At 63.9% G+C, this 55,080-nt stretch carries 65 protein-coding genes; 6 read left to right on the plus strand and 59 right to left on the minus strand.

All coding sequences use genetic code 11. The annotated features are described in order from the left end of the window. From ACE3TY_RS19305 to folK, 26 genes are all read right to left on the minus strand, one after another. A partial coding sequence (locus ACE3TY_RS19305; RefSeq protein WP_146203664.1) for a GTP-binding protein occupies nt 1–100 on the minus strand: 100 nt, incomplete at its 3' end. A gap of 34 nt (nt 101–134) precedes the next feature. Continuing rightward, entirely contained in the window at nt 135–2,210 is a 2,076-nt protein-coding gene (gene fusA / locus ACE3TY_RS19310) for an elongation factor G (protein WP_374656039.1), read from the minus strand. A gap of 18 nt (nt 2,211–2,228) precedes the next feature. Next, complete coding sequence (rpsG, locus tag ACE3TY_RS19315; protein ID WP_374656041.1) at nt 2,229–2,699, minus strand: 30S ribosomal protein S7; 471 nt, start codon at nt 2,697–2,699, stop codon at nt 2,229–2,231. A gap of 13 nt (nt 2,700–2,712) precedes the next feature. Next, complete coding sequence (gene rpsL / locus ACE3TY_RS19320; protein ID WP_374314230.1) at nt 2,713–3,084, minus strand: 30S ribosomal protein S12; 372 nt, start codon at nt 3,082–3,084, stop codon at nt 2,713–2,715. Between the two features lie 533 nt (nt 3,085–3,617). Further along, nucleotides 3,618–5,024, minus strand: a complete 1,407-nt coding sequence (locus ACE3TY_RS19325) for a hypothetical protein (RefSeq protein WP_374656043.1) — start codon at nt 5,022–5,024, stop codon at nt 3,618–3,620. Continuing rightward, nucleotides 4,984–5,760 carry a putative DNA-binding domain-containing protein gene (locus ACE3TY_RS19330; RefSeq protein WP_374656045.1) on the minus strand — a complete coding sequence of 259 codons (777 nt, stop codon included), beginning with the start codon at nt 5,758–5,760 and terminating at the stop codon, nt 4,984–4,986. The genes ACE3TY_RS19325 and ACE3TY_RS19330 overlap by 41 nt, the downstream gene beginning before the upstream one ends. Continuing rightward, nucleotides 5,757–6,611: a DUF692 domain-containing protein gene (locus ACE3TY_RS19335; RefSeq protein ID WP_374656047.1), complete on the minus strand. Its 855-nt coding sequence runs from the start codon at nt 6,609–6,611 to the stop codon at nt 5,757–5,759. Before ACE3TY_RS19335 ends, ACE3TY_RS19330 begins: the two co-directional genes overlap by 4 nt. A gap of 76 nt (nt 6,612–6,687) precedes the next feature. Beyond that, nucleotides 6,688–6,951: a hypothetical protein gene (locus tag ACE3TY_RS19340; protein WP_374656049.1), complete on the minus strand. Its 264-nt coding sequence runs from the start codon at nt 6,949–6,951 to the stop codon at nt 6,688–6,690. Nucleotides 6,952–7,135: 184 nt separating this feature from the next. Then, complete coding sequence (gene parC, locus ACE3TY_RS19345) at nt 7,136–9,382, minus strand: DNA topoisomerase IV subunit A (protein ID WP_374656051.1); 2,247 nt, start codon at nt 9,380–9,382, stop codon at nt 7,136–7,138. Between the two features lie 107 nt (nt 9,383–9,489). After that, nucleotides 9,490–9,627, minus strand: coding sequence for a hypothetical protein (locus tag ACE3TY_RS19350; protein WP_374656053.1), 138 nt, complete (start codon nt 9,625–9,627; stop codon nt 9,490–9,492). Nucleotides 9,628–9,629: 2 nt separating this feature from the next. After that, a complete protein-coding gene (locus ACE3TY_RS19355; RefSeq protein WP_374656055.1) occupies nt 9,630–10,055 on the minus strand; it encodes a hypothetical protein in 426 nt (141 codons plus the stop codon). A 255-nt stretch (nt 10,056–10,310) separates the two neighbouring features. Next, entirely contained in the window at nt 10,311–10,853 is a 543-nt protein-coding gene (locus ACE3TY_RS19360; RefSeq protein WP_374656057.1) for a GNAT family N-acetyltransferase, read from the minus strand. 5 nt (nt 10,854–10,858) lie between these two features. Then, entirely contained in the window at nt 10,859–12,100 is a 1,242-nt protein-coding gene (locus tag ACE3TY_RS19365; RefSeq protein ID WP_374656059.1) for an NAD(P)/FAD-dependent oxidoreductase, read from the minus strand. A gap of 125 nt (nt 12,101–12,225) precedes the next feature. Beyond that, entirely contained in the window at nt 12,226–12,555 is a 330-nt protein-coding gene (locus ACE3TY_RS19370) for a hypothetical protein (RefSeq protein WP_374656061.1), read from the minus strand. A 38-nt stretch (nt 12,556–12,593) separates the two neighbouring features. Further along, nucleotides 12,594–13,007 carry an RNase A-like domain-containing protein gene (locus ACE3TY_RS19375; RefSeq protein ID WP_374656178.1) on the minus strand — a complete coding sequence of 138 codons (414 nt, stop codon included), beginning with the start codon at nt 13,005–13,007 and terminating at the stop codon, nt 12,594–12,596. Nucleotides 13,008–13,046: 39 nt separating this feature from the next. Continuing rightward, complete coding sequence (locus tag ACE3TY_RS19380; RefSeq protein WP_374656063.1) at nt 13,047–13,244, minus strand: hypothetical protein; 198 nt, start codon at nt 13,242–13,244, stop codon at nt 13,047–13,049. Between the two features lie 129 nt (nt 13,245–13,373). Next, entirely contained in the window at nt 13,374–13,631 is a 258-nt protein-coding gene (locus ACE3TY_RS19385) for an RNase A-like domain-containing protein (RefSeq protein WP_374656180.1), read from the minus strand. A gap of 27 nt (nt 13,632–13,658) precedes the next feature. After that, nucleotides 13,659–14,348, minus strand: coding sequence for a hypothetical protein (locus ACE3TY_RS19390; protein ID WP_374656065.1), 690 nt, complete (start codon nt 14,346–14,348; stop codon nt 13,659–13,661). Nucleotides 14,349–14,364: 16 nt separating this feature from the next. After that, entirely contained in the window at nt 14,365–15,090 is a 726-nt protein-coding gene (recO, locus tag ACE3TY_RS19395) for a DNA repair protein RecO (RefSeq protein ID WP_374656067.1), read from the minus strand. Between the two features lie 5 nt (nt 15,091–15,095). Continuing rightward, the gene (gene era, locus ACE3TY_RS19400; protein WP_374656069.1) at nt 15,096–16,016 is read right to left on the minus strand and encodes a GTPase Era; all 921 of its coding nucleotides are present in this window, start codon (nt 16,014–16,016) and stop codon (nt 15,096–15,098) included. A gap of 29 nt (nt 16,017–16,045) precedes the next feature. Continuing rightward, entirely contained in the window at nt 16,046–16,816 is a 771-nt protein-coding gene (gene rnc, locus ACE3TY_RS19405; RefSeq protein WP_374656071.1) for a ribonuclease III, read from the minus strand. Nucleotides 16,817–16,819: 3 nt separating this feature from the next. Beyond that, entirely contained in the window at nt 16,820–17,617 is a 798-nt protein-coding gene (gene lepB, locus ACE3TY_RS19410; protein ID WP_374656072.1) for a signal peptidase I, read from the minus strand. Between the two features lie 237 nt (nt 17,618–17,854). Then, the gene (gene acpS / locus ACE3TY_RS19415; protein WP_374656073.1) at nt 17,855–18,262 is read right to left on the minus strand and encodes a holo-ACP synthase; all 408 of its coding nucleotides are present in this window, start codon (nt 18,260–18,262) and stop codon (nt 17,855–17,857) included. Nucleotides 18,263–18,412: 150 nt separating this feature from the next. Then, nucleotides 18,413–20,554, minus strand: coding sequence for a bifunctional (p)ppGpp synthetase/guanosine-3',5'-bis(diphosphate) 3'-pyrophosphohydrolase (locus ACE3TY_RS19420; RefSeq protein WP_374656074.1), 2,142 nt, complete (start codon nt 20,552–20,554; stop codon nt 18,413–18,415). Between the two features lie 108 nt (nt 20,555–20,662). After that, entirely contained in the window at nt 20,663–21,052 is a 390-nt protein-coding gene (rpoZ, locus tag ACE3TY_RS19425; protein WP_374656076.1) for a DNA-directed RNA polymerase subunit omega, read from the minus strand. A gap of 138 nt (nt 21,053–21,190) precedes the next feature. Beyond that, entirely contained in the window at nt 21,191–21,688 is a 498-nt protein-coding gene (folK, locus tag ACE3TY_RS19430) for a 2-amino-4-hydroxy-6-hydroxymethyldihydropteridine diphosphokinase (protein WP_374656078.1), read from the minus strand. Between the two features lie 182 nt (nt 21,689–21,870). Between folK and ACE3TY_RS19435 the strand changes: the two genes are divergently transcribed. Continuing rightward, the gene (locus tag ACE3TY_RS19435; protein WP_374656080.1) at nt 21,871–22,503 is read left to right on the plus strand and encodes an NYN domain-containing protein; all 633 of its coding nucleotides are present in this window, start codon (nt 21,871–21,873) and stop codon (nt 22,501–22,503) included. 7 nt (nt 22,504–22,510) lie between these two features. Next, nucleotides 22,511–23,149, plus strand: a complete 639-nt coding sequence (locus ACE3TY_RS19440) for a uracil-DNA glycosylase (protein ID WP_374656082.1) — start codon at nt 22,511–22,513, stop codon at nt 23,147–23,149. Nucleotides 23,150–23,326: 177 nt separating this feature from the next. Here the strand turns inward: ACE3TY_RS19440 and smpB are convergent, their stop codons facing one another. Together smpB and dapA are read right to left on the minus strand one after the other, a co-directional pair. Beyond that, on the minus strand, nt 23,327–23,803 hold the full coding sequence (gene smpB / locus ACE3TY_RS19445; RefSeq protein WP_374656084.1) for an SsrA-binding protein SmpB: 477 nt from the start codon (nt 23,801–23,803) through the stop codon (nt 23,327–23,329). Between the two features lie 6 nt (nt 23,804–23,809). Further along, on the minus strand, nt 23,810–24,688 hold the full coding sequence (gene dapA, locus ACE3TY_RS19450) for a 4-hydroxy-tetrahydrodipicolinate synthase (protein WP_374656086.1): 879 nt from the start codon (nt 24,686–24,688) through the stop codon (nt 23,810–23,812). 277 nt (nt 24,689–24,965) lie between these two features. On the opposite strand from dapA, the gene ACE3TY_RS19455 reads away from it, so the two are divergent. Together ACE3TY_RS19455 and ACE3TY_RS19460 are read left to right on the plus strand one after the other, a co-directional pair. Continuing rightward, nucleotides 24,966–27,035 (plus strand): lytic transglycosylase domain-containing protein, encoded by a 2,070-nt coding sequence (locus ACE3TY_RS19455; RefSeq protein WP_374656088.1) that lies wholly within the window; start codon nt 24,966–24,968, stop codon nt 27,033–27,035. 13 nt (nt 27,036–27,048) lie between these two features. Continuing rightward, nucleotides 27,049–28,065, plus strand: coding sequence for a threonine/serine dehydratase (locus ACE3TY_RS19460; RefSeq protein WP_374656090.1), 1,017 nt, complete (start codon nt 27,049–27,051; stop codon nt 28,063–28,065). Nucleotides 28,066–28,085: 20 nt separating this feature from the next. On the opposite strand, the gene ACE3TY_RS19465 is transcribed toward ACE3TY_RS19460, so the two are convergent. The 28 genes from ACE3TY_RS19465 to ACE3TY_RS19600 form a co-directional block, all read right to left on the minus strand. Continuing rightward, nucleotides 28,086–28,550, minus strand: a complete 465-nt coding sequence (locus ACE3TY_RS19465; RefSeq protein WP_374656092.1) for a polymer-forming cytoskeletal protein — start codon at nt 28,548–28,550, stop codon at nt 28,086–28,088. After that, nucleotides 28,534–30,156, minus strand: a complete 1,623-nt coding sequence (locus ACE3TY_RS19470) for a peptidoglycan DD-metalloendopeptidase family protein (protein ID WP_374656094.1) — start codon at nt 30,154–30,156, stop codon at nt 28,534–28,536. The genes ACE3TY_RS19465 and ACE3TY_RS19470 overlap by 17 nt, the downstream gene beginning before the upstream one ends. Before the next feature lie 341 nt (nt 30,157–30,497). Beyond that, complete coding sequence (gene cysC / locus ACE3TY_RS19475; RefSeq protein WP_374656096.1) at nt 30,498–32,393, minus strand: adenylyl-sulfate kinase; 1,896 nt, start codon at nt 32,391–32,393, stop codon at nt 30,498–30,500. Next, complete coding sequence (cysD, locus tag ACE3TY_RS19480; RefSeq protein ID WP_374656182.1) at nt 32,393–33,187, minus strand: sulfate adenylyltransferase subunit CysD; 795 nt, start codon at nt 33,185–33,187, stop codon at nt 32,393–32,395. Before cysD ends, cysC begins: the two co-directional genes overlap by 1 nt. A 105-nt stretch (nt 33,188–33,292) precedes the next feature. Continuing rightward, nucleotides 33,293–33,478 (minus strand): hypothetical protein, encoded by a 186-nt coding sequence (locus ACE3TY_RS19485; RefSeq protein WP_374656098.1) that lies wholly within the window; start codon nt 33,476–33,478, stop codon nt 33,293–33,295. Continuing rightward, complete coding sequence (locus ACE3TY_RS19490; protein WP_374656100.1) at nt 33,475–33,849, minus strand: hypothetical protein; 375 nt, start codon at nt 33,847–33,849, stop codon at nt 33,475–33,477. The genes ACE3TY_RS19485 and ACE3TY_RS19490 overlap by 4 nt, the downstream gene beginning before the upstream one ends. Further along, on the minus strand, nt 33,846–34,115 hold the full coding sequence (locus ACE3TY_RS19495) for a hypothetical protein (protein ID WP_374656102.1): 270 nt from the start codon (nt 34,113–34,115) through the stop codon (nt 33,846–33,848). The genes ACE3TY_RS19490 and ACE3TY_RS19495 overlap by 4 nt, the downstream gene beginning before the upstream one ends. Further along, nucleotides 34,112–34,321, minus strand: a complete 210-nt coding sequence (locus ACE3TY_RS19500; RefSeq protein ID WP_374656104.1) for a hypothetical protein — start codon at nt 34,319–34,321, stop codon at nt 34,112–34,114. The genes ACE3TY_RS19495 and ACE3TY_RS19500 overlap by 4 nt, the downstream gene beginning before the upstream one ends. A 7-nt stretch (nt 34,322–34,328) precedes the next feature. Further along, nucleotides 34,329–34,850 carry a hypothetical protein gene (locus ACE3TY_RS19505; RefSeq protein ID WP_374656106.1) on the minus strand — a complete coding sequence of 174 codons (522 nt, stop codon included), beginning with the start codon at nt 34,848–34,850 and terminating at the stop codon, nt 34,329–34,331. Between the two features lie 2 nt (nt 34,851–34,852). Continuing rightward, the gene (locus tag ACE3TY_RS19510) at nt 34,853–36,352 is read right to left on the minus strand and encodes a hypothetical protein (RefSeq protein WP_374656108.1); all 1,500 of its coding nucleotides are present in this window, start codon (nt 36,350–36,352) and stop codon (nt 34,853–34,855) included. Nucleotides 36,353–36,365: 13 nt separating this feature from the next. Beyond that, nucleotides 36,366–37,007 (minus strand): hypothetical protein, encoded by a 642-nt coding sequence (locus tag ACE3TY_RS19515; RefSeq protein ID WP_374656110.1) that lies wholly within the window; start codon nt 37,005–37,007, stop codon nt 36,366–36,368. Continuing rightward, nucleotides 37,004–37,513 (minus strand): hypothetical protein, encoded by a 510-nt coding sequence (locus ACE3TY_RS19520; protein ID WP_374656112.1) that lies wholly within the window; start codon nt 37,511–37,513, stop codon nt 37,004–37,006. The genes ACE3TY_RS19515 and ACE3TY_RS19520 overlap by 4 nt, the downstream gene beginning before the upstream one ends. Next, complete coding sequence (locus ACE3TY_RS19525) at nt 37,510–37,941, minus strand: hypothetical protein (protein WP_374656114.1); 432 nt, start codon at nt 37,939–37,941, stop codon at nt 37,510–37,512. Before ACE3TY_RS19525 ends, ACE3TY_RS19520 begins: the two co-directional genes overlap by 4 nt. A gap of 1 nt (nt 37,942) precedes the next feature. Further along, entirely contained in the window at nt 37,943–40,213 is a 2,271-nt protein-coding gene (locus tag ACE3TY_RS19530; protein WP_374656116.1) for a hypothetical protein, read from the minus strand. Between the two features lie 4 nt (nt 40,214–40,217). Next, complete coding sequence (locus tag ACE3TY_RS19535) at nt 40,218–40,793, minus strand: hypothetical protein (RefSeq protein ID WP_374656118.1); 576 nt, start codon at nt 40,791–40,793, stop codon at nt 40,218–40,220. An 88-nt stretch (nt 40,794–40,881) separates the two neighbouring features. Further along, the gene (locus tag ACE3TY_RS19540) at nt 40,882–41,307 is read right to left on the minus strand and encodes a hypothetical protein (RefSeq protein ID WP_374656120.1); all 426 of its coding nucleotides are present in this window, start codon (nt 41,305–41,307) and stop codon (nt 40,882–40,884) included. Nucleotides 41,308–41,388: 81 nt separating this feature from the next. Continuing rightward, on the minus strand, nt 41,389–42,249 hold the full coding sequence (locus ACE3TY_RS19545; protein WP_374656122.1) for a phage capsid protein: 861 nt from the start codon (nt 42,247–42,249) through the stop codon (nt 41,389–41,391). 287 nt (nt 42,250–42,536) lie between these two features. Continuing rightward, nucleotides 42,537–42,971: a helix-turn-helix domain-containing protein gene (locus ACE3TY_RS19550; protein WP_374656124.1), complete on the minus strand. Its 435-nt coding sequence runs from the start codon at nt 42,969–42,971 to the stop codon at nt 42,537–42,539. Nucleotides 42,972–42,984: 13 nt separating this feature from the next. Next, nucleotides 42,985–43,263: a DUF4258 domain-containing protein gene (locus ACE3TY_RS19555; protein WP_374656126.1), complete on the minus strand. Its 279-nt coding sequence runs from the start codon at nt 43,261–43,263 to the stop codon at nt 42,985–42,987. A gap of 642 nt (nt 43,264–43,905) precedes the next feature. Further along, entirely contained in the window at nt 43,906–44,691 is a 786-nt protein-coding gene (locus tag ACE3TY_RS19560) for a hypothetical protein (protein ID WP_374656128.1), read from the minus strand. Next, complete coding sequence (locus tag ACE3TY_RS19565) at nt 44,681–44,971, minus strand: hypothetical protein (protein ID WP_374656130.1); 291 nt, start codon at nt 44,969–44,971, stop codon at nt 44,681–44,683. Before ACE3TY_RS19565 ends, ACE3TY_RS19560 begins: the two co-directional genes overlap by 11 nt. Next, on the minus strand, nt 44,968–46,596 hold the full coding sequence (locus ACE3TY_RS19570) for a portal protein (protein WP_374656132.1): 1,629 nt from the start codon (nt 46,594–46,596) through the stop codon (nt 44,968–44,970). The genes ACE3TY_RS19565 and ACE3TY_RS19570 overlap by 4 nt, the downstream gene beginning before the upstream one ends. A gap of 179 nt (nt 46,597–46,775) precedes the next feature. Next, a complete protein-coding gene (locus ACE3TY_RS19575) occupies nt 46,776–47,333 on the minus strand; it encodes a hypothetical protein (RefSeq protein ID WP_374656134.1) in 558 nt (185 codons plus the stop codon). Between the two features lie 9 nt (nt 47,334–47,342). After that, nucleotides 47,343–48,653, minus strand: a complete 1,311-nt coding sequence (locus ACE3TY_RS19580; RefSeq protein ID WP_374656136.1) for a hypothetical protein — start codon at nt 48,651–48,653, stop codon at nt 47,343–47,345. A gap of 142 nt (nt 48,654–48,795) precedes the next feature. Continuing rightward, nucleotides 48,796–49,029 carry a hypothetical protein gene (locus tag ACE3TY_RS19585; protein WP_374656138.1) on the minus strand — a complete coding sequence of 78 codons (234 nt, stop codon included), beginning with the start codon at nt 49,027–49,029 and terminating at the stop codon, nt 48,796–48,798. A 3-nt stretch (nt 49,030–49,032) separates the two neighbouring features. Next, nucleotides 49,033–49,590, minus strand: a complete 558-nt coding sequence (locus tag ACE3TY_RS19590) for a hypothetical protein (protein WP_374656140.1) — start codon at nt 49,588–49,590, stop codon at nt 49,033–49,035. Then, nucleotides 49,587–49,844, minus strand: a complete 258-nt coding sequence (locus tag ACE3TY_RS19595; protein ID WP_374656142.1) for a hypothetical protein — start codon at nt 49,842–49,844, stop codon at nt 49,587–49,589. Before ACE3TY_RS19595 ends, ACE3TY_RS19590 begins: the two co-directional genes overlap by 4 nt. Then, complete coding sequence (locus ACE3TY_RS19600; protein ID WP_374656144.1) at nt 49,834–50,025, minus strand: hypothetical protein; 192 nt, start codon at nt 50,023–50,025, stop codon at nt 49,834–49,836. The genes ACE3TY_RS19595 and ACE3TY_RS19600 overlap by 11 nt, the downstream gene beginning before the upstream one ends. 194 nt (nt 50,026–50,219) lie before the next feature. On the opposite strand from ACE3TY_RS19600, the gene ACE3TY_RS19605 reads away from it, so the two are divergent. Together ACE3TY_RS19605 and ACE3TY_RS19610 are read left to right on the plus strand one after the other, a co-directional pair. Next, the gene (locus tag ACE3TY_RS19605) at nt 50,220–50,906 is read left to right on the plus strand and encodes an XRE family transcriptional regulator (protein ID WP_374656146.1); all 687 of its coding nucleotides are present in this window, start codon (nt 50,220–50,222) and stop codon (nt 50,904–50,906) included. Nucleotides 50,907–51,057: 151 nt separating this feature from the next. Next, a complete protein-coding gene (locus ACE3TY_RS19610) occupies nt 51,058–51,366 on the plus strand; it encodes a hypothetical protein (protein WP_374656148.1) in 309 nt (102 codons plus the stop codon). Between the two features lie 14 nt (nt 51,367–51,380). Here the strand turns inward: ACE3TY_RS19610 and ACE3TY_RS19615 are convergent, their stop codons facing one another. The 3 genes from ACE3TY_RS19615 to ACE3TY_RS19625 are packed head-to-tail and all read right to left on the minus strand — an operon-like array spanning nt 51,381 to nt 54,940. Further along, nucleotides 51,381–52,367 (minus strand): MDR family oxidoreductase, encoded by a 987-nt coding sequence (locus tag ACE3TY_RS19615; RefSeq protein ID WP_374656150.1) that lies wholly within the window; start codon nt 52,365–52,367, stop codon nt 51,381–51,383. A gap of 57 nt (nt 52,368–52,424) precedes the next feature. Next, nucleotides 52,425–53,594 carry an acetyl-CoA acetyltransferase gene (locus ACE3TY_RS19620; RefSeq protein ID WP_374656152.1) on the minus strand — a complete coding sequence of 390 codons (1,170 nt, stop codon included), beginning with the start codon at nt 53,592–53,594 and terminating at the stop codon, nt 52,425–52,427. 2 nt (nt 53,595–53,596) lie between these two features. After that, nucleotides 53,597–54,940 carry a dihydroorotase gene (locus tag ACE3TY_RS19625; protein WP_374656154.1) on the minus strand — a complete coding sequence of 448 codons (1,344 nt, stop codon included), beginning with the start codon at nt 54,938–54,940 and terminating at the stop codon, nt 53,597–53,599. Between the last annotated feature and the right edge of the window lie 140 nt (nt 54,941–55,080).

Genomic DNA, 55,080 nt, shown 5'->3' on the forward strand with positions numbered 1-55,080 from the left:
TCGTGATCGCCGCCGTCAGCGACGTCTTGCCGTGGTCAACGTGGCCGATCGTGCCAACGTTGCAGTGCGGCTTGTTACGCTCAAATTTAGCCTTCGCCATCTTCTTTACTCCGTCAGTATCTGTCGCAGTTCCGTTAGGCCATCTTGGCGCGGACTTCGTCCGCAACCGCCTGTGGGACCTGCTCATAGTGGTCGAAAGTCATGGTGTACTGGGCACGGCCCTGGCTCATCGAGCGCAGGGTGTTGACGTAGCCGAACATGTTGGCGAGCGGCACCATCGCCGTGATGACGCGCGCATTACCGCGGCTGTCCATGCCCTGGACCTGGCCACGACGGGAATTCAGATCGCCGATCACGTCGCCCATGTAGTCTTCCGGCGTCACCACCTCGACCTTCATCATCGGTTCGAGGAGCTTCGGACCGGCCTTGGGAATGCCTTCGCGGAAGCAGGCGCGCGAGGCGATATCGAAGGTCAGCACGTTGGAGTCGACGTCGTGGTAGGCGCCGTCGATCAGGGTCGCCTTGAAGTCAATGAGCGGGAAGCCGGCGATCACGCCGGTCTCCTTGGCGAGCTTCAGGCCCTTTTCGACGCCCGGCACATATTCGCGCGGGACGGCGCCGCCGACGACGGCGTTCTCGAACACGAAGCCCGAACCCGGCTCAAGCGGCTCGAAGCGGATCTTGACGCGGGCGAACTGGCCCGAACCGCCGGTCTGCTTCTTGTGCGTGTAGTCGTGCTCGACTTTCTTGGTGATGCTTTCCCGGTACGCCACCTGCGGCGCACCCACATTTGCCTCGACCTTGAATTCGCGCTTCATGCGGTCGACGAGAATTTCGAGATGGAGTTCGCCCATCCCCTTGATGATCGTCTGGCCGCTTTCCGGGTCGGAATTGACGCGGAAGCTGGGATCTTCCTGGGCGAGGCGGTTCAAGGCCACGCCCATCTTTTCCTGGTCGGCCTTCGATTTCGGCTCGACCGCCACCTCGATCACCGGCTCCGGGAATTCCATGCGCTCGAGCACGATCGGGTGCGCGGGATCGCAGAGGGTGTCGCCGGTCGTGGTGTTCTTCAGGCCGCACAGGGCGACGATGTCGCCGGCGCGGGCTTCCTTGATGTCTTCGCGGCTGTTGGCGTGCATCAGCAACATGCGGCCGACGCGTTCCTTCTCTTCCTTCACCGTGTTGAGGACGGTGGTGGCCGAGTTGAGGATACCGGAATAGACGCGGACGAAGGTGATCGAACCGACGAACGGATCGGTCATGATCTTGAACGCCAACCCCGAGAACGGCTCGTCGTCCGAGCTCTTGCGGGTCATTTCCTGGTCGGAGTCGACGGCGACGCCCTTCATGTCCGGCACGTCGAGCGGCGACGGGAGGAAGTCGACCACGGCGTCCAGCATCGGCTGCACGCCTTTGTTCTTGAAGGCCGAGCCGCACAGCACCGGCACGAACGAACCGGCGATGGTGCCCTTGCGGATGAGGCGCTTCAGAGTGGCGACGTCCGGCTGCTTGCCTTCGAGATAGGCTTCCATGACCTGGTCGTCGAGTTCGACGCACATCTCGACGAGACGGGCGTGATATTCTTCGGCCTTTTCCTTGTACTCGGCAGGAATGTCGCCGACGACGAATTCGGCGCCGAGGCTCTCATCCTTCCAGATGATGCCCTTCATGGCGACGAGGTCGACGAGGCCGGCGAATTCACTTTCCGAACCGATCGGCAAATGAACGACCAGCGGCTTGGCACCGAGGCGATCGACGATCATGTCGACGCAGCGGTAGAAGTCGGCGCCGATGCGGTCCATCTTGTTGACGAAGCAGATGCGCGGCACGCCGTATTTGTCGGCCTGGCGCCACACCGTTTCCGACTGCGGCTCGACGCCGGCGACCGAATCGAACACCGTCACGGCGCCGTCGAGCACGCGAAGCGAACGCTCGACCTCAATCGTGAAGTCGACGTGGCCCGGGGTGTCGATGATGTTGACGCGGTGATCCTGCCAGAAACAGGTCGTGGCGGCCGAGGTGATGGTGATGCCGCGCTCCTGCTCCTGCTCCATCCAATCCATCGTCGCCGTGCCTTCATGCACTTCGCCGATCTTATAGGACTTGCCGGTGTAATAGAGGATGCGCTCGGTCGTGGTGGTCTTGCCGGCATCGATGTGGGCCATGATGCCGATATTGCGGTATCGCTCGAGCGGAGTGGTGCGCGCCATGATGCGGATTCCTTGCTCTTACCAGCGATAGTGCGAGAAGGCCTTATTGGCCTCCGCCATACGATGGGTGTCCTCGCGCTTCTTCACCGAGGCGCCGCGATTGTTGGCGGCATCGAGGATTTCGGCGGCGAGACGGTCGGTCATGGTCTGCTCGGAACGGCCGCGGGCGGTGGTGATGATCCAGCGGATCGCCAGCGCCTGAGCACGGTCCGGACGAACTTCGACCGGCACCTGATAGGTCGCACCGCCGACGCGGCGCGAGCGCACTTCGAGGTGCGGCTTCACGTTGGTGAGGGCTTCGTGAAACAGCTTCACCGGATCGCCCTTGGACTTCTTCTCGACGCTGGCGAGAGCACCATAGACGATGGTTTCTGCCGTCGACTTCTTGCCGGCATACATGAGGCTGTTCATGAACTTGGTGAGCACGACATCGCCGAACTTGGCATCCGGCAGAACTTCGCGCTTTTCAGCTGCGTGACGACGCGACATCTCTCAAATCTCCTTACTTCGGCCGCTTGGCGCCGTACTTCGAACGACGCTGCTTGCGGTCCTTCACGCCCTGGGTGTCGAGCGTGCCGCGGATGATGTGGTAGCGAACGCCCGGCAAATCCTTCACGCGGCCACCGCGGATCATGACGACCGAGTGCTCCTGCAGGTTATGGCCTTCGCCGGGGATATAGGAGGTGACTTCGAAGCCGTTGGTGAGCCGCACGCGCGCGACCTTACGCAGCGCTGAGTTCGGCTTCTTCGGCGTCGTCGTGTAGACGCGGGTGCACACGCCGCGCTTCTGCGGGCTCGCTTCAAGCGCCGGGACCTTGTTACGGGCCTTCAGGGGCGCACGGCCCTGGCGGATCAGCTGGTTAATCGTCGGCATTCTTCTTCCTCACCTCATTCGCGCGTCCGGGCCGAGCCCATTGGCGCGAGATTTGCGAACTGCATGCAGTCCTTGGCAAATGTTGCCATATGCAAACGCGACCTCATCGAACCCGACGCTCTTCACGTCTCGATGCGGCCGCTAAAAACGCCAGATTGCTCATGCTCGAAGGCAGAGGAGCCATATGTCGCTTCGGATGCTTAAGCCGGGACAGCGTCTAGACTGTGAGGGCGCTTGCGCGCCAGAGGTCTACCACCAGCCCCCTTAAAGGCGGGCGGAATATATTGATTCGATTACCCCCGGTCAAGCAGAAGAATCCGGGGTGAAATCGGGATTTTTCAAAGACTTACCTGCGGTGCGCCGGTCTCTGCATAACTACCATACGCTGGGGTCCGAAAGGTCCACCACCCCTAATTCTAGACCTCCCTGGCCTTTCCGGCCACGAAAGCAGGGTGGATTGGTAATTTTATTACTTAAAATCCGAACTTTCCGTCAGTCGCCAGGAATCTCCGTGACCGCCAGCAACGCGGATCTCAGGGAGGCGCCTCGAATGACCGTGCCGTGCCGGGCGCTCGATATGTTCCGATGGGCGTCCAATATCTGTCCTTGCCCCAGACGATCGCACGACGCACCGCTGCCAGAGGCGCCGAATCGTCGTAGCGGACACCGCCATCCGCGCCAATCGCCACCCCGAGCCGGCGCCATAGGTCGTCGAGGTCGAGCGCTGCATGGCCATAGACATGTTTCGCCGCCAGCGAGGCGAGAACGCCACCCTGCCCATTCCGCCGATCGCAGGTTTCGAGCATGCGGCGGGTCGGCCAGCGGATGCGTATGTCCTGCCCCGAATCGAGGACCGTCCGCAAGCAATCCTCGATGCCGATCGCCCCGGCGCTGCCGCGCCGCAACTCGATATCCGCCAGCAGCATGAAGAGGGCGCCGCCATAATAGGCGCGGCGCGAAGGGGCATTCATCAGTCCCGTTTCCGTGAGGGCAGGCAGGCTGCGCGGCATATTCGTCAGCCATTCGTGCCAGACCTCGTCTTCCGATTTCCAGCCGGCGCGGGCGCGCAGGATCGGTTCGAAATAGGTGGCGATGCCTTCGTTGAACCAGATGCCGGTATCGCGCAGCAAGGGCGTGCCGAGATGCAGGAACTCGTGGACCAGCACCCATTCCCGGTAAAGCTGGTCCCACCCCGCCGCCTCGCCCAGCAGAAGCAGGACAGTGGCGCCGCCGGCCGCCATGACGCGGCCGAAAGGCAGGCCCGATTTGCCGGCCGCCGGCAACACGACGAGAAGCAGCGGCGATACCGGATCGGCGCCCCAGAAACGGCGGTTGCCGGCGGCGACATCCTCGATCCATCGCCGCAGGTCGTCGTTCGAAACGGAGCGTCGCGCATCAAGGATCGCGACGGTCGCCGCCTGTCCGCCGATCTGCAGTGTGTCGAATTGGCCGAGGACCCATTCGCCGGCTTCCCCAATCGCGCCGGCCGGGATTTCATATCGCCCGTCGGAGCGGACCGGCAGGCCGACCGCATGCCCGGCGCCATCGGCCGATGACAGGCGCAGGCGCAACTCGGCCTCGGGATCCATCGGCCGCGGCAGGATCGCGCCCGGCGAGACCAGCACCGAGCGGCCAAGGCGCAGGGCGGAATCGTAACGATCGCCGGTGGCGGCGAAGCGATCGAGGTCGATGCGGAAATGCGCCCTTGACCCCACATCGGCCAGCCGTTCGATGAAGGCCGCCGCATCCGGATCGGCAAAAGTGAAAGCCGGCGGATCGGCGGTGTCGCATTGAATATGTATCTCCAACGCCGTGGCCGCCGCGCCGGCGATGTCGATATCGTAATCGCAAATCCCGGAAGCCACCGCCGGGGCGCAGGCGAGCAGCAGCGGAACCGCGCTAAAAAGACACCGGCGCATCGTGAACGACCGCCGCGACAAGACCGCGTTCCAGCCAATCCTTGATGATTTCGGCGCTGCGCGGGGCCGCGTTTTCCTGCCCGCGTTCCGCCAGCAGCCGGCACATCGCGCCGAAGGGGCCGCCATCCCGCATCAGGCCGAAGGCCGCCGCTTCGTCCTGCTCCTGCCGGCGATACTGCACTTCCTCGCCATGACGCCAGACGATCCAGGAAGTTTCATATCCGGCTGCGGCTGGACGGTCGTCCGAATCGCGCAGGAACGCATGACGCAGATCGCCCATGGAAGCATCCGCTGTAAAGACGCTGACACCGTCGGCGAAGACGATGGTGAATGTCTCCCACATATCCGGCGGCAAGGCGAACAGGTCCGCGAGGCCCGCCGGCTCTTCATCGCGCGCATCGAAGGCCAGCGCCACCGCCCAATCGAAGCGCGCCATGCCGGCGGCAAGCGGATCCATGGCGGCAAGATAATCCGGCAGCGCGCGACCCAGCCAGCGCAGGGACGGATGCCGCGACGGATATGCCGCCACATAGGCTCGCGCCAGGCGTTCGAACGCCTCTTCGCCCGACATGGCCTTGAGTCCGGGAAAGTCATTGCCGAGCGCTTCGACCAGCCGCAACCCGTAACCGCGACGATAGACCTCCAGCAGATCGGCCGCGCAAAGCCGCCCATTGCTTTGCACATGCCGCACGATGCCCTCGGCCCGATGCAGCAGATAGGCCTGAAAGTCGGCCTGCAGGGCGGAAAGGCTCGTCATGCGACCTGCGTTTCGCGCGACGCCGCGGCGCTGGCTGCAACCCGCCGCGCCTGTTCAAGCTCGTCCAGCAGCGCGCCGAGCGGCGGAATCCGATCGTCGCGCTCGATCATCGTCGGCACCGGACCGAAACGCGCGATCGCCTTTGCGTAGAGGTGCCAGACAGCCGGCACAATGTCGTGATCGTGCGTGTCGATGATATGCGTACCGTGATTCTCGTGGCCGGCCAGATGGATCTGCCGCACCAGGCCTGGCGGAATCGCGGCCAGGAAATGCTGCGGATCGAAACCGTGATTGAAGGCGTTCACATAGACATTGTTGACGTCGAGCAGCAGGGCGCAATCCGTGCGGCGCGCGAGTTCGACGATGAATTCCCATTCCGGCATTGCCGATTCGACATAGGTCACATAGCTCGACGTGTTCTCCAGCAGGATGGGCCGGCCGAGACGGTCCTGCACCTGCAGCACGCGCGCCGTGACATGATCCAGCGCCTCCTCGGTGAAGGGCAGCGGCAGCAGATCGTGCATGTTGAGCCCGGCAATGCCGGTCCAGCATAGATGATCCGATATCCAGGCCGGTTGCAGCGCCTCCGCAAGCTCCTTCAACGCGGCCAGGTAGTCGCGATCGAGCGGCGCCGTCGAACCGATCGACAGCGAGACCCCATGCATCGCCATCGGGTAGCGCGCACGCAGCTGCATCACGTGCCGGCGCGGCTTGCCGCCGACCCGCATATAATTTTCCGAGATGATCTCCAGCCAGTCTACCCGGCGCGCCGGCGCGTCGGCATGCGCCTGCAGATCGGCGTAATGGGCTGGCCGCAATCCCAGGCCGAAGCCGGTCAGAGGTGACGGCATGAATGACCTCGTGTCGGCCGAGGCCGGGCGGCGGCGGCCACGGGGAGGACGCCGCCTGCCCGACCGACGGCCGTGCTTATTCCACGACCGTGCCGCCGGCGCCGGTGCAGGCCTCGGCGCTCGGCTGCTCGATCCAGCCCTGGCCCTTGCAGCTGTTCTGGCCTTTGCAGGAATTGCTGGCGCTCTTGCACGAGCCCTGGCCCTTGCAGGCATTGATACCGGCGCAGTGCACCGCATCGGCCTGGGCCGGCGTAGTGGTAAGGCTGATCGTGCCGCCGGCCAGCAAGGCCATCGCCGCCGCAGCCAAGGTGCTGGTGGTAATCTTGGTCATGGTCGTCATGAAGCGTTCCCTCCAGAATTGTCGGTCGTTGGGGCCGGACCGCGCCTCATGCACGGAACCCGGCCAGCAAAGGAAGTTTCGCCGGCATTGCCTTGTTTGTTACAAGGCCAAAAGCCATCCCAATAGAAATCCCCGCCTGCCTGCCGGCAACGCGGGGATTTCTACCAGTTCGATCGGCTCGACTTCAGCCGAATTTGTTGGCCTTGGGGAAACCGTTCGGCGGCAGGCGGCCGGCTTGGGCGCGTTCGCCGATCCAGTCCTTGAGGTTGCTGTGCGTCTCGGTCCTGATCTTGTCGCCGAGGCGCCAGGTCAGCCCTTCCGCCTTGGCATAGACCTTGGCATCGGAAAGGCCGCCATCCTTGTATTTCTGCAGCATGACGCCGCGCCCGCGGGTCATTTCCGGCACTTCATTGAGCTTGAAGATGAGCAGCTTCCGATTGTCGCCGATCACCGCCAGCATGTCGCCATCGGCCGGCACGCAGACGGTCGCCTCCTCGCCCTCCGGCACGCTCAATACCTGCTTGCCGTTCTTGGTCTGGGCCAGGATCTCGTCGGTCGAAACGACGAAACCGCGCCCGTCATGGCTGGCCACCAGCAGTTTCGAACCCGGCTTGTGGATCATCATGGTGACGATGTCATGCTCGTTGCCAAGGTCGATATAGAGCCGCACCGGCTCGCCATGGCCGCGCCCGCCCGGCAGCTTGTCGCAAGGGATCGTATAGAATTTGCCGTTGGTGGCGAAGATCACCAGCTTGTCGGTCGTCTCGGCGTGCAATTGGAATTTCGCCCAATCGCCTTCCTTGAACTTGATTTCCGCACCTTCCTCGACATGTCCCTTCATGCCGCGGATCCAGCCCTTGGAGGAGCAGACCACCGTAATGGGCTCGCGCTCGATCATCGCTTCCAGCGGGATGATCATGGCCGAGGGCGCCTTGCCCAGTTCCGTGCGGCGCTTGCCCAGGCTCGTCTTCGGCCCATAGAGCTTCTTGAGCTCCTGCACCTCGGTGCCGATCGCTTCCCATTGCTTGTCATCGGAGGCGAGCAATGCCTGCAGCGCCTTGCGCTCGGCGGAAAGTTCCTTGTGCTCGCCCTTGATCTCCATTTCCTCGAGCTTGCGCAAGGCCTTCAAGCGCATGTTGAGGATGGCGTCGGTCTGGATGTCCGAGAGCTTCCACTTCTTCATCATGACGGCCTTGGGCTCGTCCTCGAAGCGGATGATGCGGATGACCTCGTCGATATTGAGATAGGCGATGAGATAGCCGTCGAGGATCTCGAGCCGCCGCTCGATTTCGCCGAGGCGGAATTTCGACCGGCGCTGCAACACCACCCGGCGATGGTCGAGATAGGCCTGCAGCACCTCCGGCAGACCCATCACGCGCGGTGTCTGGTTGGCGTCGAGCGCGTTCATGTTGAGGCTGAAGCGCGTCTCCAGATCGGTCTGGCGGAACAGCTGTTCCATCAGATGCTCGGGCTCGATATTGCGCGACTTGGGCGTCAGAACCAGGCGGATATCGGTTGTCGATTCGTCGTTGATATCGTCGAGGAAGGGCAGTTTCTTGTCCTGCAGCAGCTCGGCGATCTTTTCGATGAGGCGCGACTTCGCCACCTGATAGGGAATTTCGGTGACGACGATCTGGTAGCCGCCGCCCTTCAGTTCCTCCTTCACCCATTTGGCGCGGATGCGGAACGAGCCGCGCCCCGTGCGATAGGCCTCGACGATGGTCTCGCGCGTTTCGCACAGCAGGCCGCCGGTCGGGAAATCCGGCCCCGGCATCAGGTTCACCAGCGTCTCGATGCGCGCATTGGGCGTCTTCAGAAGATGCGACAGGCAATCGCAGATTTCGGCCACATTGTGCGGCGGGATGCTGGTCGCCATGCCGACCGCGATGCCTTGCGACCCGTTGGCCAGCAGGTTGGGAAAGGCCGCCGGCAGGATGACCGGTTCCAGATTCTCGCCATCATAGGATGGGCGGAAATCGACCGTCTCCTCATCCAGATTCTGCAACATGAGCGAGGCGGCCTCGGTGAGGCGCGCTTCGGTGTAGCGCATCGCCGCCGGATTATCGCCATCGATCGAGCCGAAATTTCCCTGGCCCTCGACCATCGGGTAGCGCACCGCGAAATCCTGCGCCAGGCGCACCATGGCGTCATAGATCGAGGCATCGCCATGGGGATGGAACTTACCCATGACATCGCCGACGACGCGGGCCGACTTCTTGAAGCCGGAGCCGGGATCGAGCCGCAGCTGCCGCATGGAGAAAAGAATGCGCCGGTGCACCGGCTTCAGACCGTCGCGCACATCGGGCAGCGAGCGGGACATGATGGTGGAGAGCGCGTATGAGAGATAACGCTCGCCCAGCGCTTCGGCAAGGTTGGTCAGCTTGATTTCGCCTTGTGGGGGCGGCGTGGTGGTGGCGGCTTTTTTGGCCATGCGGGGAGGCTACTTTCTGGTCACGAGCGATTCGGGCGCCATCCTATGCAGCATCGGCCTCGCGTCAAGCCTGCGCCAACGCTTTCTTACGTCATCGGATCAAGGCGTTAGCGATCGAGCAGCAATTGCCGATGCTGTTTCGGGTGAGATTCGGGGCCGATCCGCAAGGCATCCTGCTCCAGTCCGAACACCGTGAACCCCAGCCGGTCGTAAAGCTGCTCGGCCGCCGGATTGGGAATCGTCACGGTCAGCTGTAGATGCGCTGGCCGTCGCCGAGCAGGTTGCCGTTGGTGTCATAGCTGAAGGACTGTCCGGAAAGATCGGTTAGCTGATTGAGATTGTTGTAGGTGGCGGCCTGGGTGAGGGCGGACGGATAGGCCGTGGCCGCGTCGCTCGTCTCATCGACCGAGGTGATGAAATTCTCCGACGTCGTCATGAAGGCGAAGTTGGAGAACTGGCCGGCCGAGAGCCCGGCATTGCCGATGCCGGCAAGCCGCCGGTCGCCGCTGTTCGGCAGATAGCTCCAACTCGTCGCCAGCGCGCTGTTGGCAAGCGCCCGGCTGGTGATCTGGTCCGTCTCACCCAGATAGGTGAGGGCAAATGCGCCAAGATCGCTGACGTGATTGATGACGCGATTGAAGGCGTCATAGGTGAAGGAAGCGGCAACCTCCAATATGTCGGCATCGGCGGATATTCGGGTATTGGTTCCGCCAGCTTGTTCCGGGCCGGATCAAAGGGGGGCGCCGTCGTGACGTACTGGGACCTTACCTACTGACCGTCGGCGTCCGGTTCCTGTCTAGTCGGCGGATCGGCTTTGGCCAGGAAGATCCAGATCGTGCCCGCAATCGGGGTGCAGTTTGAACTCCAGCTGCCGCCACCGGCGTTGCGAGCTGCGCAGCGCGCGAGGGCGACCAATCGGATCAAGGCGTTAGCGATCGAGCAGCAATTGCCGATGCTGTTTCGGGTGAGACTCGGGGCCGATCCGCAAGGCATCCTGCTCCAGTCCGAACACCGTGAACCCCAGCCGGTCGTAAAGCTGCTCGGCCGCCGGATTGGGAATCGTCACGGTCAGCTGGATCTGCCGCAGCCCATCGAGGCCGCGGGCATAGTCGATGACATCGAGCATGAGCGCGGTGGCGATGCCTTTCCCCTGCCAGTCCGGCGCCACGGAAAGCCCGATGATCTGGCCGATATGCTGGCGCTTGGCACCAGGCTCGCGCCGGAACCCGACCGCGCCGATGAGGATGCCGGCCTGATCGAAGGCGCCCTGCCAGCGGTTGAGCGGTGTGGGCTTCAGTCGCCGCTCCGATGTGGCGAGCGGCTTTTGCGCCTCCTCCGCCGCGTCGGCGCGGAAGAGCGCCGGATAAAGCCGCAGATTGTTGAGCCGGAAGGTCCGGTATTGCGGCGCATCCGAGGGCAGCAGAAGCCGCAGGGAGAAACCGCCGGTCGAGGCTCCGTCCGGCGCGCGCATCTTCGTCAGAACCGGTCGATGCGGAACGGCCGCATGTCGAGCCCCGGATCGCGCCCGGCCGCGAGATCGGCGATGATCCGCCCGGTGACCGGCCCCAAGGTCAATCCGAGATGCCCGTGGCCGAAGCCGAAATAGGTGTTCCGGAAGCGTCCGCCCTGGCTGATCACCGGCACCGAATCCGGCATCGAGGGACGAAAACCCATCCAGTCGCTGCGGCCCGTCTCGTCAAGTTCGCCGAACATGCGTTTGCCATGGTTCATCAGTATCTGCGCACGGGCATAGTTGGGCGCCGCTTCGAGGCCACCCAGTTCCACCGTGCCGGCGAAACGCAGGCCGACATCCAGCGGCGTGATGGCAAAGGAATGATCGCCCGAATAAAGCGGCATGCGCGGGCGCTTCTGGGCATTGGGAAGCGTCACGTGATAGCCGCGTTCGGTATCGAGCGGCACCTTGTGGCCAAGCTGCGCGGAAAGCTTCCTCGACCAGGCGCCGGCCGCCACGACCACGGCATCGCATGGGTAGGATTGCCCGCCGGCCTTTACCGCCGTAGGCCCCTGGGCACCGATGTCGAACCCGCTCACATCCGCCTTCACGATCCTGCCGCCATTGGCGGCGAAGTGATTGGCCAGGCGCTGCACCAGCGCGAAATTATCCGTGACGAAGGAGTTTTCCGGGTAATAGACCGCGTGGCTGTAGATCGGCTGCAGGCTCGGCTCGAACTGGCGGATCTCTTCCTTCTTCAGCACCTGGAAATTGACTCCGCGGCGCTTTTGCAGGGCGAGGTCCCATTGATAGGACTGGAACTTCTCGTCCTTTTCGAAGACGCCCAGCCAGCCCGTATCCTTGATCATCAGCGACTGGCTGGCCAGCGCCGCCAATTCCTTATGCGCCGCCAGCGCCTGCACCAGCGCCGCGCGGAGCGTGATCGAGATCTGCTCGACCCGCTTCTCGCCGCTATTGGCAACAAAGCGCATCAGCCAGGGCGCTATCCTGGGCAGATACGTCCAGCGGATGGCCAGCGGCCCCAGCGGGTCCATCAGCATCTTGGGCACGTCCCACAGGATGCCGGGGGTCGCCACCGGAATGCAGGATTCGGTCGCAATGACCGCGGCGTTCCCCTTCGACGTACCCTCGCCCGGATCGCGCCCGTCGATCACCGTGACGCGGTGCCCGTCCTTCTGCAGGTAAAGTGCCGTGGAAATGCCGACGATGCCGGCGCCGATGACGATGAACTGACGGTTACTCATGATACCCCGATTGCCCCCTGAACCCGAATGGGGCGGAGCATGGCGCGCGCGCGGGTCCAAATCAAGAGCGCCTTCGGGTGGCAAAGCCGGACTGCCAGGAGATTTGTCCGCGTCAGCATCGCGCCTCAGCTGGACTTTGCGCTCTCGGCGGCAATGCCCTTCCTGATCAAATCTCGCATCGCGCGCATCGTCTCCAATGCCTCCGCGTCGGAATCGAACACGTAATTCATGAAATCACTCAGCACCGCCCGATCCAGCGACAGTTTTTCGCTGGCTAGGTCGAGGTCATGCGCCGTGCGCTTCAAGCGGGCGACATCACTGCTTTCGATAAACCGCGCGACCGTGGTTTCTATGCGCTTCTCCTCGAAGGACCCGGCATTCACCGCGACATTGATCAGAAGATCATTCAATGCCGGGTATGACTCTTCCATGAACTCATAGACGGATTTGCTCATATGCGAACCTTTTTTCAGTTCCGGGAAAATGAGGATTTTCAATTAGGATAAGCCGTCAGGTAGCAAAATCCACCCCGACCATCCTTTCTTAGATGGACGATGGCATTCGTGCGATCAACGACCGTTCCATTCTTGCGGACGGAAATACCGATGACGTCTTTGCCTGCATATGGCAGCGTGATCTCTCCACGATTGGGATCTTGCAGCCATTTCAAGACACGCTGTTCATTCTGCTTCAACGCCCCATAGGCCACGGCATCGACGGTTTCTTCGTCCGGAAAGCAGGAAGACGCCGATATTTTGGGTTCCGTTCTTAGACGATCGGCCAATTCCTCCTTGGTCTTGCCGACGTGTCTCTCGATCGCATGGCCGTCCGGCCCCTCATTCCCCTTGATCGGTCGCCTGAAATTGGCATCGACTGACGCGGGTCGTTGATATCGATCCGGATCGATTCAGGCGGGCTCGCCCGAGGTGAATGGACGGCAGCACCCCTATGCCTTTTGCGCGGCAGCAAGAAGCTCGGCCAGAGTCTGCAGGAAGTTCAACACATCCTGGCGCGACTGAAGGTCATAGTTAGTCAGATAGGCGATATCATCGGGCTGCAGGGAGGTGTCCAGCATGGCGCGCTGCAGATCGGCCGCAGTTGCCTGCAATTCGGCCTGATCTGAATAGCCGACATGCGCCGCCACACCGTCCTTGAGCCAGTCAGCCCCCCCTGGTTCGCCAGAATCTCGACAAACAACTGAGACAACGCGGGATATTCTGCTTCGTAATGATCACGGATATGTTCGGCCACGTTACACTTACCTCTTGGCTGTTCATTTCTGCTGCTTCTGCGCCAGCACGGCATGAACGACTTCTTCAGCTGTTTCGATGTCCGGAAATGTAGACGAATTGCTGATATTCGGTTCCTTCTGATATCGGGCATGCAGGTCTTCTTTCGTCTTGCCGACATGCTTCGCGATCCCGTGTCCCTTTGGCCCTTCATTTCCGGTGATCGACCGCTTGAAATAGACTTTGACGGACTCCGGATTCTTGGGATCCAGACGGATCCGCTCCGGTATCGCTGCTGGCAGGGTCTCAGCGGAATCCGCCTCGACCTTCTACGGCGCATCTAGCTCGTCGATTTTATTCGCGGCCTTGGCCTCGAGCTTGGCCGCATCTTCCGCGGCGTTCTCAACTTTGCGGGCCGCACCGAGGACATTGGGCGTCACCGGCAAGGCGGTGGCGACCGTGCCCAAGACGTTGCCGATGGTCGCTGTCTCGGGATGTTCGATATATTGCTTGGTATCGCCGATAAGCGAGAGCGCGTCGCCATAGACCGGAATTGCGCCCGGTAACGCTTCGATAAAGGCGCCAATCGTTCCGGTGCGTTCGCGCGCCGCTGCCGTCAGCGCCTTCTCTTGCGGGAGGTTCCTTCGATAGTCCTCGACGAAGCTGCCCTCGCCGAACAGTGCATTGCCTGCCGCGGCGAAATTGTCCGCGTAACCCAGCGTCGCGCCGTTGGCGAAGAGCCGCACGCCGTCATCGATTGCCTGCAGAACTTCCTGTGGCGAGGCGTGGCTGGCGTTCTTCTGCGCCTCGGCCATGGCAGCAAAGCAGCCAAGGCCGGGATGGACCTGCCCGGTTGAAGCCGCATTGTCGTTGGCCGGGGGAGCGGCCGCCTTGGCGGAGGAAACCGCTGCCGCCTTGGCCAAGTGGCGCGCGTCGATGACATCCTCGCCAGGCATCTCCGGACCCATGAGGCTGTCGACCTTCACGCCCTGAAACGAACGCTGTCGAAGGGCACGCACGTTATCTGGTATGCATTTACCGCGTCAGGCGTTCGATCAGACGGTCGCGGACGCTGAAGCGTTTTTCCGCACCGCCCGTGGGCAGCAGATGGGCATGGAGGAAATGGCCGGTGAGGCGCAACCCTTGCGCCAGCGCAGTCGCATCGGCCGGCGCCCCCTCCACCAGCAGGAAGGCCGGCAGCGGCAGCAGGCGTTCGGCATATTGCCCGGCCCCGGCCCGGCTGACCGCACGGCCGGTCTTGGGCGAAACGAAGGCGAGCCCATCGGTGGCACCGGTGACGGCGCAGCGGGAAAGGTCAAGGCCAAAGCCGAGATCGGCCAGCAATTTAAGCTCCCAGCGCAGATAGAGTCCGCCCCAGTCCGGGATTCCAGCGACGAGGCCGGCAACCAGGGCCGCGAAATCGCCGTGGACATCCCGGTGCGGCTCCCGCTCGGGCAGGGTCGCATCGACGACGCCGGCCGCGGCACTGAGAGCCGCAAGCCGGTCGGCATCGTCCATCAGATGCGCGATGTTGGCCTCAATGAGTTCCGCCTGGAAATGCCCCAGCTGTTCCGAAAGCCGCGCCCGCCAGTTGAGCGACAATGCGTTGCCGATCTCATAGATCGCGCGATTCCTGCGTCCCGCTCCGCCCCGCACCAATCCCATATGCCGGCCATGCGCCTGCGTGAGGCAAGATAGAATAAGATCGCCCTCGCCATGGCGCCTTGCCGAAAGCACATAGCCCGTGTCGGTGAAGTCCACCGCCTTCAGCTTTCAAAATCGAGACCCATTTCGCGGTAGCGCTCGGGATCTTCGGCCCAGCTGCCGCGCACCTTGATGAACAGAAAGAGGTGCACGTGGCGCTCGAAGGCCTGTTGCATCTCGCGCTGCGCCGCCTCGCGCACGGCCTTGATCTTGGCGCCGCCCTTGCCGATGACGATGGCCTTCTGCCCTTCCTTGGCGACGAAGACGATTTGCGTGATCTTGACCGAGCCGTCCTTGAATTCTTCCCAGCCTTCCGTCTCGACGGTCAGCGCATAGGGCACTTCGTCGTGGAGCTGGCGGAAGAGATGCTCGCGCGTCACCTCGGCCGCCAGGAAGCGCTGCGGCGCGTCGGTGATATGGTCTTCCGGATAATGATGCGGTCCCTCGGGCATGCGGCGCGCCAGTTCCGCCACCAGATCCTCGACCCCGTCGCCCTGCTCGGCCGAGATCATGAAGGTGTCGGTGAAAAGCTCTTCGCCTTCGTTGGCCAGCGCATTGAGTTCGGCGGTCTTGGCCAGCAGCCTTTCGCGCTCCTTCACCTGGTCGATCTTGTTGAGAACCAGGATCGCCCTGCGCTTGTGACTCTTCAGCCCTTCGATGATGCGGCGCGTATCCTCGTCGATGCCCTTGCGGCTGGCATCGACCATCAGGAGCACCTGGTCGGCATCGCCGGCACCGGTCCAGGCCGCGGCCACCATGGCGCGGTCCAGGCGGCGTTTGGGCGCGAAGATCCCCGGCGTATCGACGAAGATCATCTGCACGGGGCCGTGCATGACGATGCCCAGCACCTTGGCCCGTGTCGTCTGCACCTTGGGGCTGACGATCGACACCTTTTGCCCGACCACACGGTTGACCAGGGTCGATTTGCCGGCATTGGGGGCGCCGAGCACGGCAATGAAGCCGCAAGCGGTCTCCATACGCATCTGAAGCCTGCTTTCCAAAAAATCCGGCATCAGGCCGGATCGACCGCAACGGTCTGATTTTCGCTCAAGCCCTCCGGCCGCACCAGGGCCAGCAATTGGGTGGCGGCGGCCTGCTCGGCGGCGCGTTTGGAGCGGCCGGTGCCGCTGCGGGCCGGATAGCCCTCGACCGCCGCCTCGACCTCGAAGACCGGATCGTGCGGCGGGCCTTCGCTGCGGACGACGCGGTAGCGCGGCAGGTTGAGTCCCGCGGCCTGCGCCCATTCCTGCAAGGCGGTCTTGGCATCCTGGGGTGGGGCAAGGTCGGCGGTCATCATCGGCCGCCAATACCCTTCGACGAAACGCCGCGCCGCCTCGACACCGCCATCGAGATAGAGCGCCCCGATGATGGCTTCACAGGCATCGGCCAGGGTCGCCGGATTCTCGCGACCGCCGCTTTCCTCCTCGCCTTTGGAAAGGACCAGGAAGCGGCCGAGAGCGATCGACTGCGCCACCTGGGCAAGCCCGTCCTGGCGCACGAGCGCGGCAAGGCGCTTGGCCAGCGCCCCCTCATCCTCCTCCGGAAAGGCAGCGAACAGCATTTCCGCGACGATCAGGCCCAGCACCCGGTCACCCAGGAACTCGAGCCGCTGATTGTCGGCGACCCTGGCGTCGGCCGCGGATTTGGCCGTGCGGCGCACGCGCTTGGTCCGGTTGCGCCCGGTGGCGCTGGGATGCGTGATGGCCGTTTCCAGCAGTTCCGGCCGCGCGAAGGCATGACCGAGAACCGAGGTAAGCTCCGCTGTCGGGGCCGCCTTGGCCACCCCTTACTCCACGAGATCGCCCAGGCGCCGCCAGCGCAGGGCCGTCACCCAGGTGAGCGGGTTGGTGAGCTTCAAGGTGTTGTCATAGGACCAGAACAGGATCTTGGCCGGACCGATCAGATTTTCCGCCGGCACGAAACCGACATTGCCGAGCTGGGCCGCCTCGGTCACCCGCGCATTGACGTCATAAGGGGTCAAGCCGCTCAGCACGCGGCTGTCGCTCGACGAATCGCGGTTGTCGCCCATCATGAAATAATGGCCCTGCGGCACCACATAGACCGGCGTGTTGTCGAGCTCGCCCTGGTCGGCGCGCGTCTCGATGATGCGGTGGCTGACGCCGCCCGGCAGCGTTTCGATGTATTGCGGCGAGGCGAGGCCGTTATCGTTGTTGACGAAATCCTCGATCCGCTCGCGCTTGACGGCCGCGCCGTTGATATAGAGCAGGCCTTCCTTGACCTGGACCGTGTCGCCCGGCAGACCGATGAGGCGCTTGATGAAATCGGTCTGCGGCTCACCCGGCGGACGGAAGACGATGACATCGCCGCGCTCGGGCTTGTCCTCCCAGATGCGCCCTTCCAGGGGCACTATTCCCCAGGGAAAGGAGAAGCGGCTATAGCCATAGGCCGTCTTCGAAACGAACAGGTAATCGCCGATGAGCAAGGTCGGGATCATCGAACCCGATGGAATGCTGAAGGGCTCATAGGCGAAGGTGCGGATCACCACGGCGATCACGGCGGCCCAGGCTATGGTCTTGACGGTCTCGACGATCTGGCTGGGCTCGGTCTCTGTCTTGCGCGCCATGGTGGATAAAACGGCCTCTTTGGGACGGAATCGGGTGGGGCGTGAGGCATGCCCTTGCAGCATGCTTTTCGGGCGGATCAAGCCAGCCATACCCTTCAAAGTCAAGGCTTTCAGCCGCCTTTCCGGCCGCGATGACATGATTTTAGCGAGCTTTTCCGCTGGTTTAGGTGGATGACCCCTCTCCCCGGTCGGAGAAGGCCGACATTCGTCGGCTGTGGGGCGAGGGACTCCTCGACGTTATTTCGGAGGGGCCGGCAGGGCTGAAATGATCACAATGGCCTGCGCCAGGGGGAAATCGTCGGTGATGGTAAGGTCGATCTGCGCCACCATGCCCGGGGGCGTGATCTCCTCGAGCCGGCGCAAGGCCCCGTTGGTGAGCTTCAGGGTCGGCTTCCCGCTGGGCAGGTTGACCACACCCATATCCTTCATGAAGACCTGGTCGCGAAAGCCGGTGCCCAAGGCCTTGGAACAGGCCTCCTTGGCGGCAAAGCGCTTGGCGTAAGACGCCGCCCGCTGCGCCCTTCGGTCGGATTTCTTCTGCTCCACCTCGGTAAAGACGCGCTGAATGAAGCGGTCGCCGAACCGCTCGATGGATTTCTCGATGCGCCGGATATCGATGAGATCGTTGCCGATGCCCAGGATCATGCAGCGGCTCGGTCCAATCCCTCCCCCTTCAGGGGGAGGGCAAGTAGGGGCATGGGTGGTGTTTGACGCAGGCCGAGACTGAAACTGGCCCCCCTCCCGGCCTCCCCCCTGAAGGTGGGAGGCGAAATGATCGCATCTTGAGACATAGGTCTATCCCCGTGCCCGGTCGACCGAATTGACCGACGGCGTCGCCCGCAGAGCGGCGATGATATTGGAAAGATGCTTCAGATCCTTCACCTCGACATCGACGATGATCTCGAAGAAATCGGTGGACCGGTTGATGATCTTCAAATTCGAGATATTGCCAAGATTCTTGCCGATGACGGTGGTGAGCGACCCCAGACTGCCCGGCTGGTTGGCAATCACCACATCCAGGCGGCCGGTATGCTGATCGATCGCGTTCTTATCCTGGTCCCAGGCGACGTCGAGCCAGCGTTCCGGCGTATCGGCAAAGCTCTCCAGCGTCTCGCAATCGATCGTGTGGATGGTGACGCCCTTGCCGGTGGTGACGATGCCGACGATGCGGTCGCCGGGCAGCGGGTGGCAGCAGCCGGCAAAATGCATCGCCATCCCCGGAATGAGACCGCGGATCGGAATGGCGTGGCCGGCCTTGCCCTTCTTGCCGTCGCGCTTCAGCGGCACGACCTTGTCGCCGGGCGCCTGCGTCTTGTTGCCGGGGAAGATCGCGTTGACGACTTCGCGGGCACCCACCAGCCCTTCGCCGACCTGCGTCACCAGGTCTTCGACCTCGTCCGCCTTGAACTTCTTGAGGACGCCCTCGACGGCTTTTTCCGTGTACTCATAGCCGGCATGGGCGAATTCCTTCTGCAGCATCGCCCGGCCGAGTTCCATGTATTGCGCGCGCTGCTGCGTGCGGATGAAGCGGCGGATGCAGGCGCGGGCCTTGCCCGTGACGACGAAGCGCTCCCAGGCCGGCGATGGGGTCTGCGCCTTTGAATTGACGATCGCCACCTGGTCGCCATTCTGCAGCTCGGTCCGGAGCGGCATGATGCGGCCGTTGATCTTGGCGCCGACACAAGTGTCGCCCACTTCCGAATGCACCGCATAGGCGAAATCGACCGGCGTCGCCCCGCGCGGCAGCGCGATGAGATCGCCCTTCGGGGTGAAGCAGAAGACCTGGTCCTGGAACATCTCCAGCTTGGTATGCTCGAGGAATTCCTCCGGCCCCGAAGCATGTTCGAGAATGTCCAAGAGCTCGCGCAGCCAGCGATATTGCCTGCCGTCGATCTTGGTGGCCCCCTGCTTGTAACCCCAATGCGCCGCCACCCCCATTTCGGCGATTTCATGCATGTTGTCGGTGCGGATCTGCACTTCGATGCGCATGCGCTGCGGGCCGATGATGCCGGTATGGAGCGACTGATAATTGTTGGGCTTGGGAGTCGAGATGTAATCCTTGAAGCGGCCCGGGATCATCGAATATTTGCCGTGGAGCGCCCCCAGCGCCTGGTAGCACTGGCCGATATCCTTGACCATCACGCGGAACGCCATGATGTCCGAGAGCTGCTCGAACTCCATGCGTTTCTTCTGCATCTTGCGCCAGATCGAATAGGGCGTCTTTTCGCGCCCCGAAACCTCGGCTTGCAGGTCGGCATCCTTCATCGTCTTCTGCAATTCGGCGATGATCTTGGTGCAGATATCGGCGCCCTGTTCGCGCAAATAGGAGAGCCGCTGCATGATCGACTGGTAGGCATCGGCGTTGAGTTCGGCGAAGGCCAGGTTTTCAAGCTCGTCCTTCAACTGATGCATGCCCATGCGCTCGGCCAGCGGCGCATAGATTTCCATCGTCTCGGCGGCGATGCGCCGGCGCTTGTCCGCATTCTTGATGAAGTGCAGCGTCTGCATGTTGTGCAGCCGGTCGGCGAGCTTCACCAGCAGCACGCGGATATCGTTGGACATGGCCAGCACCAGCTTGCGGAAATTCTCCGCATGCTTGGTATTGTCGGATTGCAGTTCCAGGCGCGAGAGCTTGGTGACGCCGTCGACCAGCTGCGCCACCTCGCCGCCGAACATGTCCTGGACCTGTTCGAGGGTTGCGTCGGTATCCTCGACCGTGTCGTGGAGGAGGCCGGTGGCGATGGAAGCGGAATCGAGCTTGAGGCGGGTCAGGATTTCGGCAACGCCCAGCGGATGCGAAAAATAAGGATCGCCCGAGGCGCGCGCCTGGGAGCCATGCGCCTTCATCGAAAAAACATAGGCGCGGTTGAGGAGATCCTCATCCGCGCCCGGATCGTAAGATTTCACCCGCTCGACCAGTTCGAATTGCCGGATCATGCGGTCCTCGATGTACCTCTCGCCGCTTCCGCGGCCTTACCTACATGCGGGTGAAACCAATCCTTTCCCTTGTTCAGGAAGAAGGTAACTGATGACAGGAATGCCGGATCAGTTGCCGTCATCGGCCTCCGAGGCATCCTCGAACTCGCCGTCGATGGCCATGTCGGCTTCTTCGGCTTCGTCGTCGGAAATCTGCGCCTGCTGCATTTCGGCAAGAAGATCGCCAGCGCCGGTGCCAAAGCCGGTGCCTTCTTCCTCCGGCTCGTCATTCTCGACATGGCGCTGCAGGCCGGTGATGAGATTGTCGGTCAGCTGGGCGAGGACGACGGTTTCGTCCGCAATCTCGCGCAGGGCCACGACCGGATTCTTGTCATTGTCGCGATCGACGGTGATCTGGGCACCAGCCGACACTTCGCGCGCCCGCTGGGCGGCCAGCATGACCAACTCGAACCGGTTCGGGATTTTTTCAACGCAATCTTCGACTGTTACGCGCGCCATTTTCGATAATCTCCAGGAATTCGCCTAATTGCCTGAACCTACTATATTGATTTTGGGGGTTCAAGCGATGGGGCCGGGCAGGCATCATGCCGCAGGCGCATGGCGGCGGGCCTCGCTGCAACCGGCGCCGCAAGCGCCTCAAAGCAAACGGATTTCCTGCCCCGCCGGCAAGGCCCCGATCAGCGCCGCCACGGAAAGGCCGCTCACCGGATGGCGCCAATGCGGCGCGATCGCCTGCAGCGGCAGAAGGACGAAGGCCCGCTGCTGCATTCTGGGATGCGGCAGCAGGGGCGTCCCCACCGTCGCCACCAGCCCGCCATAGTCCACGATATCGAGGTCGAGCGGCCGGGCCGCATTGGCGACCGAGCGGATACGGCCGCTGGCTGCTTCGAGCCGCTGCAGCAGCCCGAGCAGATCGGCAGGAGACAGATCCGTCGCCACCTCGACCACCCCGTTCACATACCAGGGCTGATCGGGGGCTGCCGGCACGGGCGCGGATTCGTACCAGGGCGAACGGCGGCGGATCGTTATGCCGGCTGACGCCAAGTCGGCCAGCGCCTTCTCCAAGGTGGCAGCCGGACTGCCCGCCTCGCTCGGCAGATTTGCGCCCAACCCGATATATATGCATTCAGCCATGCTGCTTTTTCCGACTTCCGCCATCTCCTGCGCTGGAGGCGCCGGCGGTCTCATTAAACCTTGCGAGTTCCCGGCCATCGGCACTAAGGTCCGCGACGGACATCAGAGTACCGGGCACCTCATACAGGCGCCGGCGCACCCGACCAACATAGTTTTCAGTCATATTCCCGACGAGGTTCAATATGCCACTTCGCTTTTACGCCCAGGAACGGGTCGGTCTCTTCATCGATGGCGCCAACCTCCATGCCGCCGCCCGGGCGCTGGGTTTCGACATCGACTATAAGCGCCTGCTGAAGCACTTCCAGGAGCAGTGCCGTCTCATCCGCGCCTTCTATTACACGGCGCTAGTCGAGGACCAGGAATATTCGCCGCTCCGGCCCCTGGTCGATTGGCTCGACTATAACGGCTTCACCATGGTGACCAAGCCCACCAAGGAATTCACCGACGCCATGGGAAGGCGCAAGATCAAGGGCAACATGGATATCGAGCTGGCGATCGATGTCCTGGAAATGTCGGCGCATCTCGACCATGTCGTCTTGTTCTCGGGCGATGGCGATTTCCGCCGCCTGGTCGAAGCGGTACAGCGGCGGGGTGTCCGTGTTTCCGTCGTCTCGACCGTGCGCTCCAACCCGCCGATGGTGGCCGACGAATTGCGCCGCCAGGCCGACATGTTCGTCGAGCTCGAGGAACTGTCGTCGGTCGTGGCGCGCGCGCACAATCCGCGCACGACAGGCCCGCGCGATGCGGCCCGCGACCCCGGCCGCGAGCAACCGCTGCGCGATGCGCAGCCGGACGACGAACCCGGCAACGTCTGATTCGCTCATGCCAGCCATCGCCCAACCCGGGCATGATTGCCAGCTCTGTCCGCGTCTTGCCGATTTCCGCGCCGAGAACCGGAAGAAGCTGCCAGACTATTTCAACGCGCCTGTCCCGGCCTTCGGCGACGCGCATCCCAGGTTTCTCATCATCGGCCTCGCCCCCGGCCTTCACGGCGCCAACAGGACCGGCCGCCCCTTCACCGGAGACTGGGCGGGGGATCTGCTCTTCGGCACATTGCTGGAATTGAACCTCGCGACCGGGACCTACGATGAACGGCCCGATGACGGCCTGACGCTCACGGGCTGCCGCATCGTCAACGGCGTGCGCTGCGTGCCGCCGCAGAACAAGCCGACACCGGCCGAGATCAAGACCTGCAATGCGTTCCTCAAGGCCGAGATCCTGGCCTCGCCCGCGCGCTGCTATCTCGCCTTGGGCGCCATCGCCCATGACGCGGCGCTGCAGGCCCTGGGCGAGAAACGCAGCGCCTTCAAATTCGGCCACAACCGCCGCCACGATCTAAGCGGCGGCCGCATCCTCATCGATAGCTATCACTGCTCACGCTACAACACGAACACCGGCGTGCTGACACCAGCGATGTTCCGCGAGGCGATGGCGCAGGTGAAGGCGGCAGCCGGCCTCTGACACCCCCTCACCCTGACCCTCTCCCGCGCGGGGAGAGGGAATGAACTGATGATTATTCGCGCGCTTTTTCGAAACTGAAGGCTATTGCACGCTGCGCACAAGCCCCTCTCCCCGCGCGGGAGAGGGTTAGGGTGAGGGGGATGTCGATGACGGAGCAGCGATCCCGCCGCGCCGCCTTCAATCCCCGCCGCGGTTGCGCACCAGGCGTGCCTGGTCGCGTTTCCAGTCGCGTTCCTTGATGGCGGCGCGCTTGTCGACCTGGCGGCGGCCCTTGGCGATGCCCAATTGGCATTTGGCGCGGCCGCGTTCGTTGAAATAGATCGAGAGCGGCACCACGGTGATACCCTCGCGCTGGGTGGCGCCGATCAGTTTCGACACTTCGCGCTTCTTCAGCAGCAGCTTGCGCGGGCGGCCCGGCTCGTGATTGAAGCGGTTGGCCGCTTCATATTCCGGAAAATGCGCATTGAGCAGCCAGAACTCCCCATCGCGTTCGGCGGCGAAGGCTTCGTTGATGCTGCAGCGGCCCAGGCGCAGCGACTTCACCTCCGACCCCATCAGCTGGAGGCCGGCTTCCATCGTGTCCGTGATCGCATAATCGTGCCGGGCCTTTCTGTTCTGCGCGGCAAAGCGATTGGTCGAGATATCTCGCGCCATGATGTCTTACTGGCCGATGAGGCCCGCCTTCTTCAATGCGGCCTCGACCTTCTGCTTGGAGGCATCGGAAATGGGCGCCAGCGGCAGGCGCAGATCCGGCTGGATATGGCCCATGATGGAGAGCGCATACTTCACCGGCCCCGGACTGGTCTCGCAGAACATCGCATCGTTGACCGGCATCAGCCGCTCGTTGATTTCCATGGCCTTCTTAAGGTCGCCCTTGCGCCAGGCGGCATGCATCGCGGCGGTGAGCTTGGGCGCCACGTTCGAGGTCACGGAAATGCACCCCACCCCGCCCTGCGCCAGGAACGGCAGCGCCGTCGCATCCTCGCCGGAGAGCTGGCAGAAATCGGCGCCGATGGCAATGCGCGTGCGCGCCGGACGTGCGAGGTCCGCCGTTGCATCCTTGACCCCGATCACGCGCGGCAGCTCGGCGCAGCGCTTCATCGTGTCGATCGACATGTCGACGGCACTTCTGGGCGGCACGTTGTAGATGATGATCGGCAGGTTGGTGGCGTCGTGGATCGCCTTGTAATGCTGGAACTGCCCTTCCGGCGTGGGGCGGTTGTAGTAGGGCAGCACGATGAGGGCCGCATCCGCGCCGGCCTTTTCGGCATGGCGGGTAAGATCGATCGCCTCCTGGGTCGAGTTCGAGCCAGTGCCGGCGATGACCGGAACGCGGTCCTTGGCCACCTCGATCGCCAGTTCCACGATGCGGTGATGCTCTTCGTGGCTCACCGTCGGGCATTCGCCGGTCGTACCCACGGGAACGACGCCGTCGATGCCTTCCTTGATCTGCCAGTCGACGAATTTCTGGAACGCAGCCTCGTCCACCGCGCCGTTGCGGAATGGGGTGACCAAAGCGGTCATCGAACCCTTGAACATGTCTGGCTCCATCAAGTCGGCCCGGCGCATCTTTTGGCGGCCCGGGCGGTTACATAGCGGCCCGGGAAAATAGCGACAGGCCGAAGCCGCCGCAAGCGTTCTGCCGAGAAACCCGACGAATCGCCGCCTGTGGTATTTTGGCGGCACTTAACCCGATTATGTCAGGTGCTGCATCAATGTGTGATCCCCAACACATTGAATCCATTGAGCGAGGCTGGCTCTCCTCATACAATGCTGTGCCGGCGGACATCGAGTCGCGGCCCTTCCGAGCGAGGAAATGACCCACATCTCTCTGCCTTTCCACCCGATGAACGCTCTCCGCGGCTTCAGTGGCGGATCGCGAATTCGCGCGTTCGGGCGATTCGTCCAGTCGCGCCTGCTTTGGCTGGCGCTCCTGTCGGTCCTCGTTATATCGGCGCTCCATCGCCCCGGCTTCGCCGACGAAGCCCCGCTCAGCGCCAAGGACAAGAAGCTTTTCCAGCAGGCTTTCCAGGCGATCGAAAAGGACCGCTGGAAGGAAGCGCGGCGCCTTGCCGATCTGGCCAAGGATCCGCTGCTGGCCAAGGTCGTGCAATGGCTGGACCTCACGCGCCCCGGCCCCGGCCGCTCCTTCGACGAGATGGCCCGGTTCCTCAAGAACAATCCCGACTGGCCACTGCGCGACACGCTGACCGCGCAGGCCGAGCGGGCCATGCCGGCCGTCTATCCGACGGCCTCGGTCCTTGCCTGGTTCGGTGAACGCCCGCCGCTCACCGCCGACGGCGCGATCAAGCTGCTGGGCGCCCTGCGGGCCGACCGGCAGTTCGACCGGGCGAAGAATGTGGCCCGCGTGGCCTGGACGACCGAGAATTTCTCCAAGGAGCAGGAGAACACCTTCATCCTCCGCTTCGGCGACATGATCACCATGGCCGATCATGTCGTGCGGCTCGACAATCTGCTGTGGGAAGACGAGCGCGACCAGGCCGTGCGCATGTTGAAGCGCGTCGATGCCGGGCACGCCGCCTTGGCCAGCGCACGCATGCGCCTGCAGGACAAGAAGATCTCGCCCGAAGCCGCCAGCGGCCTGGTGCCGCTGCCGCTGCGCGACGATCCGGGCCTCATCTACGAAATGGCGCGCGCCTGGCGAAAGCAGGGCAAGATCGATCGGGCCCTGCAGCTGCTCGATCCGCCGCCCGCGCAGGTCGCGCGGCCGGATTTGATGTGGGACGAGCTTTACCGCGCCTCGCGCGAATTGCTCGGCAATGGCGATGTCAGTGCCGCCTATCGCCTGGCGGCGGCCCACAATGCCGATACCGGCGATGCTCTGGTCGAGGGCGAATGGTTTGCCGGCTGGATCGCCCTGCGCTATCTCGACGAACCGGATGTGGCGCTGAAGCATTTCACCAATCTCTATAACGGCGCCAAGTCGATCATCAGCAAGACCCGGGCCGCCTATTGGAACGGCCGCGCCGCCGAAGCCAAGGGAGACATGGCGGCGGCCACCGATTGGTATCGCAATGCCGCCAAGAATCTGAGCGTCTATTACGGTCAGTTGGCTGCCGCGCGGCTCACCGACCCGAAGCATCTGGTGCTGGACAGCGGCGTGCGCCCGGATGCCGCGGAGAAGGCCGCCTTCGCCAAGCGCGAAATGACGCGCGTCGTGCTGCTGCTGGGAAAGATCGGCGAGGCCGACCGCGTGCGCCCCTTCATCATGACCATGACGAACCGCGCCACGAAAGCGACTGACTATGTCCTGCTGGCGAGCCTTGCCAAGTCCGTGAAGCGCGACGACCTCGCCATCGCCGTCGCCAAGGAAGCGCGCCAGAAGGGCTTCGAACTCGCCGAATACCTCTTTCCCACCATCAAGCTGCCGCCCGGCAACGCACCGGAACCGGCGCTGGTGCTGGCGATCATCAAGCAGGAAAGCGCCTTCGACGCCAGAATCAGCTCGCCCGCGGGCGCCAAGGGACTGATGCAGCTGATGCCCTCGACCGCGCGGCCGCTCGCCAAGGAGCTGGGGGTCAAGAAGCTGCAGGAGAAAAAACTGACCAGCGACCCGGCCTTCAATGTGCGTCTGGGCCGGCTATACCTGGAAAAGCTGATCGACCGCTTCGGCGGTTCCTACATCATGGCCGTGGCGGCCTACAATGCCGGCCCCAGCCGGGTGCGCGATTGGACCATCCTTTACGGCGATCCGCGCTCGGCCGATACGGATGCGATCGACTGGGTCGAGAACATCCCGTTCGACGAGACGCGGAACTACGTACAGCGCGTGATGGAAAACCTGCAGATCTACCGCAGCCGCCTGTCGCAGAACGGCGCACAGATCGCGCTTGAGGACGATCTCAACCGTCCTGCGATCAATTAAGGGGGGGGGAAGGTTGAGTGGACCGAAATTCGCGGCCAGCGCCGTCGATGTGCGCGCCGCCGCCGACCGCCTCAAGGGACGCGCGGTCGAGACGCCCCTCCTCGACTATCCGCTGATCGGCGAAAGACTGGGCTTCCGCCTGCTCATCAAGGCCGAGACGCTGCAGCTTACCGGCTCGTTCAAGTTCCGGGGAGCCTGCAACCGGCTGCTGGCGGCCAAGACAGCGGATCCCACCCTGCGCGCCGTCGTCGCCTTTTCCTCGGGCAATCACGCGCAAGGTGTTGCGGCGGCCGCGAAGCTGCTGGGACTCAAGGCCACCATCGTCATGCCGGCGGATGCGCCGTCGATCAAGGTCGCCAACACCAGGAGTTACGGTGCCGAAGTGGTGTCGTATCGACGCCACGGCGAGGACCGGGAAGCCATTGCCCGTGCGATCGCGGCGCGCGATGGCGGGCTGATCGTGCCGCCTTACGACGACCCGTTCGTCATCGCCGGCCAGGGCACGGTGGGGCTCGAGATTTGCGCCCAGTCGGCGGCGCTCAACGCCAAGCCGGACGTCGTGCTGGCGCCCTGCAGCGGCGGCGGCCTGATTGCGGGCATCGCCTTGGCGGTGAAGGAGCAGCATCCGCAGGCGGCGATCTATGCCGCGGAGCCGGTGGGCTTCGACGATCTCAGCCGCTCGCTGGCGGCTGGCGAGCGCATCGGCAATCAGCCCAAGGCCCCCTCGATCTGCGATGCGCTGATGGCGGAGAAGCCGGGCGCCTTGACCTTTCCCATCCACCGGCAGCTGCTCGCCGGCGCACGCGTCGTGAGCGACGACGCCGTGCTCGATGCGATGAATTTCGCGCTGCGCCACCTGAAGCTGGTGGTCGAGCCTGGTGGCGCCGCGGCCCTGGCGGCGGCACTGGCGATGCGCGGTGATCTCGCGGGCAGAACTGTCGTCGTCGTCTGTTCCGGCGGCAATGCCGACCCGGAAATGATCAAGCGGGCCACCGACAGGGACGACCCGCTTGATGGAATGACCGGATAGCACCCGGATAGGGCAAGGAATCAGGCCGTCGCGGCCTTCTTCTCCGTCACGACTTCCTTGGCGGCGGCCGGCTCGACCGTGGTTGCCACGGCTGTCACCGGATGCGTATCGGTGCGGCGGCACATGCCTTCCAGATAAGCGCCCTGCTCGATGGCCAGGGATTTGTGGAGAATGTCGCCGGTCACCCGCGCCGTCTTCTCCAGGACCACCATGTCGGCGCGAACCTCGCCGTTCACCAGGCCGCAGATGCGCACGGATTCCGCCTGCAGGCCGCCCTGGACCGTGGCGCCTTCGCCGATGGTGATGTTGCGGCTCTGAATGTCGCCTTCGACCCAGCCGTCGATCTGCACGTCGCCGCTGCAGACGAGATCGCCGGTGATGCGCAGATCGGCACTGATGATGGACGGAATGCCGGCCTTCACGCTGGGCCGGGGACTGTCATGTACCGTTGCCGGTTGCCCAGACTTGTTAACCTTTGAAAACATAGCGACCTGCCTTGAGAAAGCCCATGGGATCGAGCGGTTTATCGTTGTAACGCACTTCGTAGTGGCAATGGGGGCCGGACGACCGCCCGGACGAACCGAGCTTGCCGACCAGCTGCCGATAGTCCACCACATCCCCGACCTTCACGGCAACCGAATCCAGATGGGCATAAAGCGTATGTATGCCAAGACCATGGTCGATTTCCACGACCCGGCCGTAATTTCCCTTCCAGCCCGCATGGATCACGGTGCCCGGTGCCGTCGCCAGCACGTCCGAGCGCAGGGTCCCCACCATATCGAGGCCCTCATGCCGCGCCCGCGCACCGTTGAACGGGTCGACGCGGGCACCGAAGCCGCTGGAAATGTAATAATGGTCGACGGGTGCCGCCAGCGGCACCGAGCGCAGCACGACCTGCATCTTCTCCCAGCGCGCCACTTCGTCGTCGAGCGTCGCGACATTGGCAAGCAGCTTCTGCTCGGTCTCGTCGGCGCCGGTCGCGGGATCGGGCAGGAACGGACCGCCCTTGCCGATGCCGTTCTGCTCGGCGGCGGAGATCATGTGCTCCACATCGAGTCCGGTCATCTCAAGGGTCTTCTCCATCTCCTCGAGACTGTTGCGCGTGCGCTCGGTGACGGAGGCCACGAAATTGGCCTGGCTTTCCTGGATCGACGCCACCTTGTCGCGCAGCTCGTCGATGGTACGGCCCATGTCCGAGCGGCCGAGCTGCAGCGCGTTGCGCTGGCTGATGACGGTGCCCAGCGCCAGCTTGGTCTGGGCGACCTGGCGCGTCAGGTCGGCATTGTTGGCTTGCGCCATCTGCAGCTCGCTTTGCAGCGACCCCACCTTGGCGGTGAGGCTGGCGACCTGCTCGGTTGCCGCCTGGTGATCGCGCCGCAGGGTATTGAGACGGCCGGTGAGATCCGCTACCTGATTGGCGAGATTCCCGTTGCTCTGCCGGCTCTGATCCAGCAGGGCCGTCAGCTCGTCGCGCTCGGCCGCCATGCGCCGGCGATCACCTTCGATATCGCGGATTTCCGACTTGAGATCGGCGATCTGATTGGTGAGCGACTGGTTGCGTGCGGCGATCCGCTTCAGATCGCTGTCGAAGGCGAGCAGCCGATTCTTCAGCGCCTCGCGCAGCTTGGCGCGCAGCGGGTCTTCGCCGACCTTCGCATTGCTGGCGACAGCGCCGTCGAGCGGCGCCGGTCCTTCGATCTGCGTGGCGATCGAACGCAATCCGTCGCGCATCCCGGCATTCTCGCCCGAGAGGCCCAGCAGATAAGCCTCATCGTCACCGAGCTTCCCGGTGCTGCCCTTGAACTGGTCGAAATAGTCTGCGACCTCGGCGAGGAGGCCGGTATAGGCCCCTTCCGCCTCGCGCACGGCGATGTCGCGGCCGTGCAGCGTCACCTGCTGCATGGCAAGGCCGATCGACGTTGCCAGCGACAGCACGGCGATCCCGCCCAGCAGGGTCGCGCCGACCAGCTGGCTGCGCGTGGAGAGGCGCACATACTTGATTTTGCCATCGCTGCGCACGATGAGTTCGCGCGGCGAGAAATGCTTCGAAAGGGACGCAGCAAGACGCGGCCCGACATGACGGAGTGACAATTTCTTAGGACTTCTTCCGGTTACCACGATCCCATCCCCACGGTAGGACGCTCATTTGACCCTAGCCGCCTCTCCAGCAAAGACCGCCCGCTTTACCCCTCGGACGATCGCCGCTGAACGGCGCGTGACACTTACCGGACCAAGTGATCTTGGCCCCCCTGACGACCCCTCGAAGCCAAACTTCCCTGCGTCGAGCAATCGTTAATTTATTATTATCGGAGGTAACTTAGGCGGACCGAAAAGACGACGCAAGTCGAATCAATTCGATAGCGGACCCGTACGCCGATCTGTCACAGATACGTCTTATTTTTCAATATCTTAATGGAAATTTTCGAAAATTCTCATACCTTGCGGAAATGTGACTCCACGTATCGCACGGCCAGAGCGACGGCATCGGCAATACTTAATATTTGTGTGTCGATGACGAGTTCCGGCGCGGCCGGAGCCTCATAGGGCGCGCCGATTCCGGTGAAATCGGCAATCTTGCCGGTGCGGGCCTTCTGATAGAGGCCCTTGGGGTCGCGGCCTTCGCAGGTCGCGAGGTCCGCCTTGACATAGATTTCGTGGAACGAGGTCGTGCTGCCTTCGGCCTGAACGTGCATGGCTGCCTTCCGGGCGCGATCGCGGTCGCTGCGATAAGGCGAGATGAATGCCGTGATGACGATCTGGCCGGATTCGGCGAAGAGGGCGGCTACTTCGCCGATGCGGCGGATATTCTCAGCGCGATCTTCCGGCGAGAATCCCAGATTGGCGCTGAGCCCTCGGCGCACATTGTCGCCGTCCAGAACGAAAACATGAAAGCCGCGGCGGAACAGCTCCTGTTCCAGCGCCATGGCGACAGTCGACTTGCCTGCACCGGAAAGTCCCGTCAGCCACAGGACGCCGCCCGGATGGCCGTTGCGCAATGCCCGCTGTGCGGTGGTGACGCCGTGCGCCACTTCCGTCAGATTGCTGGAGCGCACGGTGACCAGGCGCCGCTGGTCGGGATAGCCGTCGAGCGAGATCGTGCCGCCGGCCAGGATGTTCCGTCCGTCGGAAAGAACGAAGCGCCCCGTCTTCGGATTGGCCTCGACCGGATCGAGCGCCAGCAAGGCCGGCGAGCGCAGCACTACTTCGGCGATATCGTTACGCTCGACGGCATCGCCGGCGCGCGAGGTGAAGGTTTCCGGATCGTAGATGCACTCGATACTCTCGACCAGGGCGGTCACGTCGCGGGTCTGCAGGCGCAGGCGGTAATTCTGACCCAATTGCAGGGGCGTCTTGGCAAGCCAGAACAGCTTGGCCCTGAAGACATTGGTCTCGACCGGCGCCGCTTCGACATGGCTGGCGATTTCGCCGCGCTCGATGAACAGCTGCTCGTCGAGCGTGATGCCGACCGACCGACCGGCCTCGGCGGAGTTGCGGGCCGGTGCCGACCAGGCCTCGATCGAGGCGATCTTCGCGGTCTTGTTGCTGGGCGAGAAGAGAAGCGTGTCGCCGACGGACAGGGAACCGCTGGCAATGCGGCCAGCCAGGATGCGCCGGTCGTCGAACTTGTAGATGTCCTGGATCGGCAGCCGCAGCGGCAGGGCGGAAAGGGGCGCCGTCGGCTTGGAACTGTCGAGCGCCTCGACCAGCGTCGGTCCCTGATACCAGGACATGCGCGCCGAGCGGTTGACGATATTGTCGCCGTCGCGTGCGGCGATCGGAATGATATAGTTGGCCGTAATTCCCAGCGAGGCCAGATAGCCGCTATATTCCCGGGCAATCTCGGCGAACCGCTCTTCGCGGAAATCGGCCAGGTCCATCTTGTTGACCAGTACGGCGATCTGCTTCACCCCCAGGAGATTGAGCAGAAAGGCATGCAGGCGCGATTGCTGCTGAATCCCCTGCCCCGCGTCGATCAGCATCAGGGCCGCTTCCGCGCTGGACGCGCCGGTGATCATGTTCTTGATGAACTCGCGGTGCCCCGGAGCATCTATGATCGTATAGTCGCGCATCTTGGTCCTGAACCAGATCTGCGCGGTGTCGATGGTGATGCCCTGGTCGCGCTCGGATTGGAACGCATCCATCAGGAATGCCCATTCGAACGGCATGCCGCGCCGTTCGCACATGGCCTTGATAGCCTCGAACTTGCCTTCGGGCAACGAACCGGTGTCGTGAAACAACCGGCCCACCAGGGTCGATTTGCCATGGTCGACATGGCCGACGATGACGATGCGCATCAGCTCGCGCGCATTCTGCAATTCGGTGCTCATCACATGTACCCGGCAGCACGCAGACGCTCGAACGCGTCTTCCGTTTCCCGGTCCATGGCGCGGCCGGCCCGCTCGGGCGTGCGCGTCGCCTCAAGCTCGGCGATGATCTCGGCAATCGTCGCGGCCTCGCTGTCGACCGGCGAGGTGATGTCGTGATCGCCCAGCGACCGGTAGCGCTTCCCATTCCTGGCAAAATAGAGCTCGACCATGGGAATGCCCTCGCGCTCGATATAGCGCCAGATGTCGAGTTCCGTCCAGGACAGCAGCGGATGCACCCTGAGATGCGTGCCGACCGGCAGGTCGGTGTTGAAATAGTCCCAGAATTCCGGCGGCTGATCGCGGAAATCCCAGGCGCCGCTTTCGCCACGCGGACTGAAGACGCGCTCCTTGGCGCGCACACTCTCCTCGTCGCGGCGGATGCCGGCGATGATGCCGGTGAAGCCGTATTTGGCGATGGTATCGCGCAGGCCCAGTGTCTTGCGTGCGGCCGAACGCGCAGCCGGCGGCAATGTCGGATCCGTGGCTTCGACCGGCGGGCATCTGTCGACGATCAGGTTGAGGCCCCATTCTTCGGCGTAGCGCTCCCGGAACAGGTACATTTCCGGAAATTTCTTCTCGGTATCGATATGCATCACCGGAAACGGCACATGACCGAAAAACGCCTTGCGCGCCAGCCAGACCATGACATTGCTGTCTTTGCCCAGCGACCAAAGCATGCCGAGCTTGTCGATGCGGTTGAAAGCCTCGCGCAGAATATAGACGCTCTGCGCTTCCAGCTGGTCGAGATGATCCATGACGAAGCGTGACTGCCCTTGCGAGATGACTGCCGATTTCGCTCCGTCATTATAGGATGTCGCGGGGCCAGGCAACATTCCCCGCAACCAGAGGCGCGATTTGCCTCACCCCGCCAGCTTTTCGCGCAAGGCCGCGAATGCGCGGCGCCTGGCTTCCTCGGCCAGGCGCAAATCGCTGTCGGTGACAGCCTCGCCCGCCTTGGCCTTGGCGGCCAGGGCGCCCAGCTGGGCCAGATAGGGCGCCAGCGCGGCCACGCCCTGGATGATGATGGCGACGGTCGCGGCGTTCATTGAGCGTCTCCATTCGTGACGACGACGAGCGGCTTGAGCCCGTCGAGCTGCGTCTCAGCGGCCCCGATCTGGCTTTCGGCGACGGCAGGGAGGCCGGCGCGCAGGGCATCCCCGGCACTGTCCAGCGACAATGCGACCGCATCCAGTCCTTGCGCGATGAGAACGGCGCGCGGGCTGCCGGGCACGATGGCCCGCGCCTCGGTGACGCTGCCGAGCCCTTGCGCCAGGCTGCCCGCCAGCAGATTCGCCGCCGTCAGGCGAGCCCACAGGTTGCTTTCGCTCGATTGGGTGCCGCAGCCGACTGCCAATGCCATGGACAGTATCAGGCCCGCGATACCGGCCCATTTCCGCATCGTCCGATTCGTTCTCATGCTCCCGCTCCTTCGGTTGAATCGCCATCGCCCCTGGCCGGCAGATTTGGCACGTAATAGACGACGATCCCGACGATCAGCGACACCAGGGCAAGTTCGGCGCTGTCGGGCATCGCGACATGCAAGCCGCTCCACAGCGCGTCGGCCAGGACACCGACGAGCCACTCAGCCAATGGTGCCGCGATGGCCGCGGCCCAGGCCTTGTTGATCGAACCGATGGCGGCGGCACTCTTGCCAATGGCCGAGAAGTTGTTCGCCGCGCTCATGACGCCCCCAATTCGACGAATTTTGTGAACCAGCCGGCGCTGGCGCCGGAAAGCCCGCACAGGACGACCAGGGCACCGATCGTCAGCCAGCGCAGCCTCTGCAGTTCTTCGATCCGGTCGCCCAGGCGCGCCACTGCGTGTTCAAGTTTTTCAACACTGGCCTGCAAGCGGCCAATGGCCTGGGATGTCTCATGCAATCCGCCCATATCGCCCTCACCATCCGGTTTCAAAATTGTAGCTGTCGATGTCGGCGGCGATCGTCATGGCGCGCACGGCGTCGACATGCACCCATTTCACCTGCCGCAGACGGAACACTTCCGCCTTGGCCGCTTCGGCCATGGCGATCATGCTCTCTGGTGTCGCCAGGGACAGGAAGGTGTTGTCGGCCATGCGCCACGCGAAATCGGCCGGCCACGGCACGCCGCTTTCCAGCGCCCAGCGCGCTTCATTGCCCATCGCCGTCAGATTGGCCTGGTCCTGCTCGCGTATCTGCAGCACCTTGCCACCATGGGCGAGCCCGGCCGCCAATGCCTGCTGGTAGCGCCGCGCGATCGCCGACAAGATAGTTTCACGCGATGACTCCGCCGGCCGGACCCAGATGGATCCGTTCCATCTCTGGGCACCGGCATCATCGGGCGCAATGCCGACCGGCGTACCCGCGAACGGGCTGAGTTCGATCGGGCCATCGTAGCTACCAATGCTCTTGCCCGAAGGATCGACGTAATAATGCTGCATGTTCAGCCTCGTATGTCCTTGCAATAGAAAACGAGCCGCCAGTTGGCCAGCACCATGGCGACGCCGCTTCCGCTGCTTTTGTTCGCAATGTTGGGTGGATAGGTCTGGTTTATTGTCCCCGCGGCGTTGACCGCGTCTACGTGCAAGGCAGCGCCATAGGTCCAGATGACGGCGTTGTAATCGATCTCGTCACCAACGGCCCAATTGGCTTCGCTGGTCTTGCACCGGAAGACGACGCGCAGATGGTTCGGCTTCACCCCAAGCCCATGCGCAACGGAGATGGCCGTCGCCAGCGCCATTGTCTGCTCCGCACTTTCGAACGAATAGCTGCCGCTGACAGTGCGCCAGGCGCTGCCGTCGCAACGCAGAAGGACTGCGTCACCGGGTCGCAACAGCCGCGTCGCCAACCCATCCAGCGTCTCCGATCCGTTGGGGTCGATGGTGATGTCGCCGCTCGCCGCCGAATTCCGCACGGCGACGATGCCGCCATTGCCGGCCGTTGCTGCGGCAAGCAGCGAGAATGTGGCGCCAGCGGCGGTGAAGTTGATCTCGCTGCCTTTGTCGGTCGCCAGCATGGCATAGGCGGCGCTCTTTGCGCTGACCGGCAGGCTGAAGCCGCCACTTTGCCCGAACCATGCAGGCGGCGCGGTGACACAGCGCCAATTGCCATCGCCTTCGCTGCGGAAACGCGCCACGTCGCCGGCCGTGACGATGACATTACCGCCACCGGGCAGGATGAAGCTGACGGCGTTGTGCGAAAGGGTAAGGTCGGCCGCGAACCGAAGTTCCACCTCGGCGCCGGCCGGCTCGCCCGCCCACAGGCCGGCGATCGTGCTGGTTCCGGTCACGAGGTGATAGCCGCCCAGATTTGCATCGACCGGCTTGGCGAGCGTTGCCGCGCTGGCGATGTCGCCGCCCTTGCGCCACAACGCCGCCAGCCCCTGCGGCGTCACCGATTCCGACGCCGTCACGCCTTCCCGCGTCGCGACGACGCTGGCATGGATGGTGGCGCCCGACGGGATGTTCTTGTTCTCCAGGCCCGATAGATCGCTTTTCCAGCCCAGGAGCTTCTCCGCATCCGGATCTGGCAACGTCACATTGGTGACCGGGCTGGTCGGGCTGAGGACGGCGGCGCGCCCCAGCTTGTCGTCGAGTTCCTGGACCAGGGCCGTCAGCCGATCGAGCGCGCGCTCGTGCGTTTCGGCCGGAAATGGATCGTTCGGCGTGTAATCGATCGTCTGCGTGCGGTGGGTGCGCCGCGAGATGGTCCAGCTTCTGGCGGCACCCGGCGGCGCTACCGCCGTCACCGTGCCGGTGGCGCCGCCGCCGCCGGCAACCGTGTAGTCCGTTGCCAGAACCTTGAGCGTCTCGGCGCCGCTTTCCAGGCTGCGTTCGATAACGTCGATTTCATCGGCACCGAAAAAGCTGAAAGGGACGGCAAACGACAAAGTCGACCCGTCGCCCGCATATGTCACGCGGGCGATCGTCGTGGATATGGTCATGTGGGAATTCCCTTCAGACAGTCAGCCGGTAGTGGGTTTGGGCGTCCTTTTCCGCCGCGATCCAGGAACCCAGGGCCGGCCTCACTTCCGGCCGCGCCAGGGGCAGCCAGGCGGCAAAGCCCTGCCCGGCCATGAACTCGGCCAGGCGTCCGCCGACATTTTCCTGCGCCAGTGGCGGCAAGGTTGCCCGCGAACCACCCAGCTGGGCATGGCTGCCTTCGATCTCCAGCGTCAGTTCCGCAAGTGCCGTCAATTGCGGTGCCACGGACCGCACAGCCTGCTCGATCGCCTCGACCAGAACCAGGCGCTTCTCCAGCAGGTCGCCGTGCCGTGCAACCGCCTGCTGGCGCGCCGACGTTGCAAGCCTGGCTTCGCCGGCCGCGATTTCTTCGCCGGCGCGGACCAGCCCCTCGGCGATCGTCGCCCTGTCGAACTCCAGCGCATGTTCCTGCACGGCGACCTGCGCGATGCGCATCTGCGCCTGCTTGTCCCCGGTCGCCGCGGCAAGCGCCAATTCCTGCCGCTGGCCGGCAAGGCTCGCGCGTTCCACCTCGATCTCGCCCTGCTTCGACACAAGGCCGGCGGCACATTGGCGCCATTCCGCAAGAGTGCGCGGCGTCGGCTGACGCATATTGTTCCCGGTGGCGCCCTTCATCGGCCGCCTCCCGCCACGGGATCCATCTCGGCGATCACGGCAAGGGTGCGGATGAGCCAAGCATCGTTGCCAAGACCCGTGCCGCTGAGCAGTTCCCCCAGTTCCTCGGCGCCGCCGCATTTTTCGATCAGCGCCTGTGCGGCCGCGACCTTGCGCGGATAGTCTGGTCCCCATTCCTGGGCAAGCTCGGCCTCGGTCCGGCGCGCGCGCTCCTCGACATTCGGGTCTTCCGCGCAAAGATGCCGGCAATAAGCCTGCACGATGCCGCTCACCGCCCCTTGCGGCAAGCCGGCCCGATGGAACCATTGCCGCGCCTTGGCCTCCAGCGCCGCATCGCGGTCGAGCGGCGCCGGCACCGCGATCTGATAGCCGTCGGGATCGAGTGGCGCGCGCATCGCGCCGGCAAGATCGTCCTGCCGGGCGATGGGTCGGTCTGGCGGTGTTTGCATACCGCGCGCCGCGAGAACCTCGCGCATGGCGTCATCAAGTGATTTGGGCTGTGTCACGATTCTTTCTCCCAGGGTTTAAGTGAGATGATGTTGGTGCCGAGCGAACTCGTCGTCGAAAGCTGGTCGAGTACGGATCGGCGCCGGCGGAAGCGCGCCTCGCGTTCCTTGGCGCGCGCTCCTTCGGTCTGGCCGAACCTTGCCCAGCGCGCCTCCACATCGTCTTCGCGCGCGGCATCGAGCAGCACGTCGGTCGCCGAGCCTTCCGTGGTGACGCCGCCCTTCAGATAGGCGGCGCGCCGTTTCGATTGCTCGCGCGCGGCCTGCTGGCGCAATTGGCGCTCCTGCTCGGCGCCTTGGGCGCGGGCGACTTTTGCCTCGCGTTCAAGTTCGCGGCTCTCATGGTTTGCCTGCTGCGCATCCGTCGCCATCTTGACGCCGGTCGAAACGATCATCGACGCGGCCATTGCAGCCGCAGTTGTGCACATGTCATCCATCCATCGTTGTCAGTTGCGGGATGAGGGCGACCACCGTGCAGGGCAACGGCTGCTCCTGCAGCACCGATATGATCGCGCGATTGTCCCAGCCCTTGGGGAAGGCGACGAACTTGTCGCCGGTGAAGAGCGGCGGGCTTTGATCCATCGCCGTCTGCGCGGCCCGGAAGACGATGTCCTCGGTGCCGCCGGACTCGGCGCCCACGCGCATGCCCAGGCTATCGTTGAGGCGCACGATTACCCGGTGGATGCGCCGGCTCTTGCCCTGTGCCACGCCATCCATGGCACCCGCCTCGATATCCATCGTGGTCAGCCGGCTGGTATAGCCGAGCCCGACATGGGCGAAGGCAACCGGCCTTTCCAGATTGACGCTGCCGTCGCCGGCGACCACGCAATCGGGATGCGTCGCGCCGTCGGCCAGGATCGTGACCGTTTCTCCCACCAGGTGATCCAGCCCTTGAATGACGCTGGCGCTCAGCGACCAGCTGCCTGCGGCGATGCCGGCAAGCGAGGGGAACGGCGCGACGATGGATGCCGCGATCTCGCTGGCGCCGACATAGTCCGTGATCAGCGCCCGCGCCACGTAATAGCCCGTGCCGGACGGCGCCGGATAGGAATGCTGGATCTCCCGCCCAACATCGCCCGGCGCGAAAAGCGCGCTGGCGGCCGTGAAGGCGACGCCGGTGCTGCCGGCAAGGGTGGCGCCGGTGCCGGGCGTTATCTGTGCGTCCCCCGCGCCGTCATAGGTTAATCCGCTGTCGACGAAGAAGGCGCCTTTCTTGTCGAACGCGTCTTCCGGGGTGAAGGCGCCGGCCATGCGTTCGACCGAGCGCTTGGCCACACCGCCGATTTGCCGCTCGACCGCCAGCCAGGCTTCATCCTGTCCTTGGCCCGGAATGCAGGCCACGGACAGAATCTTTGCACCATTGCCGGCAATGCGGTGCTGATGCCAGCCGACGACATCCTGCCCGCGCATGTAAGTCAGGCCCAGCAGCACACCGTCCTCACGCACCACCCAGACGATGGACCAGGGCTCGGCCTGATAGGCGATCTCCTTGATGCCCTTCTGCGTCAGGTGCCGCGCCAGCAGGCTCAGTTCCGGCGAATTGAAGGCATCGTTCTCGAAGCTGTAGGCCATCTCGTAGATCTTGCGACCGGCCCGCTGCACATAGAGAACCGCGGCACCGATGCGCTCGGGCCTTATGTCGGCGCTGCCATTGGTGGTCTCGCGCCGCACCGTCACATTGCTCGGCGTCAGCGCTTCGTTGAGCGAGCTCGCGGTCAGATTGAACTCGCCACCCGTCGTTCCCAGGGCCAATGTCTTGCCCGCACTCATCCAGCGGATGGCATTTACCCGATCGTCGGCGATGGTGAAGTTCAGCGCATGATCGTCCTTCGTCACCCCGTCCGTTCCAGTCGGAGTGAAACTCTCATAAGCGCCCGCGACCGAGGCCCAAAGCGTCTGCGGCTGCAGCTTCGAATTGGCGAGAAACAGCCGCTCTTCGTGAAAGGTGACGGCGCTGGGCCAGCCGGTCCCGGGCGACCAGGCGCCGAGCCGCCAGCTGGTCACCGCGCCGGTACCGCCAAAGGCGCTCTTGATGTCGATCTTGACCTGCGTGGCGCTGGTATAAGTGACGATCCTGCCCCAGCCCCAGCTGCTGGCATGCTTGATGCGCACCAGGCGGCCGATATCCTCCGCCACGAACAGGCTGGCAGAGGCGGTGAGCGTCACATTGCTGCCACTCGCCGCCGCCGGCGCCAGGGTGACGACACCGACATTCTCGTCGAGATAGGGCCCGTCCTGAAAGTCGATTTCAGCCAGCGACCAGCTGGTGTGCCCGCTGCGCGCCAGCTTGCGCGGTGCAAATCCTGGATGCGTCAGATAGAGCACGTCGGCCGACTGCGCCCATTTCAGCCCGGCAAGATCGGCCACGCCGTATGGGGTCGCGATTTCATAGGCCACGCCCGGCGCGGTCTCGATGCGCCCGCCATTCATGTAGAAGCGGAAATATCCGGCACCTGCCTCGATGATATAGGCCTGTTCGGTCGAGAATTCGAACGGGACAAGGCGCACGATGCCGTCATCCTTGGTGTGGGCGATGAACTGGGTACCTGGCCGCCGCGTCGCCGGCCCCTGGGCCAGCAGCACGAAATTCTCGATCCGCCGGCAGGCATTGCGGTACTTGTCGAGATCGATGCGGCCACGGAGTTCAGGCGACCATTCGCCGGCGTTGAAAGTCGAGAGCAGATGCGATGCGCGCGCCATGGTGTCAGCTCCGCGCCGCCAGCCAGGCATCGACCACCAGGTCGCTGGTCCCGCCTTCCTGTGCATCGATCGCCTTCGCCTCGGCAAGGATGCCGCGCAGATAGTCCCGCGCCGCCTCGATGCGCGATCCGCTTTCGGTGAGGTTGCCGGCAAGGTGCACGGCGAGCTTGGCCGCGACCGCCTCGGCCAGCAGCGGATCGTAACTCGCGACATCGACGATGCGGCCGATATAAAGGACGTCGAGCGGCGCCGCGTAATCGGTCAGGATCCGGCGTCCTTCGACACGGTAGTCCGTGCCGTCATCGACCTCGAGCAACCGCAGGCAGAAAGCCGGCTCCGGCCCCTGCGGCAGTTGGAACTGATAGAGATAGCCCCAGGCCGGCTGCTCGGCGAGGGCCGGCAGGCGCGCGCGGCGCAAGGCGGCGTTCCAGGGATAGAGCCGCAGGACGGAATCCGCCGACGGTTCGAAATTGCGCTGGCACAGATTGGCCGCCTTGGTGCCGTCCTCCAGCGAAATGATCGGATCGGCACCCAGCAGATCGAGGGCGCGGTTGCAGATCGAAACGGTCGAAATGGCCATGGTGGATTCCCTGCAGAAGGCTATATGCGCCGGCGGTGGATCCCCGGGACTTCGCCCGGGGATCCACCGCCGACCAGCGCGATGATGATCAATCCAGTGTGTAGAAGAGCATCACGCGCAGCGTGCCGCTTGCCGGCAGCGCGGCCGCACCGATGGTGAGGATCACGATTTCCTCCGCCGCCAAGGCCTCGCCGGCGACCGCGGCCGGGGTGAACAGGGTCGGCGTATCGACCGCGGTGAAGACCGCCGCGGCGCGATACTTGCCGGCGGTCCCGGCAATGCCGATCGCCAGGGTCGAGGAACCCAGCGATACCGTGCTGCCGAGAATGCCATAGAGCACGCGCGCACCCTTGGGCAGGCGCGCCACCTCGATGATATCGCTCGTCAGCTGGGCGGCCAGCACGACCTTCTCGTTGAACACGCGCACGCGGCCGTGAATGTCGCCGGCCATCGGCAAGTCTACGGGCAGCGAGTTGCGCAGGCGCCCCATCTGGGTGCCATATTGAGTAGCCATGGATTTTCTCCTATTTGATTTCAGTCTGCGACTTGGCGCGGGCAACAGGGTTGGTGTGGCGGCTGTTGCCCGCGCCAACAATCAAGCCAGCGTCGCGATCTCGACGACGCCTTCTTCTTCCATGCGCGTGGCGCCGACCGACATCGCGCAATAGACCTGCGTGGCGTAGGATTTGTCGGGCCGCTCGGTGACCTTCACCTTGGGCGTCTGCGCGATCGCCAGCAGCAAGGCCGACTGGCGCCAGGCGAGACAGGCGCGGTCGCCGCCGGAGGTAAGTCCCAGGCGCTGCGTGCGAATGAACTTGAAGCCGAGGAAGGTGTCGATCTGGCCGGCGGCCAGCGCCTTCACTGTGTTGTAGTCGCTCGACGTGACCTGCGTGTTGCTGAGGAGGACGGTGATGTCCTTGGCCGGGCACGCGATGAAGCGCGGCTCGTCCGGATCGTTTTCGGCCGCATCCAGGACCTCCTTGGCCTGCAGGAGCTTGGCGAGCGTCAGGCCGCTCGCCGCCACGGCGATCTTCTGATTCGCGGGCAGCGCGATGCTGGTCTGCCCGGTCTTGCCGCTGCGTGCGGTGCCGTTGGCATTGGCGATGATGACATCGTCCATGGCGCGGCCCAGCGCGTGGGCCGCGGCCTGGCTGTAGGCGCTGGTCGGATCGGTCAGCGTCTTCACCTGGTCCAGGCGGTCGATGAGGTCGGAATATTCGTAATCTTCCAGCATCACCTGGCGCCGCGCATGCGGCGTTTCGGTTAGCGGCGTATCGGCATGGCGCGACTGGCGCTTTACCGCGCTGCCGGCCCCGATCTGGTCGAAATAGGCGATCTCGCCCTCGACCACTTCCTGGCGCACCGCATCCTTGAGGCGGCTGCCCTTCTGCTGCACCAGCAGCATGATGTTGGCACTATAGAGGTTGTTGAACGCAACCTGGATCTGCGAGGACATGGGTCCACGTTTCCTTTCTCGTTAGATTGTCATGATGTGACTGCGTTGATCGGCGAGGTTGCCCGCGCGCGGACCTCGAGCCTCGGCGCAGGCGCGCGCCGTCAGCGGCCGTCTTTCCGAGCCGTCAGCCGGGCCGCGCCGAGACGCGGTTCTCCGGGCTTCGAAGTCGAAGTCATCCCCTCGACGTAAGCGGGTCGCTTCTGGTTAGCCGAATGACTTGCAGCTCATCGGTTCTCCAAAAGAAAACCCCGCCGGAGCGGGGTTATTCAGGTGAAAAAGACAGGAAATTAGGCGGCTTCGCGCCAGCCGTCTTTCGTATCTTCGAAACGTAGATCCTCATCTGCCTGTTGGTCCATATCCTCCAGACGTTCAATGAGAGTGATAATGGTCTCGTTGCCGTCATTTTTTGCCAGCCAAAGCGCGCGCACAAAACGGTCGGCCATTTTCAGCACACGCCCGGTCTTCTCCCAGCGTGCAACGGCCTGCACCTCCTTGCCAAGCAGGCGTGCAAGATTACTCTGCGACAGGCACATTTCTGTCCGCAAAAACCTGAGTTCCGGCCCCGTCAAAAACGGCTTGTTGTGCACCAAGTGGCTGGCAATGGCGCGGTGCAGTCCGTCGATATCACTGATGGCGACGGCATCCCCTTCCGGCGTCTTTCTCACCCTATATCCATTGCGCAGCCAGACCCTCTTCAGGCCCGACATTGTGTAATGGTACATAACCCGATCCCTTTCAAAACACTGTAACGACGAGCGTCTTCGTTACGAAGTCGATGGCTACTGCCACCGAAACGCGGTCCCCCGCGACAACGCGCTCCATCCGCACGCGCCATTCCCCTTTTAGATCCAGGGCAGGACCTTCGGTAATCACGCCCTTCAGGAGGCAGTCCAGCACCTGGCGAGCGTTGATCTTCCGCTTGAGCATTGCCCTTTGGGCGTGCGGGTGAAACTCGACGTTCGACGAGTGCGCTGCCTGCTGGCGGATAAACTGAAGGGCCCTTGGACGGGACACCTTAGAACTGGAGAACCTGCCCTGACATACCTATCAAAATAATAGGTCACTCGGGTTTGTCAATTCACAACCGCCTGTTCGGTTCCCGCATTTCCTCTTATTTTTCATAAACATGACAGCGGGTGCGATATCACGTTGGGAAAATAGCGATATCGCACCTCCCCTCACTGAACTGAAGAAGCCCCTGATATCACTCCGGCGCCACGAACGGCACCTGCAGCTCCCGGTCGATGGCAAAGATGATGCTGGTAAAACCGGGATTGTGCTTTTGACAGGCATTCATGGCTGTCACCTTGTATGTGTTCTTGCACGGCTCTTCTTCGCAGAACGAGTAACCGCCGCCCAGACCGTCGGGACGACTGCAAACGCGCCCCGCCCCATTGGGCCGATTTTCTCAAGGTACTCCTGATAGGGTGCCCATGTTATTGGTCCGAATTTGGTTGGCTCCTCGGCCGCCGCCGGTGCTGCACAGACCACCAGCAGGACCAGAACCACCATCCAAATCGACCGCATGAAGTCCTCCCGCTCAGATTGTCCGGTCGGCCTGCCACAACTGGGCCGGGAAGCAAGTTCCGCCCCCAGAGATAGGGGCTATCGGCCAATCACATTCGGGCAACCGAAGCAGGCACCCTTGGCTCTTACTCACCGCCCATACGCCACCGCGAACAGATCCTCCATGCGCTTCACGGTCGCTGCGTGGTCGGGGTGTGTCTTGTTGACGTAAGGGTGCTTGGGATCTCCCTTGGCCGCCTGCTGCAGCTTGGCGATTTCCGACATCGCTTCCGCCGGCGAGCGTGGGGCGCCGGTCTTGGCGTCGGCGCGGGCGGTGATGCTGTCTTCGGCCGTCGCACGGCCGACCTTGGCCAGCAGGTTCATCAAAGCGGTTTCGCCGATCCCGTCGGCGATCTCCTCGAAAGACTTCTCGTCGCCCAGGAAGGCGCCATAGGCGCGCCGGGCAGCGGTCATGTTGCGGTCATACTGGCGGCCCCACAGGGTCTTGAGGTCGGGATCTTCCTCGGCATCGGGCATCTCCCGCTCCGCCGCTTCGCCACCGAAACGCTCGATGAACGCATCGTGCAGCTTCTGCGCCTGGGTCTGCGACAGGCCAAGCTCGAACGCGGTCTCACGGAACCATTCGGCACTCGGGCCGTCGTGGCTGAGACCGGGCGGCGGCGTCAGCTGGTAGCCTGCGGCATCCTTCGGGCGGCCGAGCTTCTCCCAGACCGGCCCCCAGCTTTCCGCCCCCGCATCGGGCGCCGGCACGGCCAGCCGCTCGCCACCCACCAGCTTTTCGAGATTCCGGTAGCTCGCGAGCACGTCGCGCGCGGAACGCCAGCCCTTCTTCCGCACCAGGGCACCCAGATCCTCGTCCAGGCCGTCGCGCCAATCCGCCGGCAGATCGGCCGGATTCTTCACTTCATCTTTCATCGATCACCTCTTCCACGAGACCGGTAAAATCCATCGGCACGATGCCGCTCATTTCGGCGATATGCAGAAACACATCGCGTGCGCCTTCGTTGAAGGCGGTCTGGTGCGGATCCCCCGCCACGAAACTGCTCTGTCCGGCGCGGCAATAATGCGCAAGATCGGACAGGATCAGGCGGCCCAGCGCATTCTCCACCGAGAGCATCTCCCGGTAGGCAGCGGCGACACGCAGCGCGCGCGACCGCCCATGCAGCCGCAAGAGCCAGGCGATACCGGCTTTCATGCGACACCTTCGGGCAGGCCGCCGCCCGTCAGCATCGCGCCCAGATCGCCAAGGCCGGCCATCGCCCCACCCATCGCATCGCCTCCCGCCATCGCCTCGGACGGCGCTTCCTTCTCGGCCTTCTTACGCAGCTTCTTCACCGCCGCCGGCGTCCTCAGCAGGTTGTTGGGAACGCCGAAGGATTGCGCGAGCAGCCTTGCCGCCGCATCGGCATCGATATTGTCGTAGATCTCGGGCTTGATCGCCCCCAGCGGCGCCAGCGATTCCAGCGCGCGGACGATGGCCGCCCCTTCCCCGGCCCGCTGCGCGCGCGCCAGGGGCGAGACATATTCGATACGGATGCCGCCGCCCTTGAGCTGCCTGGGCGCTGGGGGCAGCAGATTGGCCCTGCGCATGATGCCGAACTGCCGGCGGATGAGCGGGTCCAGGAACTCCGCCTGGATGCGTCCCAGATGCGGCCCCATCAGGCGCAGCTTCTCCTCCTGCCTTGCCAGCACTTCGGTTGCCGTCTGGTTGGGCTGCTGCACCATCATGAGGAGCGCGAAATGGAATGCCTGCCGCACGGCTTCGCGCCGCTGTTCCTCCAGTTCCAGCCCCAGGCCAACATTGCCGTTGGTGTGCAGCGGTTCGTAGCGCCGCCGCCCGCTTTCATCGAGACCGCCATAGATGATGCCGCCGGGATGCGTGCGCAGGCCCCTGACCGCCACCTCGTCCACCGCCAGCAGTGGCGGATCGACCGCCTTCTGCGCCGCGACGATCGTTGTCTTCGACATGGCATTGAGCATCTTCACGTCCGGCAGGGCCAGCATCGCCGGACTGTCGCCGTAAAGTCCGCGCGACGCGGTCGACCAGCGCGGCACCTGATAGGGAAAATCGTGATAGCCGCCTTCCGACAGCAATTGCCGGTTCTCGACATCGACATAGAAGGAGGCAAAACCCATCCCCGCGGCATCGAAGCGGCCGCTCGCCACCTCGTCGCGCGGCATAACCGCGTGCAGGAAGGTGAAGCGCCGGTCCGGTTCCTTGTCGAGTGCCCGCAGCAGGCTGGCATGGCATTTCTCGCCCCAGCGTTTGTGCGCCTGGCGCGCCGTGAAGGTGAAGCGGCGGAAAACCGTGTCGACCTCGTCACGCTCGTTCTCGGCGATGAAGCATTCGGCCAGATGCCGGCAGGAATAATGGACCCGGCCCGTCGCCGCATCCTCTTCCGAATAGAAGATGCCGGTGCCGAAGGTGACGAGGTCTGCATAGAGTTCCATCACCCGCGCATAGAAGCGCTGGCCGTTGGCGGCAAAGGCCGCCTGCATGCGGCGCGTGACGTCGTCCAGCCATTCCTTGGTGTCCTGCGCCTCGTCGGCTTCGGCGAGATCCGAGCGCAGGGTGAACCAGTCGTTGGCGGCATTGGTGATCATGCCCCAGAGGCCCGCCGCCAGATTCTCCGCCGAAAGGCCGGCGGTGGCGTCAAACACTTTCTGCGTCCGCTTGTCGCCGGGAATGCGCTGGAAGGTGAAGTCGGCGCGCATCGGCTTCATCAGTTCGGCGATTTCCTGCCATAGCTGGTCGAGCGTCGCGCGTTCGCCGGCGAGACCTTCCTGCCGGCGAATGAGGTCCTGGGCGATATTGTCCATGCGGATTGGTCCTTGCTGCCGTTCAGCTTGTTTCTGTCTTCGGTTGTTTCTGTCTTCAGGCGCCGAGCAGATTTTTCTGCGAAGCCGGCGCCTGGCCCAAAGCCTCCCGCTCCGGCGTCAGGATGGTTGCACGCCGCCCATAGAGCGAGCGCAGGCGGCGCAATTCCTTTTCCGTCGCTTCATCGGCAACCGTGTCGGTCGCCGTCGGGGCGACGCTCGCGTTGCTGCCGGTGGTCGTCGTCTTCCGTTTGCGGGTCGGGGTCGCACACATGTCTTTCTCCGTAGATGACAAAGCCGATGAAGGTTTCCCCGCCTTTTCCATAGGCGGGATGAATGGATTCGACGGCGCCGCCCAGATGCCTGAGCCAGCGATGCGCCACGTGATGTTCGGCGGCCGAGCGGCATTCGCCCCGCCGCAAGCCGAGCTTCAGCAAGGCCGGCCACAACACGCGTTTGGCGAAGCGCGTCGTTTCGCGTGCCACCGACGGCCAGCGATCGGTCGCGAACATCCACAAGGACCAGAGGCCCGGCCACATTTCAGTGGCCCCCAGGACGGCGGCGGGCACGCCGTCGCGATCGGCGACGATGACACCCAGCGGATCGCCCGCCAGCAGATCCTCGGCCAGCAGTTCGGCATTCTCGTCGAAGCGCGTGGCGAAGATCTCGCGCCGGTCGGCCGCGCGCATATTCTCCGCCACCGCGATCAGGTCATCGCGGTTGAGCGCACGCGGCGGCATGGACGGCTCTTACCAGGTGAAGGGGCTGTAGATGCTCTCGGCCGCCGGTTCGTTCTGCCGGCGGACGGGCGTCTTCAGCCCCATGGCGAGATAGCGGAACGCATCGGCCGCATGGCTCGTCCAGTCATGGATCGGCCGCTGGCTGAAGGCCTGACGCTTATCGTCGAATTCCGGCCGGTAGAGGCGCAGGGCGTCCAGGCCGCGCGCGCATCTCCCGGCATCGATCCAGCAGCGCGGAATGAGGTTGCGCGCCGCTTCGATCCCGTCCTCGACCGCCTGCGCCGGCAGAACCCGCACCTTCAGGCCCAGCCCGCGCAATGTGTCGAGCCGCGTGCGGCCCGAACTCATCTCGCGCACCGACACGTCATGCGGCAGCAGATGGTCGGCATAGACATAGGGCCGTTCGGAAAGCTGCTTGGCATAATGGGCAAGAGCCGCACCGCTCGCTTCGTAATAGTCGACGATACGGATTTCCTGACCCAGGACCTGCGCGAACCAGATCGCCGTCGCATCGCCGATGCCCAGATCCCAGGCGGTCGTCACCGGCAGGCGCGGCTCCCATGGCACGCGGCCGATGCGCCCCTCCAGTTCCGCCTGCTCCAGCATCGAGGCGTAATAGGCGCCAGGCACGCCGGCCGCGAAGCTGCATTCGAATTCCTGCGCGAAGGCCTGTGCCGACATGGCGCGGCGCGCGGCACTCAATTCCTCGTCCATGAGGATGCCGGTCTCGCTCGCCGGGAAACGCTGCGCGAACCAGTCGGGCTCCAGCATCGCCTGTTCATAGAGCGTGCAGAAATGATTGCGCCCCATCGGCGTGCCGATGAACAGCGCCCAGCCCTGCCGGTCGCTCAGCATCGGCCGCACGATCTCGGGCCAGACGCGCGGATTCATCTGCGCGTATTCGTCGAGCACCACGCCGTCGAAATAGAGGCCGCGCAGCCGGTCGGCATTGTCGGCACCGTAAAGCCGGATGCGCGCCTTGTTCGGCAGATCGACCCACAATTCCGTTTCGCTGACGCTGACGCCGGGGATCGGTGCGGTGAAGCGCTTGAGATAGGCCCAGGCCACATCCTTGGCCTGTGTGAGCAGCGGCGCCACATAGCCGTAGCGCGCTTCCGCGCGGCCGTTGGCCGCCGCCTTGGCGATGAGTTCGTTGATGCAGAAGACTGTCTTGCCGAAACGCCGGTGCGCCACCAGCACGTTGAAGCGCCTGAGCTGCCGGTGCAGATCGGCCTGATGCTGCCGCGGCGCATAAAGATGCACGTCGACAGCCGCGGTTCTGCGTGGCTTTGCCGCTCGCGGTTTGACCTGGCGCGTCATGGCGATCCTGGATTCGGTTTTGCGGAAAATGCGAACGCCCCGGGAGCTGTCGCTCGCCGGGGCGCAATATCGCAGTCTATATTTGCATGATAGCAAAATATTCCTAATCTGTCAACTCCTATTTTCCGTCAGACCCATTTTCTCACTCTTCCCCCCAGGTCAGCCGAATCACTTGTTCGCCGCCTTCTCCGGCCTTGAGCTTGCCGCCGGGCCGGCCATAGCCCCATTGCAGCATCGCCGTCGCTGCCGAAATGCGCGTGGCGGGTGTTGCCGTCTCGTCGTCGATCACGTCGGCCAGGGCGGCGATCGCACGCTTGGCATGCTGCTGCGCCAGCGTTTCCACTTTGTCGATCGGCAGTGCCAGTCTTTTGGTCATCTCTCACCTCGCTTTGCTGGATCGGAAGGATTGCGCCAGTTGCTGCAGCCCCCGGCGCAGCAGCGACCGCTCGCGCCGGGCGGCGGCATCCTGCTGCAGCAGCCATCCGGGAAAGGCGCCGAACACGGCCAGGCGCTCGGTCAGGCCGGCCACCACCGCGCCTTCGCCGCGCAAGCGCAGCTGGGCCTTGCGGAACAGGATCTGCGCCGATGCCAGATCGTCATCGCCGCCCGCATCCGCGCCGGCCCGCCCGCCATCGCCGCCAAGTCCCGCATAGAGGCGGCTATAGCTCACCTCCGTCCGCCCGACGAGGCGCCGATAGAGCCCGGCATAGCGCCAGCCCGCGCGATGCTCGGCGGCATCGATGTGGCCATGGGCGAGCAGCAGGTCCAACGGATGCGACACGGCCGCCGCCTCGACACCCTTGGCAAGGGCGGCGCGCTTGCTCTGCAGTTCCGGCGTGCCTCTATCCTTCTCATTATCGTTGGCGGGACCGTTGGCGGGATCGTTCGCGGTCTGCCGCTTCGGCCGTCCGCGCTTCACATTGGCAAAGGCCCTCATCCGTCGATCTCCTCCACCTCGTCGAGACCCATGGCCCAGCGTTCGGCCCATTTCACCAGCCACAGTGCGCGTTCGCCGGTCATGTCGCTGTTCACCACCTCGAAATCGCCGGCCTCGGTGATGCCGATGCCCAGGAACTGCGACCAGCGCGTCTTCATGCAGGTGCCGACGGCCTGCTCCGGCCGCAAAGTCGGGCTTGGGGGAAAATCGACGATCTCGGCCGTGCGGGCCGCACCCTCCGGTTCAGTTATCATTGGCAGGCTCCTTTTCATGAAGTGCGAAGTCGGTGTTGCCGCTCTGCCACTCCTCGCTCTCCTTGCAGAGCGGGCAGATGCGCAGGAACGGGGTTTCGGCGGTGAAGGCGGTGCCGCAAGCCAGGCATGGCCGCTTCGCCGCGGCGGCTCTTTTACGCCTCTTGTTGCTCTTTTGTTCCATTCATTCCCTCCCTTGCGGGCCGGTGCCGGCCCCGACAGGCTTTGCGCGTTATGGGATTAGGCAATAATACGCATATTTTGGTTACGCCGTCAAGCTTTAAAAACGTATTCTTCGTACATATATTGCCGTGATGGTCGGCCGCGCTGGAGCAGATGAAGCTTCCGGATGAAAAGCGGACGATAAGGAGTTCCACGATGACGGAAATCTCGGAAGCCGCGAGGCGGTTGAAGGAATTGCGCGAACAGGCGGGCCTTACCATGCGCTCCGTCTCGGAAGCGCTCGGCTGGAGCCTGACGCGCTACCAGCATTACGAGGATCGCTACAAGCGCCGCTTCCTGCCCTTCGAGCTTGCCCGCGAACTCGACGCCCTCTTCAGCCAGCACGGCACCGAGCCCGGCGCCGTGCTGCAGCTTGCCGGGATCGAGCAGGGCCAGCAGGTGACGCATCGTCGCGAACCCGTGGCGCCTCGCCCCAGCGCGGTCGGGGGCGGCCAGAGTCAGCGCGATCTGCCGGTAATCGGCGCGGTCAAGGGCGGCAGCGAGGGTTTCTATTTCAACGAAGGCGAGGCCAAGGAATTCGTCGAGCGGCCGGCCAACCTCAAGGGCGCCTTCAATGCCTTCGCCCTCTATGTCGATGGCGATTCCATGGAGCCGCGTTATTTCGCCGGCGAACTCCTCTACGTGAATCCCAACCGCCCCATCACCAAGAATTGTTTCGTCGCGGTGGAACTGGCCGATGGCCAGGGGCTCATCAAGCAGTTCGTCCGCCGCAACGACGAGGAAGTCGTCCTGCACCAGTTCAACCCGGCCCGCGACATCGCGCTCAAGTCCGGCGACGTTAAGCGGATCTATCGCATCACCGGCGCCGGCGAGGCCGGCTGAAGCCCTGGAGGCACGGGCGCCGAGTCGTCCCTTTCACCGCAAGCTGAGGCGTTTCAGGCTTTTTGCTGCGCCGCACTAACTCAATTTGCGTTGACACGAAGCGTAAAACGGTCTATGACTGCCACTCGACCGACAGGGGGAGAAGGTAGAAATGAGCTTTTGCGCCGCCGATCTCAGCGTCCTCGCCTATGCCAACGGCTTTACCCACTGGCACTATCGGACGCCCGATCCGCTGGGGCAGATCCTTGGCCCTGCCGACGGCGCCAACGACAATGCCTATTTCGCGGCGGCCGGTGAAATGCTGCGCCCCGGCGACCAGATCACGATCAACCTCGTCAGTTCCGGCGCCATCGGGCTTGCCCAGCTGGTCGTCGCCGCTTTGCCGAGCCCCGCCCGGCCGCAGCTGAAACTGCTCGCCGCCAGCGAAAGCGCCGCCCAAGTCATGATCGCCGCCGCCTGAGCGGTCAGACCAGGTTACACGCCGAGGTCGACCACCACGCGGCCGCGCACCTTGCCTTCGAGGATCGCCTTGCCGAGCGCCGGCAGCTCCTCCAGCGTGGCGCGCTGGATCATGCCGTCGAGCTTTTCCATCGGCAAATCCTTGGTGATGCGCGCCCAGGCGACCTTGCGGCGCATCAGCGGCGCCATCACCGAATCGACACCCAGCAGACTGACGCCACGGATGATGAAGGGAATGACCGTCGTCTCCAGCTTGGTGCCGCCGGCAAGGCCGCAGGCGGCGACCGCGCCGCGATATTTCATCTGCGGCAGGATGGCGGCCAAGGTCGATCCGCCGACGCTGTCTATGGCACCGGCCCAGCGCTCGCTGTCCAAGGGCTTGCCCGACGGCGTGGCAATACTGGTGCGGTCGATGATTTCGGCCGCACCCAGGGATTTCAGATAATCGGCCTGCTCCGGCCGGCCGCTCGAGCAGACGACCCGGTAGCCGAGCCGCGCCAGGACCGCCGTCGCCACGGAACCGACGCCGCCCGCAGCCCCGGTCACCAGCACCTCGCCATGATCGGGCCGCAACCCATGTTCCTCCAGCGCCATCACGCACAGCATCGCGGTAAGGCCCGCCGTGCCCACCGCCATGGCGCGTTCGGTCGACAGGCCCTTGGGCAGCGGCACCAGCCATTCGCCCTTGACCCGCGCCTTCTCGGCGTAACCGCCCCAATGCACTTCGCCCACGCGCCAGCCGGTGAGGATTACCTGGTCGCCGGCCTTATAGTCGGCATGCTGGCTTTCCAGCACGGTCCCGGCGAAATCGACGCCGCCGACATGCGGATAGGTCTTCACCAGCCGGCCCAAGCCGTTGAGGACCAGCCCGTCCTTGTAGTTCAGCGTGCTGTTATGGACGCGCACAAGCACATCGCCCGCCGGCAAGCGCTCATCCGGCAGATCCTCGATCGCGGACGTGACCTTGCCGTCCTTCTCCTGCAACAGCAGCGCCTTGAACATTCACTGGCTCCCCTTTGTTTTTCCTCCTCCCCCCTTCAGGGGAGAGGGGTTTTCGTTTTACTTCACCCTCTCCAGGATACTCACATAATTCGCGACCGCCGTGCCACCCATGTTGAAGAGCCCGGCAAGCGTTGCACCCTGCACCTGGAAGTCGCCGGCACTGCCATCGAGCTGCATGGCACCCAGCACATGCATCGAAACGCCGGTGGCGCCGATCGGATGGCCCTTGGCCTTGAGGCCGCCGGACGCATTGACCGGCAGCCTGCCGCCCATCTCCGTCCAGCCATCGAGAATGGCGCGCGCCCCCTGCCCCGCCGGCGTCAGGCCCATCGCTTCATATTCGATGAGCTCGGCGATGGTGAAGCAATCATGCGTCTCGACCAAAGAGAGATCGGCCAAGGCAATGCCCGCCTCACCCAGCGCCTTCGCCCAGGCAAGCCTGCAGCCTTCGAAGGCGATGATGTCGCGTTTCGACATGGGCAGGTAATCGTTCACTTGAATCGCGGCGCGGAAGCCGATGGCGCGCGCCGCCATCTTGGCCGAATCCATCTCCGCCAGCACCAGTGCCGCGGCACCGTCCGAAACCGGACTGCAATCGGTTCGCTTCAGGGGCCCCGCCACCAGCGGATTCTTCTCCGAGACCGCGCGGCAGAAATCGCGACCCAGATCCTTGCGCATCTGCGCCAGCGGATTGGCGGCACCGTTCCTGTGATTCTTGGCGGCGATCGCCGCCAGCGCCTCATTCTGGTCGCCATGGCGCTGGTAATAAAGCTCGGCAATGCGCCCGAAGACACCGGCAAAACCGCCAGGGATTCCACCTTCTTCCGCGACATAGCTGGCCTTGAGCAGATTGGCGCCCACTTCCTTCGGCGGCACGCGCGACATCTGCTCGGCGCCGATGACCAGCACATGCCGGGCAGCCCCGGCCGCAATCGCCTGCAAGCCCTGATGCACGGCGGCACTGCCCGTGGCGCAGGCATTCTCGACCCGCGTCGCCGGCTTGAACCGAAGCGCCGGGTCAATGCCGAGCGCCAGCGAGGCCGGAAAATCCTGGCCCGAGAACCCGGCATTGAAATGGCCAAGATAGATCGCATCGACATCCTCTGGGCCGATGCCGGCATGGTCCAGCGCACCGGCGCCGGCCGCCACGATCATCTCCTCGAGCTCACGCGCATCCTCCTTGACGAAGGGCAGATGATGCCAGCCGATGATGGCGCCGTTTCGCATCTTCAATCCTGCGGTTGGATGGTTTCCTGGAATCGCACGGGGGCACCGTCGGGGCGGCCCAGCAATTCGCCGTCGCGCATCACCACGCCGCCGCGGATGATGGTGGCAACCGGCCAGCCCATGACTTCCATGCCATGATAAGGCGTCCAGCCGGCCTTGGTTGCCATCCATTCATTGGTAATGGTGCGCTTCGCCTTCAAATCCACCACCGAGAAATCGGCGTCGTAGCCCAAGGCAATGCGGCCCTTGTTGCGGATATTGTAAATCCGCGCCGGCCCCGCGCTGGTGAGGTCGATGAGCCGCTGCAACGTCAGCCGGCCCTCATGCATATGGTTGAGCATCACCGGCAGCAGGGTCTGCACGCCCGGCATGCCGGACGGGCTCTGCGGGTAGGGTCGCGCCTTTTCTTCCAGCGTATGCGGCGCATGGTCCGAACCGATGCAATCCACGAGTCCATTCCGCACCGCGCGCCAGATCCCGTCCTGATGAATCTTGTCCCTGACCGGCGGATTCATCTGCGCCAGCGTTCCCAACCGCTGATAGCATTCGGGCGCCGCCAAGGTGAGGTGATGGGTCAGCACCTCGACCGTCGCGATATCCTTATGGTCCTTGAAGATGTCCATCTCGTCGGCAGTGGAGACATGCAGCACATGCACCCGCCGCCCCGCGCGCCGCGCGATCTTCAGCAGCCGATTGGTCGAACGCACCGCCGTTTCCACATCGCGCCAGGTGGGATGCAGGCTGGGGTCGCCGCTATCCTTCACCAGCGCCAGCCGTTCCCGCAGGCGCATCTCATCCTCGGAATGGATGGCGACGCGGCGGCGGCCATGGCGCAGCACATTCTCCAGCGTCTCGTCATCGGCCACCAGCAGCGAGCCGGTCGATGACCCCATGAAAATCTTCACACCCGCACAGCCCGGCAGCAGTTCCAGCTCCCCGAGCTGGTCCGCATTCTCGTCCGAGGCGCCGATGAAGAAGGCATGGTCCACCCAGGCCCGCCCCTTGGCGCGGGTGAGCTTGTCGTTGAGGTCGGCCGCGTTGAGCGTATTGGGGGTCGTATTGGGCATCTCGAAGATGGCGGTGACGCCGCCCAAGGCGGCCCCCGCCGTGCCGCTCGCCAGATCTTCCTTGTGCGTCAGGCCCGGTTCGCGGAAATGCACCTGGGTATCGATGACGCCCGGCAGGATGGTGAGCCCGGAAGCGTCGATCTCCTCGGCCGCCCGTCCGGCAGGCAGCTTGCCCAGGCCTGCAATTCGCCGCTCGCGGACACCGATATCGAGCGTTTCCACGCCATTGGGTGTCGCAACGGCCCCATTCCTCAGAACGAGGTCAAACGGCTCCTCCATGGCGGCATCCCTTCTTCCGGCCCGATTGATACCCTTGATCTCTATCCCCTTGAGCGGAAAGGGCGCAAGGCCAGATCGCCCGCCCATCGCCCGATTGCGGCATTCTCACGCGCCGCCACCGCTAAACCGTGACGCCGCCT

Source organism: Dongia sp. (assembly GCF_041918875.1).
Classification (GTDB): Bacteria; Pseudomonadota; Alphaproteobacteria; order Dongiales; family Dongiaceae; genus Dongia.

Bases quoted from the DNA above. Each gene is read 5' to 3' on its own strand.
- fusA (WP_374656039.1), bottom strand. From the start codon at position 2,210: ATGGCGCGCACCACTCCGCTCGAGCGATACCGCAATATCGGCATCATG.
- rpsG (WP_374656041.1), bottom strand. From the start codon at position 2,699: ATGTCGCGTCGTCACGCAGCTGAAAAGCGCGAAGTTCTGCCGGATGCC.
- rpsL (WP_374314230.1), bottom strand. From the start codon at position 3,084: ATGCCGACGATTAACCAGCTGATCCGCCAGGGCCGTGCGCCCCTGAAG.
- ACE3TY_RS19330 (WP_374656045.1), bottom strand. From the start codon at position 5,760: ATGACGAGCCTTTCCGCCCTGCAGGCCGACTTTCAGGCCTATCTGCTG.
- ACE3TY_RS19335 (WP_374656047.1), bottom strand. From the start codon at position 6,611: ATGCCGTCACCTCTGACCGGCTTCGGCCTGGGATTGCGGCCAGCCCAT.
- ACE3TY_RS19340 (WP_374656049.1), bottom strand. From the start codon at position 6,951: ATGACGACCATGACCAAGATTACCACCAGCACCTTGGCTGCGGCGGCG.
- parC (WP_374656051.1), bottom strand. From the start codon at position 9,382: ATGGCCAAAAAAGCCGCCACCACCACGCCGCCCCCACAAGGCGAAATC.
- ACE3TY_RS19360 (WP_374656057.1), bottom strand. From the start codon at position 10,853: ATGCGCGCGCCGGACGGAGCCTCGACCGGCGGTTTCTCCCTGCGGCTT.
- ACE3TY_RS19365 (WP_374656059.1), bottom strand. From the start codon at position 12,100: ATGAGTAACCGTCAGTTCATCGTCATCGGCGCCGGCATCGTCGGCATT.
- ACE3TY_RS19370 (WP_374656061.1), bottom strand. From the start codon at position 12,555: ATGAGCAAATCCGTCTATGAGTTCATGGAAGAGTCATACCCGGCATTG.
- era (WP_374656069.1), bottom strand. From the start codon at position 16,016: ATGCGTATGGAGACCGCTTGCGGCTTCATTGCCGTGCTCGGCGCCCCC.
- lepB (WP_374656072.1), bottom strand. From the start codon at position 17,617: ATGGCGCGCAAGACAGAGACCGAGCCCAGCCAGATCGTCGAGACCGTC.
- acpS (WP_374656073.1), bottom strand. From the start codon at position 18,262: ATGATCCTGGGCATCGGCAACGATCTCATCGATATCCGGCGCATCGAG.
- ACE3TY_RS19420 (WP_374656074.1), bottom strand. From the start codon at position 20,554: ATGATCCGGCAATTCGAACTGGTCGAGCGGGTGAAATCTTACGATCCG.
- rpoZ (WP_374656076.1), bottom strand. From the start codon at position 21,052: ATGGCGCGCGTAACAGTCGAAGATTGCGTTGAAAAAATCCCGAACCGG.
- folK (WP_374656078.1), bottom strand. From the start codon at position 21,688: ATGGCTGAATGCATATATATCGGGTTGGGCGCAAATCTGCCGAGCGAG.
- ACE3TY_RS19435 (WP_374656080.1), top strand. From the start codon at position 21,871: ATGCCACTTCGCTTTTACGCCCAGGAACGGGTCGGTCTCTTCATCGAT.
- ACE3TY_RS19440 (WP_374656082.1), top strand. From the start codon at position 22,511: ATGCCAGCCATCGCCCAACCCGGGCATGATTGCCAGCTCTGTCCGCGT.
- smpB (WP_374656084.1), bottom strand. From the start codon at position 23,803: ATGGCGCGAGATATCTCGACCAATCGCTTTGCCGCGCAGAACAGAAAG.
- dapA (WP_374656086.1), bottom strand. From the start codon at position 24,688: ATGTTCAAGGGTTCGATGACCGCTTTGGTCACCCCATTCCGCAACGGC.
- ACE3TY_RS19455 (WP_374656088.1), top strand. From the start codon at position 24,966: ATGACCCACATCTCTCTGCCTTTCCACCCGATGAACGCTCTCCGCGGC.
- ACE3TY_RS19465 (WP_374656092.1), bottom strand. From the start codon at position 28,550: ATGTTTTCAAAGGTTAACAAGTCTGGGCAACCGGCAACGGTACATGAC.
- cysC (WP_374656096.1), bottom strand. From the start codon at position 32,393: ATGAGCACCGAATTGCAGAATGCGCGCGAGCTGATGCGCATCGTCATC.
- cysD (WP_374656182.1), bottom strand. From the start codon at position 33,187: ATGGATCATCTCGACCAGCTGGAAGCGCAGAGCGTCTATATTCTGCGC.
- ACE3TY_RS19485 (WP_374656098.1), bottom strand. From the start codon at position 33,478: ATGAACGCCGCGACCGTCGCCATCATCATCCAGGGCGTGGCCGCGCTG.
- ACE3TY_RS19490 (WP_374656100.1), bottom strand. From the start codon at position 33,849: ATGAGAACGAATCGGACGATGCGGAAATGGGCCGGTATCGCGGGCCTG.
- ACE3TY_RS19495 (WP_374656102.1), bottom strand. From the start codon at position 34,115: ATGAGCGCGGCGAACAACTTCTCGGCCATTGGCAAGAGTGCCGCCGCC.
- ACE3TY_RS19500 (WP_374656104.1), bottom strand. From the start codon at position 34,321: ATGGGCGGATTGCATGAGACATCCCAGGCCATTGGCCGCTTGCAGGCC.
- ACE3TY_RS19505 (WP_374656106.1), bottom strand. From the start codon at position 34,850: ATGCAGCATTATTACGTCGATCCTTCGGGCAAGAGCATTGGTAGCTAC.
- ACE3TY_RS19510 (WP_374656108.1), bottom strand. From the start codon at position 36,352: ATGACCATATCCACGACGATCGCCCGCGTGACATATGCGGGCGACGGG.
- ACE3TY_RS19515 (WP_374656110.1), bottom strand. From the start codon at position 37,007: ATGAAGGGCGCCACCGGGAACAATATGCGTCAGCCGACGCCGCGCACT.
- ACE3TY_RS19525 (WP_374656114.1), bottom strand. From the start codon at position 37,941: ATGTGCACAACTGCGGCTGCAATGGCCGCGTCGATGATCGTTTCGACC.
- ACE3TY_RS19530 (WP_374656116.1), bottom strand. From the start codon at position 40,213: ATGGCGCGCGCATCGCATCTGCTCTCGACTTTCAACGCCGGCGAATGG.
- ACE3TY_RS19535 (WP_374656118.1), bottom strand. From the start codon at position 40,793: ATGGCCATTTCGACCGTTTCGATCTGCAACCGCGCCCTCGATCTGCTG.
- ACE3TY_RS19540 (WP_374656120.1), bottom strand. From the start codon at position 41,307: ATGGCTACTCAATATGGCACCCAGATGGGGCGCCTGCGCAACTCGCTG.
- ACE3TY_RS19545 (WP_374656122.1), bottom strand. From the start codon at position 42,249: ATGTCCTCGCAGATCCAGGTTGCGTTCAACAACCTCTATAGTGCCAAC.
- ACE3TY_RS19550 (WP_374656124.1), bottom strand. From the start codon at position 42,971: ATGTACCATTACACAATGTCGGGCCTGAAGAGGGTCTGGCTGCGCAAT.
- ACE3TY_RS19560 (WP_374656128.1), bottom strand. From the start codon at position 44,691: ATGAAAGATGAAGTGAAGAATCCGGCCGATCTGCCGGCGGATTGGCGC.
- ACE3TY_RS19565 (WP_374656130.1), bottom strand. From the start codon at position 44,971: ATGAAAGCCGGTATCGCCTGGCTCTTGCGGCTGCATGGGCGGTCGCGC.
- ACE3TY_RS19570 (WP_374656132.1), bottom strand. From the start codon at position 46,596: ATGGACAATATCGCCCAGGACCTCATTCGCCGGCAGGAAGGTCTCGCC.
- ACE3TY_RS19575 (WP_374656134.1), bottom strand. From the start codon at position 47,333: ATGCCGCCGCGTGCGCTCAACCGCGATGACCTGATCGCGGTGGCGGAG.
- ACE3TY_RS19580 (WP_374656136.1), bottom strand. From the start codon at position 48,653: ATGACGCGCCAGGTCAAACCGCGAGCGGCAAAGCCACGCAGAACCGCG.
- ACE3TY_RS19585 (WP_374656138.1), bottom strand. From the start codon at position 49,029: ATGACCAAAAGACTGGCACTGCCGATCGACAAAGTGGAAACGCTGGCG.
- ACE3TY_RS19590 (WP_374656140.1), bottom strand. From the start codon at position 49,590: ATGAGGGCCTTTGCCAATGTGAAGCGCGGACGGCCGAAGCGGCAGACC.
- ACE3TY_RS19595 (WP_374656142.1), bottom strand. From the start codon at position 49,844: ATGATAACTGAACCGGAGGGTGCGGCCCGCACGGCCGAGATCGTCGAT.
- ACE3TY_RS19600 (WP_374656144.1), bottom strand. From the start codon at position 50,025: ATGGAACAAAAGAGCAACAAGAGGCGTAAAAGAGCCGCCGCGGCGAAG.
- ACE3TY_RS19605 (WP_374656146.1), top strand. From the start codon at position 50,220: ATGACGGAAATCTCGGAAGCCGCGAGGCGGTTGAAGGAATTGCGCGAA.
- ACE3TY_RS19610 (WP_374656148.1), top strand. From the start codon at position 51,058: ATGAGCTTTTGCGCCGCCGATCTCAGCGTCCTCGCCTATGCCAACGGC.
- ACE3TY_RS19615 (WP_374656150.1), bottom strand. From the start codon at position 52,367: ATGTTCAAGGCGCTGCTGTTGCAGGAGAAGGACGGCAAGGTCACGTCC.
- ACE3TY_RS19620 (WP_374656152.1), bottom strand. From the start codon at position 53,594: ATGCGAAACGGCGCCATCATCGGCTGGCATCATCTGCCCTTCGTCAAG.
- ACE3TY_RS19625 (WP_374656154.1), bottom strand. From the start codon at position 54,940: ATGGAGGAGCCGTTTGACCTCGTTCTGAGGAATGGGGCCGTTGCGACA.